Below are 57,671 nucleotides of genomic sequence, written 5' to 3' on the forward strand. Positions count from 1 at the left end.
AGGTACGTTGAACAGGCTGTAGCATCCTACATAATTGCGAAGGAGGTCTTGCCAGGTGTTCGCAGGTTGAGGATCGAGGTGGAAGGTGTCGGGAGAACGCTGGAATTGAACTGGGACCTCGTGAAAGAAGTAGAGGAAATTACGAAGAAAACCCAGGAGATAGTCTCAAAGGAAGCAAACCCGCCCAGGCCCTGGAATAGCACCAAGTGCAGGAGCTGCTGGTATGGGAAGTTCTGCCCCCACCAGTGAACACCTTGATCAAGCGGGGAAGATCCTAAACCCCGCGAAATAGCCTTAGAGACTAGGTCAAAACCAGTTGCTAGCCAGTGTTAAGCTCCATTGAGTAGATCGCAACCCACCCACTAGATCATCCCCAATCCAGGCAGGAACAAGGTAGATCCCGCCGAGTTGAACCGGTTGATCAGAACCCCATGATCACCATGAAAAATCCCGGGGAAAATCAACATCAAAATATATAAACCCGAAGACACAATAAACAATATTGAAGGCAACACATAAAAGATCAGAAATAGAATACAATAGAAAGAATTGAAAGGTACAAGCTCAGCAGAGAGTTCCCAGAGCTATCGAGACTAGAATACAATAGAAAGAATTGAAAGTCCAGCTGATCGGATTCAACCTCGTCTCTGTACGGAGCGGAATACAATAGAAAGAATTGAAAGGGACACGGGTGAAGCTCGAAAATGGCAGTCAGCTAGCATGAAGAATACAATAGAAAGAATTGAAAGTAATGTCTCTTGACGGCAACTCCATTAATTCCATCATTTCCCTGAATACAATAGAAAGAATTGAAAGCAATAGCTGAAAACACTTCGCGAACGCTATGCACACGCGGGATCTGGAATACAATAGAAAGAATTGAAAGCTGTACCTCGCCAGCTCAGGGTCCTGTGACGCGAGGACTCTATAGAATACAATAGAAAGAATTGAAAGGCGAGGAAGAGATAGCATTACGTACTGAGATAGCTGAGCTAGACAAGGGAATACAATAGAAAGAATTGAAAGTGCCGCTTGAAGACAGGAGCACGACGTGGCTGGTCAACAGGGGAATACAATAGAAAGAATTGAAAGGCTCACAAATTAACGTTCGCGTGTTGGGGGGCGGGGGGGCGGATGGAATACAATAGAAAGAATTGAAAGCTCCTCCCACTCCACTCTCTCTACTCTCAAGCGTATCTCCTCGGAATACAATAGAAAGAATTGAAAGACCTCCCTGCCCGCATGGTGCTTGAACAAGTGTTCTCTAGAATACAATAGAAAGAATTGAAAGTCCAGCCGCGAACATCACTGTTGACTACGCTCTGACTGTAAGAGAGAATACAGTAGAAATATTGAAAGATTGTCATGTAGGCGTTTTTAAAGAATACAGGGTAAAGAATTAAAAGGGCTTGTTGCTAGGTGAATGTAGTGCCTGTTGCTGAATATATTGATGTCCCCGCGTACGTGGTTCTGGTCGTACTCGGGGTCTTACTATGTTTCTGGGGTAGGCAGTTCGCGAGGGTTCTCTCATCTATAGCTTTTGCCGCCTTTTTGGGGTATACATCGTTCGTTTACAGTTTCAAGTTGTGGGGGAGTCTGGCTGTATCAATACCGCTAGCGTTCATCGCGGCGCTCATCGGTCTTTTCACGGGCTTTTTAATCTACAAACTGGCTCTATCCGTGGTTTTCTCGTACATTATTGCGAGTACTCTAATCCGAGGAGGTGGGGCCCTGTTCATAGTACTTGTCATAGTGCTCACGGTTATAGTGTACATGCTGGGCAATTACGTGGTATCTGCGTTATTCGCGCTTACCGGGGCAACCATGATCTACAGGGGGGTCGTGGCGCTAGGCTTAAACGAGGTGATGGCGCTAGTACTGTGCACTGTGGTGTTTATACTAGGGGTATACAACCAGGTTAGGGCCAAAACATAGCAGAAACTACTACAAATATCACGAACGGCGTTGTAGGAGGCTTCAGCTTTAGAGGATATATAGGTAAAAACGTTGTTTTAATTGGAGCGTGGTTGTGATGATGGCTTTTGGGCCTGAGCGGTGAAGACACGGTGGGTTTCTGAACCACTCACAGTCCCAGTATTGCCTTTATTAACGCCATCCTGATGTACATGCCGTTCTTCGCCTGCTCGAAGTACATTGCTTGTGGTAGCACGTCAACATCTGGCGTAAGCTCCCAGACCCTTGGTAAGGGGTGTAGTATTATGGGTATTTTCTTGAACTTTTTGAGGTACTCGTAGGTGACCGTGTAGCTGCCTTTAAGCCTTTCGTACTCCTCCGGCTTCATTCTCTCTTTCTGGAGCCTCGTAACGTAGAGGACATCTAGCTTCTCCATCACCTCTTCAGGCTTTTCGTGCAACTCGTACTTCGTTCTCCTCTGGTCAAGTACTTTAAGAATCTCTTCGCGCGGTTGCAGCTCCTTGGGCGATATGAAGTGTACTTCAACGTCTTGGAAGTTCGATAGCAAGTAGGAGAGGCTTGAAATGGTCCTTCCATACTTTAGGTCACCCATCATTCCAACCTTAATCCCCTCTACCCTGCCGAGAACCCTCCAAATAGTGTAGACGTCTAGTAGTGCTTGTGTGGGGTGCTCGTTGTAACCGTCCCCGGCGTTTATTACAGGTGCTCTACATATCTGGGCCGCCTTAGCCGCGAAGCCTGGTTCTCTGTGCCTAACCACTATTAGGTCCGGCCCGTAACCGTCAACTGTTCTCAGGGTGTCTTCCGGGCTTTCCCCCTTAGCCATGCTGGTCACCTCCTCGGGGCCCAGGTCTATTACTGTGCCTCCTAGCTTCGACATTGCAAACTGAAAGCTAAGTCTCGTCCTGGTGCTCGGCTCGAAGAACGCGGTAAACATCGTCCTACCCTGCGCAATAAATAGTTTCTCGCCGCGTTCGTACACTTTCCGGAGCTCTTCTGCGATGCTAACAAGTACTTCAACATCGCTTCTCGAGAATTGGAGCGCCGATATTATGTCCATACCTTTAAACACGCACGTACACCCGAAACCCCGCCACACGCGTGCTATACTTAATAGCCGGACTGCACTTAAATATTAGTGCATTACTGAGCACTACGCGGCCACTATGAGCGAGTAGGTGGCTTAGTGTGAGTAAGAAAAGAGCTAGAAAGCCACAGATGAGGAAGGCTTACCTCGCAATAATAGCTGGGATTGCCGTGCTCGCCATCACGCTAACGGCTTACCTAGTACTACACCAAGCACCTTCTGGTAGTGAATCCACGGGTGAGAAAGTGGACCTAGCCGAGCTCTACATTAGTGGTTCATGGACGTTTACCTGCATCAACGAGACGTGCGACATCATGATACGCGTAACTAATACCGGAAACGCTAGCGTAGAGCTGCGTGCACTATCCATACTCGCCGTGTTAGGGGGGAGCCCTGAAATGGTGGGCAGTATCGTAATAAACGAAACGCTAGAACCCGGAGAAACGAAGACTATACATAGGCAGCTAGCGGGTGTTACCGCGGAGAAGCTGAAAACGTTACTGGACTACATTTTCCAGGGCTACGTGATCGACTTATACGCGTATCTGGGAACCTCTATTGGTAGGGTACTGCTAGAATTGCATTACATACCTGCATAGCTTGCTCTACTGCAGTCACGTGAAAGCCCTTCTCCTAATAACGGGTTTAGTCCAGTTACCCCGCAATGCCCACGGCACTATGGCGAGCCCTCCCACGAAATTGCTAAAAGCCATTGATGTCCAAAGCCCCAAAGTACCTATCTCAAGTACGAATGCTAATAGGTATCCAAGCCCTATTCTAAGGCCCCAAAGCCTGATTACGCCTATTATGGTCGGGTACAGTGTGTGCCCCGAACCCCTACCGATAGACATTCCTATGAAAAACACCGCAAAGAAGGCCAGCGTCGGCGCGAAGTATTGAACAAATAGATCTGCTTCTCGCGCGATCTCGGGCACATCCGTAAAAAACCCTATGAACAGGCTCCTGAACACCAATATTACCGCGGAGCCGGTGAACGTGCAGGTACCGATGTATAGCATCGCCGTCTTGACCACTTTCCTCGCTCTTTCCTCTAAGTGAGCTCCGAGAGCCTGACCAACCATCGTTGCAACCGACGATGTAAAACCCCAGAGAGCCGCGTCTGCTAAATCCATTAGTACAAAGCCTATGGCTGCCGCGGCTGTCACGTAAGCTCCAAAAGAATTAATTAGCCTATTTTGAAGCATAAACGCCATGCTGTTACTCATCATCATTAAGGCCACGGGCGCTCCTATTTTAACACTCCTGATCAACCACTCCCTTTCAATATTGAGCGTAAGTCTAGTCTTCAAGAACGGGTACCTTTTAAACAGCGCTCTCAGAACGATCAAGAAGCCGGTGAACCTGGAGAGCACTGTTGCCCACGCCGCTCCTGCAACGCCCATTTCGGGTACGAGGACATCATCACCATACCTAACACCGAAGATGAATAGGGGATCTAGGACGATGTTTATCAGTGACGATACTATTCCCGCTCTAGATGGAGTTCTCGTGTCACCCATTGCTTGAAAGATCGTACTGTAGCACAGGTAAAGGCCTGACAAAAACAAGTCCAGCGAGATTATGCTTGAATATGTGACCACGTAATTGTATATTTCGGGCGGGGTCACCATGACGTGCCTGTATACGTAAGGCCCTAAGAGCACGAATACCGTTACCGTGATCGTGTTTAGCACTAGCGTCGTGGTTACGAAAAAGGAAACTATCTTCTTCGCGTAGTCGTAATCCCTGGCGCCAATGGCCTGGCTTATGAAGGCCATGTTCGCCGCTCCGAGACCCTGGACGAGCGCGTTTATGAACATGAAGAAAGGCCAGATCTGCCTTGGAGTGGCATACGCTACCTTACTGTACCTGCTTAGCCAGTATGCATCTGCAACATTGTAGGATACGTGGACTATTTGAACGATCATTAGGGGTAAGCCTAGCCATAAGAGCGTTCTACCAATAGGCCCATTTACCACTCTTTCGCGGTATTCTTCAATTACTCCTATACTGTGCGCCATTTCGTGTCACTATGCTAACTAAGTTAGTTACTAGCGCGCGTTCCAGGACTCTAATTAACCGGAGCAAGGGGTTTTTATTTTTACTCAGCTCACTCCAAGAACAGAGTTGAAAGCACTTCTATGCCGAAATATGCAACCACAAACACGATTACAGACGCTATTAACACTCCGAGTTCTATAGCGAAGACCGCCTTTCTCCTCTCCAATCCAAGCACATACGCCACTAAGCTACCGGTCCAAGCGCCAGTTGCCGGTAGCGGTACGCCTACAAATAGCGTTAGTGCAATATAGCTTTCTTTCCTAATGCTCAGCGCTCTTTTCCTACCCAGGTCTAATAACCAGCTGTAAAGCCGCCTTACAAAGCGGGGGGCGAGCCTGGACTTCATAAGAGCGTCTAACAGGTCTAGTAGCGTGTAGGCTATTAGCGGAACTAGCATGTTACAAAGTACAGAGATCACTACACCCAGGAAAGCTAATGGGGTACCGCCGGCAGATACCATGACGTAGGGTATTGCTCCGCGTACTTCGCTAATAGGTAATAGTGCAAGCAAGCATGCTACAACGAGGTGCGTGCTCATGGCCGAAAACCACCTTGTAACGTTATCGGGAGGTTGAGTTAAAAACCTGCATACTTCAGGAAGCTGTTTAAGAGCGATTGATGTTAAGCGCGGTAAGCGGCTACTCAAAGTGGTATAATGGAATGGGGGCGAAACTATCGCAACAACTACTTGTAGGGGTAGAGCACGTCAAAGCACACCTAGTCATAGGACTTAACCGGGCTTTTCACAGTGATGGTTTTCATAAAGCCTCTTTTAATAGTTAACTTTAACACCACGTTTTCGACACCGAGTAGTTGGGGCAACTGCTTAACCGAGTCTACGAGCTCTTCGAGCCCATTGCCATCTATGTGAGTAGTAATTACCTTTACGAGTACCGGGTAGCGGATTTTGCTCTCCAGCGTGCCCGGACCATCCATTTCAACGAGTACCATACATGCGCTCGTCCCCCGTTCTTCGTAGCACACTTCGGCTACGAGCCTTTCACGCGCTTCCCGAACCGGTATGCGAACCCACTCAACCTTAGTTGTGATAAGTCCTGGTTTAAAGTAAGCATCTGCCCTTACAAACCCCTCTTCGTAGTAGAGTTGTACCTGTGATGTTGCGTTGACGGTTTCCGTGTTAAGGCATGCTATTAAAGTGTCTTTAAATTCTCCACTAGTAATTCTCACGGCTGGTAGCACGGCGGTGAAGGTACCACCTCCTTTCAACACTAGAGGGGGTTTCTGACACAAGTCCCTTAGTACGAGGTCATGTGCTTCTACGAGCACCTTACCGCCGTGCCACCTAACGTTCCAATGCCCCGTATACAGGTACCCTCTACTCAGAGTTCCTGTAACGATAACTGTGCCTGCTTCGAAGGTTTGCTTCGTGGGGAATGAAACCACGTTCTTGTCGAGCCTCGTGCTCAGCTTCAATCTAGCTACAGCGGCTCTTCTACGCGCACCACCTCGAACTCTACGTGTAGCGGCAAGCACTAGTAATAGGATCGTCAGTATCTGGATCAACATTGTTATGACTCCGGGCACCCATTGTAATGGCAATTTAGCACCTATTTAACTAGTCTCCGGGGCTTCTTTACGCCTACCCTTAATGGAATTTTCGATGACGCTTTCTGATATCTCTATTATCTCTTCGAGGTCTTTCCCGGACAGGTCTTTGTACTTGCCTCTACGCAGATATACCGATACCAAAGCCTCCGATTTAAGTCCATACTCGGTTGCGAAATCGTCGAATGGCATTGACTTTTCGTATACGACCTTACCATCCTTGACGTCGACGACCTCTATTGTATCTTCTATTTCAGTACCCGCTGAGGGGAATACCTCGATCTTATCAACGAACACGTTCACGTCGCTCTCCAGGATTCCTTTACTTGAAAGCCTACTGGCCACCTCTTCCTTGATGCGCTCTTTAATAGCCTCTTGAACCCTTTCCCCGATCTCGCCAAACAGCACGTTGGCCGTTTCTAAATCATATGTAAATCTCTTCACAAGCTTCCACACAGGCTTTCTCTGGTAAAAGAGGCTTTCAAGGGCTATCCTGGCAAATGATTTATCCTCGCACTCGTACTCGTCTGGGCTTTTAACGAGTAGTTCCTGTAGCTTGGAGTAAAGGGAGTGGTCTGTTAGAGTAAAGTATTTTACTAGTCTCTCGGGTGACGTAAGCACCTCCTCTAGCACTCTTGCAATGTAGCTCTTAGTGCACTCCAGCAAAGACCCGATCGTCTCTATGAACGCGACGTTAACTGGGTGTAGGTAGACGTACTTGTACATTAACTTCCTCGCATCGAAAAGCCTCGAAACCTCGTCTAGGGCCTTCGAGGAAACAGCCAGCACTAGCTTATCGTCTTTCTCCAATATGAACGAGTTTCTGACGATCCAGTCATCGTTTATTTGTCCTATGGGAACGCCAGTAAAGTAGCTGTCTCTCTTCAAATAGTCCATTATGTCGCTCGTGTATATGTAATCCCTGATAACCATCCTCACTATTCTTTCGAAACCGCTACTGCCCGCGGGCTTGTAGAAGTCCTTAATGCTTATTCTGCCTTTCGAGGAGAGGTCTGTGAAGTTCCTCACGCCTTGAGGTGGTTTCATACCGGCGTCCAGCAGGTCAAGCAGATAGTCCACCTCCACGCCGAGGTATGCCTTGTTCCTGAGCGCGATCTTCTCAATGAGCTCCTTGATGAAATCCCTGTAAATGATGTACCCGACTACTTCGTGGTTTCCAACTCTATAGCCTAAAAACCTCCTTGTCCTGTAAACGTGCTTGTCGAAAGCGTGGCTAAAGGGACCGTGACCTATATCGTGAAGTAGCCCCAGTATCCGCGCGGCCAGTACTATCTCTTTGTACTTCTTACGCAGTTCCTCAACCGCCTTACTTGAGATAATCGAGGCGTAAACCGACCTCAGGAGGAAGGTTATGTACTTGTAGGAGGAATACATCACCCCTAGTGAGTGGGAGAAACGAGTATGGGTTGCACCGGGATACACAAAATGAGCTGCCTGCAACTGGTAGATGTACCGTAACCTTTGGAGAACCCAGGAATCCATTATAACGCCTTCTAGTTCTTTAATGTAATCAATGTACCCGTATATGGGATCCCTAACCTGCCCATTAAATGATGTAACGGTAAAATGCCCGTGTTCGCTCCACTTCTCCGAGACCATCGAATCACCTATGGATAAGAGATGCCCATTACGGTACACCCGACGCTCTAGATCATGTAGAGTTATGTACTCGATTCCTATAAAGCATACCAGTACGAAGTTTGAAATAGGGGTCTTCCAGGAAGAAGCCTTGTTTACATCTCGGACATACTACTAGTACGGGTCTTTCGCGTTCTTCCTTCTCGACCTCGGAGTCTACGAGGTAGAGCGTTACTTCATATATATACGAAAAGTCCTCTCTACTGCCCTCAAAGCCGCAGAAAGGGCACTTTAAAACCTTGCACTCACTCAAACCAGGCCACCTAAAAGCAGCTTCGAATCGGGACGGTAATATGTTATAGTAACTCACTGCTAACCTATTGATTAATTTTTCAAATAATAATATTCGCGTAAGCTAATATAAAGTAATACTTAAAAACCCCTCTCTTAATATTTGTAAACAGGGTGAGCGGGGTGCCAGGTACAATACCCCTTATAGGTGAAAGGTTCCCCGAAATAACCGTTGAAACAACTCACGGAGTGAAGAAGCTGCCAGAAGACTATAAGGGCAAGTGGCTAGTACTGTTCAGCCACCCCGCTGACTTCACACCCGTCTGTACTACCGAGTTCGTGGCATTCGCTAAGAGAGTAGAAGACTTCAAGAAGCTTAACGCCGAGCTACTAGGACACAGCGTGGACAGCGTCTACTCTCACATCAAGTGGGTTGAGTGGATTAAGGAGAAACTGGGCGTTGAGATACCTTTCCCCGTGATCGCGGACCCCAACGGCGAGGTGGCCAGGAAGCTGGGCTTCTTACACGCGCAAAGCGCTACCCACACCGTTAGAGCGGTCATCTTAGTAGACCCTGAAGGCGTTATAAGAGCGGTGCTGTACTACCCCCAGGAGGCCGGTAGGAACATAGACGAGATCCTGAGGTTACTAAAGGCACTACAAATAAACACTCAATATAGAAGAGCATTACCGGCTAACTGGCCGAATAACGAACTAGTAGGAGACGCCGTCATAGTGCCACCAGCGAGAACCGTCCAAGAAGCGCAGGAAAGGCCAAAGCGATTTAAGTGCTACGACTGGTGGCTTTGCTACGAAGAAGGAAAAATACCGCTGGAGGAAGTGGCTGAAGTTAGAAAATGGCTTGAAAGGGCCGCTAAACCCGTCCAATAAGCTACCTAGTTTTTCTTAACTTCTTTTTCCACCATATCCGTAAAGGTTAAAACATCTCCTTATCCTGTTCGTACTCTCTACCTACTTTGAGCGAGATGCTGGCCTTGGCGAGCTCGTAGCCGAGGTAAAAGCAGTGCTCGTAAAGCGATACCAGGTTCCTTCTAATAACCTCCGCGAATATTGCGTAGGGGTCTCTCCCCCTGATCTCTAAACTAGGCTTCAGGGCCCCGGGCTCATAGTGCTGCAACAGTATCTCACCCTTTTCGTGGTTTACGGCGATCTTGAAGTACCCCCTAGGGTCGTGCCTAAGCGGTAGCCTCTCTACGGCGTTAACGATTACTTCGGCGCGTGGTAAGGGGGTAACCGCTCTTCTTTTACTCTTAGCTACAAGCATGTTTGTCGACAGGTCCTTTGGGGGCCTCTTCAGCTCTCTGGCTAGTACTGCCATGTCTAGTGCCTTCCTCAGCTCTTTCACTGATCCGCGCGTCTTCGCGCTTTCCTCCGTGGTCAAGTATAGTTCAATTCCAAGCTCGACTCCTATAAATGCCAGTAATGCATTCAACCCAATGCTATCAACGTCAACAAGCTCTGTGACATTGCCCGTACCCATGAGCACCGGTGTGTTAGGCATTTCGCGCTTAGCCAGGGCATATGCTTCGAGGGATTCTACGAGGCCCTGTAGCGGCGGCATTAGGAGAGGATCTACTATGAGCTTCTCGAATCCCCTTTCTTCGAGGTGGGCAATGCGCTTTTTCAACAAATCTATGCGATCGCGTGGAGATCCCGTCGTTGCCGTTAGTACTAGCGGCTTCTCCCTTATAAGGCTCCTGTAATCTACTAATCTCTCAGCGCTTTCGACGGGCACTCCATTGATGAAATCGACGATCTCAGCTACCTTGATTACGAGATTAAAGTCTACCGAATCCACTCCTATGGGCTTCGCGAGGAGTTCACGCGCGTGCTTCACTATTCTAACCGATTCTTCCACGTCAAACCCGTATGGAAAGCCCAGGGACACAGCATCGGCGTGTTTGAAAGCCTCCTTGTAACGCTCTAAGTCATCTGGGCTTTTTGCGTATGCTTCGAGAATTACTAGTGGGTAATCCGAGGTGACCCTTAAGCTCCCGATCGTGAATACCCCGGTCCCCTGCGCTCTAGCCTTGACTTTGTTGAGTATTTCTTGCTCGCGCTTCTCGGTGTACTCCCTTAAAACCTCGTCAGCAGGTATTACAGGCGAGAACTTTACCCCCTCAAGCAGAGCCTTAACCATTAATGGTAGGTCATAGACGTAGCGAGGGCCCTTAATAACCGGTATGCCGAAAGAGCTTGAAACGCTTGACATGTCTCCATCAGCGTATCCGGGCACGATAATGATGTCAACCCCACCGAGCCTGCTCCTGTGCCGGGGTAACTCCCTTAAGAGGTAGTTCACATTAATCATCGCTGCGACGGGTATAGGGAGCTCTAAAACGTCCACCTCAACTCCGAGCTCCCTTCGCGTCTTCTCGGCTACCTCAACTACGTGTTTGTAAGCAAGCCTACCTGTTACTAATAGTAGCTTCACGCGGTAACACCAAGTAATTCTTTGACCTGCTCGGGACGCGAAAGAACCGTGACCCCGGTAATGCTCTGCAGCTTCTTCACGATCTCGAGATAAAATGGAGCAGGCTTAACGACTATTTCAACGTTGAATTTCACCGCGCCGTGCGGGCACGCAGCTAAGCACGCGTAGCATCTATTGCACTTGATGACGTTAACCGCTACCTTGTAATAAGGGTGCTCTCTTAATGCCCCCGTAGGACACGCGTTAGCGGCATAGCATAGATTGCACGGCCTACACCTCTCCCGGTCGATAACTAGGGGTACCGTGCTCTTAACCTCGTAGGCGTCTACTGGCAAAATGTAGAGTGGTGTTCTTGTTTTCAAAGCGTGCATTGCAAGCGTTGAAACCAAACTATCCGCCACTCCATTAACTATCTTGCTCACAGTATTCATCGTCGCCGGTGACACGATTACACAAGAGTACGTGCCCAGGTAAAGTCTACCCGTAGAGGGGAACCCGGGCGGCTCCGAGCTCTCATATATGATTCCCGTTGGGTAATCCCCTACGAGTGCGTTTTCGAGCTTTCCGCGAAGACCGTACATCTCTAGCACGGTCTCGCCTGCCTTAGAAACAAAGGCAGTAATCTTGATTCCACGAATTACGAGCTCCTCTATTACCTTAACACTCTCTTCGAGAAGTGCCCCGGCACCCGTTATGCCCCACGCTACCGCGTTATGCGTTTAAACCACCTCTTCTACCTCTTCTATGTAGCCCAGAGTGTACTTTAGCTCGGGAATGTACCTCAACCTCGCTACAACTCTGCATTTTCCGTACCTCACTACGATCCTGGCGTCGACGTGCATAGATTTCAGTGTTACGTAGCTATATGGCGAGGTATTTCGCGGAAGCTCGACGTTTATTTTCACATCCACTTCTTCTCTGAACGGTTGCGCCAGTAGAGACCTCTTAATAGCTTCCTCGAGTATTTTTAAATCCTCAGCGTTCCTGACTGGTATACCGGTGAACTGGTGTACGAGTGTGCCAATGGCTATTCCAGCCTCGAAGACTGCGCGATCCCTACTAGTAACCTTTGGAGAAAAGTACTTAGTGGCGGGGTCCTCCAATCACTTCACCTAAGGTCAGTACCTCCATACCTTTATCTCTAAGTAGTGAAATGAGCATCCTGGCGATGCCGAGCTTCACTGACTTGATCGCCGGGTTTCCGGCTACCTTTCCGGGGCAACTATGTGGTTTTTCGAAGTCAAACCCAACTAGTATAGCCCTTCTATACCCGGCACAGTAGAGTAGGAAAAGCGCCCGATCGCCGTCTGTAAAACCACCAAAATTGTATACTAAAGGCCTCGGCTCGACTTGTGTGGAGCCTATTAAAGGACCTTTAAAAGCCGTGATGTAGTCGAGCCTATCTATGTTATCCCCGTGAGCATGAACAACTAAGATTGAGCCCTTACTAGAGGACTCTACTAGGGAGCGCAGCTCCGCGTCCAGGTCCGTTGCCACGACGTCAGGTACCAACCCCGCATCCAGCAGTATTCCCGCCGCCCCGTCAGCGGCAACTAAGAGTAACTCGCGTCTATGGTAATGTGCCTTGACGTACTCTAGTTCGAGGTATGCGTTTTTCCCACAACCAACGACAACTGTAACCTCCCTACCAGCAATCTTCTCGAAGAGGTACTCAGCTTCCATGCCTTTACTCGTTTTCAGCAAAATACTACTCAGAAGATCAGCTGCTTCTTGGTCTTTTTCAAAGTTCAAACCCGGAAGCCTGCTACTGATGTACCTGTAAATTTTTACCCACTCGTTTCTGTCTATGAACCAGGCCAACAAATCACCACTCTTTAATTGAGCTATAGTAACCATTATCTAGTTTAGTAGTGAATGATATATAAGTTACTTAGCTAAATAAATTAATGGTGTGTACCATGTGTCATCACCATCACCACCACGAACACCACTGGAGGCACCCGGAATTCCCGAGAACGAGGTTTGGCTTTCCACTCCGGGGACTCCTCCATTTAATCATCTTAAAGGCCCTTGGAGAGAAGCCGATGAGGGGTATTGACGTACAAAAGTATATCAAAGAGAAATTCGATTTTGACATTCCAAGCGCCGCCGTGTACGTGATCTTGAAAGGCCTCGAGGAGAAGGGCCTCGTATACTCTAAGTGGGATAAAGATGCTGAAGGATCTCCAGTAAAACTATACTACGCAACGGGCGAAGGCAAGGACTACTTAAAGGATAAAATAGAGGCCATCAAGTCCCTTAAGAAGGTATTAGACTATCTAACAACGAGCACTTAAGCGAGTTTACAGCTCACATTCACCATACATTACTTTTTTATTTGAACCCGAAGCATTAGTTGTAAGTTCACGTTAACGTGCAGGTTCATCTGAAAAGCTTTTAAACCCAATTTAGCTACCTTAAGAATAATGCTGGCTATATAATTCTATATAGTTTATATAGGTGTAGCCGTTGCTAGCGGTGCTCATCGCCATAATCGCGGCGGGTTTTACGCTTTCATTATTAAATGGAGCTAATTGTGCGGGTAACGTAGTTGGCTTGGTTTCAGGCTTCAGGGGGAAGAGTGCCAAGATCGTCACTCTACTCAGCCCATTGTCCATATTTACCGGGGCTTTAATGGCGGGGAGCTTCGTGTCTCACACATTCATTGAAGGCATACTAGACTACACTACGGGTAGCCAGGGGCTTGTAGCTAAGACGGTCTTCTCCGTTTTCCTTTCAACTCTTACCTGGACCTTGATAGCACTAGTGCGCAAAGCACCTATTAGCGTGAGCCAGGTAGCTGTAGGTAGCATGCTGGGCTCAGCGTTTTCTCTATGTAGGCTATCATGCGTGAACTGGACGAACGTGGTTTTCATTGTGGTATCGTGGCTTCTAACTCCCTTAACCTCGATGTCCATTTCACTGGTGCTCTACAGGGTACACGTGCGCATGAAGGAGGATCGCGGTGACCTTTACGCGGTAATTGGGGCTTCGCTGTACCTCTTTGCCGTATTAGCGATTGTACAGTACCTCTTATACGCAAACGTCATCGAGAGGCTGCTGGCCACTGTAACCTCGTTGATAACGTCGTCAATCGCGTCTACTTCGCATGCCGTATACGTGTATTTGGGACGAAGGGGAAAAGGCGATTTCCGCGGCCGTGCGTATAGAATCGCTGTACTTACCATCTCTTTCATGGTCGCGTTTATTTACGGTGCGCACGATGTTGCAAACGTGGCCGGCCCACTCTCAGTAGTTCTCCTTAAAACCACGCGAGAGGGCACTAACGACGTTCACACCACTTTACCAGTAGCCTTGGCTATATCGGCTACAGGGCTCTCTCTAGGAGCTTTTCTGTGGGGTTATCGGGTAGCTGAAACCATTGGTGCCAAGATAACACCACTGACCATGGAGTCGGGTCTCCTAGCGCAACTGAGCACTTTCCTCACTGTAGCCGTACTAGTAGTTCTAGGCATACCCAGTTCCGTCACGCTCGCGGTGATAGGCTCGGTGACTGGTATAGGTTGTGCTCGAGGCTTGGAATACGTCGATTGGAAGACGTTTTTCAAAGTAATTGTAACGTGGATTCTCGGGGTGCCGGTCACGATTCTACTCTCAGCTATATCGCTTACGGTCTTGAAAACAGCTTCATGAGCAGGTGAACGAGGGGGACATCACCGAGAACAAGCAGTAGTAGCACGCCGAGAAATAGGTGGAATATGAATGGTATTCCCGGCGATACCCAAATGTAGGTTTCCTCGCTCAGTACGCCCTGGTCCACGAGCTTTCTGAGTACACTTGCCTGGTCTTCATCTATCCTCGCTAGGAGTCTATACCTGACTAGAACCTCTGTACCCGAAACAGTGAACTCCTGTACTGGAAAATGGTGTTTAAGCACACCATTAAGGTACTCGCGTAACTTAACAGGTCTACTCACGAATGGCAAAATGATCTTGTATTTAGTGCTCAGCGCGCTGAGCACGCCTCTATACTTAGCGAGGACCCTAACAGCATTTACGAGCATCAAGAACATGGATGTCAACGCAGCGTAGAATATCGCTACTAGTGAAGGCGGTAACATGCCTTCTAGAGGTAGAGTAAACCTGTAAATCGATGGGTAGAAAAGTGCTAGGCCAAGTGCGATTGCCACGTACACGTCACCATCACCCACGAGGCCGAGTTTATAGAGTGATGTGAAGAGGCCTGCAGACACTAGTAGGGAAAACGCAGCGTAAACCACGAGGAGAGTAAATGATCCACTACCCGTTATAAACGACACGATGAAAAGGGCCGTGGTAACTGCAAGATACGCGTGGACTATTCGAGCGCTCAGCTCTCTTGTTCTTAGATCCTCTATGCTGAGCACTCCCAGAGCCAGTAGCGTGGCGGCGACCCTAACCGCATCTACTAAGAGGCTCAAATTAAGCCACATGAACCGCACCTTCACTAACATACATCTCCAGGAGTATAAATAATGGTAATACTTGGAGCCTTGCTTTATCAGTATAGGATAATGCATGAACGTTCCGGGATTTACGTGGGCCCTTTCTCGAGCTTTCTCGTTAAGTGGAAAACCAGGAACAACGTACTAGAGGAAGGAGACAAGGTTAAGAAGTCCATCGAGGAACTAAGTAAGGGGCTTGACGAGGTCAAGAAAACCACTTTAGCGCTTGCCGAGAAAGTGGACAAGTTAAACAAGTCCCTGGCAGACCTTTCACGAGAGGTTGGTAAATTAAGTGACTCCTTCGGCTTCATAGTAGAAGACGTTGCCCGGAGCCTTTTACCGACATGGCTCCACGTAAACATGGGCATACTCGTCAAGAACCTTAGTAGAGCATTCTTTGACCTGGGTAACAAGGTGGTAGAGGTGGATTTCTACGGTGAGGGCGTTGACGTTAATGGAGATAGCGTAGTAGTTTTCGGAGAGGCCAAGGCCAGAATCCATGGAGAAGACGTTAAGGCATTTTACGACAAGGTACAGCAGGTCTTAAGGCAGAAAAGCCGCTCTAAGTACACGTTGCTAATGTATGGGCTTTATGTACACCCCTCAGCGGTACAAGAAGCACTTCAACGAGAAATAGTGGTAGTATCACCGTACACCGTTGTATCACGATACAGTGCGAACGGGACCTCACGCGCTCCGTAATACAATAGCATTTAATGACAAATGTATTACTCGAACAGTGTTATACAAAAGTGGGACCCACGTACTTCCCAAAATTACATGCAAGAAGATAATGATACAAAACAAATTCCTTAACTAGAAGACACGATACAAGTGTATAAAGGACGCCGGCCCAGCCCGGCTTAGAGAGTATTAGTATAGGCATGTCTATGCAGCGCGCGAGGTGGAGATCGGGGGTCAGCGCTCACCCGGGACACCGGGTGGGTGTTGATCTCTGATCTCGCTTCGTGCACTGTATAGACATGCTTATACTAACTCTCTCTAAGCGAGGGGTAAACGGCTGCTCCTCTCCCCAAATAACTAACTTTTATACTCTTTCTGCTTAGTTTGCTTGGTAGCCTAAAATGCCTCTCATTACCGGCTACGCGCTGTCCTGCGGTTTAAGCCTCAATACTTCTATGAAGTTATTTGGCCATGGTGCAAGCGTGTACTTTTCGAGCCATTCATTATCGAAGTTCACGCTTTTCACGGTTTCAATGATCTGCTTCACCAGCCCCTCGGGTAGCTTACCTTCTCTTACAGCAGGACACTCTAAGTCTAAGTAGATTATTCTTTCCCGTGTTTTGAAGTCTACGTAAACGAGTACCGGCCAAAGCCTGCAGTCTAATGGCCGTTTTTCGTATACAGTACAGTGGCCTTCTTTACTGAGGTAGGGGCACGGATTTCCCCCACGAGAACCAATGCACTTAACTACACCGCGCTCGGTTTCTATTTCGAATGCAACATCGCTGAAATCTTCTTCCTCCTCTGGTAAGAGGACTGCGTAGAAGCGTAAGCAGCAGTTCTCTTTACATTCGCTACATATTCTCTTAAAGTCCACGAAGTTGAACTTGTACGCGAGCCTACTCATACGGGTCCTCTTACATCTCCGCTTTCATAGTCCAGTGTGCGGGGTTTAAAAACAAGAACCGCTAGCTAAGCCATGATCGGATTGCTGGGACGAGCTACCGCGCGCCCTAGAACGCGGATTAAGCCCTCTCGCTGGTTTGCGAGTTGTTGCCACTTTGCTTCCCTTTCACTATACCCCTTTCGAGCCTCCACCAGGCTCAAGTATAAAGCACTCACCTAGACCTTGCTTCGCGACCCGCATGACACAAATCTCCAGGACAAGTGAGCGGAAAGAGGAATGGAGCCAACTAATGTAAACTACAAAGAGCCATGCGAAGCAAACCGCAATTCCGGCAAGCGGATCGGGCCAAGCGCCTTTGTTAGTAAGTAGAAGAGCGCTCGTCGGTTTGTCATGATCCACGCTATTTAAGCCTCCTACTATAATAATCTATTCTCGGCTAGCGGGTTGGCGAGATGCTCTCGTTAGTACTTTTCATGCTGGCGCTGATAATCGTACTGGTTGGCATGCTACTAATAGTGCTCTCCATTATAGGCAGGAGCGAGGAAATCGAGCGTGGTGAGAAGCGTGTAGAGGGTGGAGGAGTCATAATTGTGGGCCCACTACCAATCGTTATAGGTACAAGCCAGAGAGCAGCGCTTGCACTAATCATACTCGCACTGGTACTCTTCGTAGTAGTTGTTGCGACGTTCATACTACTAGCTAGGTGGACTCCATGAACCTCCTTAAACTAGGCGTAGTGCTCGTGTTCGTGGGCATGATCTTAGCCGTAATCGCGACGTTCCTACAAGCACTAGGAGGGATCTCGGTATCCGGTGGAGGGTGCATAGTAGTGGGCTTTATACCGGTATGTTTCGGTGTAGGCGAGCACGCCTTACCAGCAATAATGATAGTGCTCGTGCTAGCAATAGCACTAGTGGTCATTAGCCTGTTATTTATGACCTACGTGCATAGAAGAATTAAGGAAACAATCCCACATGGCGTAGCTACCTAGCATTTATTCTCAGTTACCTAAAAGCCGGTAGAGCCGCGGAAAGCCGCCCAAGAAGAGGCTCGTAAACTGTGAGGTTCAAAACGGGTCGAGTCACGCGCACAGCAGGGTTTACGAGTATAAAAGCCCTATTCACTGTACATGTTGATAGAGGCTCCGGCGAGAAGCCGCGTGTCACGCGGTCCTATGAACCGGAGCGGGTCCCCCGGTTCCCTGCATACTTCAATAATCACCCAGAGAGGAAACTGACCTCCTCCCCGCCCTTGAGGTAGTTCACCACGTAGGCTGGGGATAGCCGTGGAGGGCATGAGCAGAACACGTGGACATGGCCTGGTAGAACCTCGATAGCTATAGGTTCACAGCCGAGCTCAAGCAGTATCTGCTCCAACACTTCTCTAGCGTATTCAGCAACCCGCCTACAAGAACGTCTCTACGGCGTCAGCATCGTAACTCACCGGTGCGTTACTAATGTCAATACTAGGGAGGATCGCGTGTGGAACTAAAAGGGTTCCTCAAAGTTAAATTAAAATACGTTGAAGAAGTCCAGAAGCGAATAGCGGAGAAAGCAGTAGGGTGGTGTTAAAGGTGATGCTGGTTTTAGACTTACAAGCAAATTATGCGTTAAAATGAACATCGGTAATGCAGGAAAAACTACGGCAAAGGATAAGACATCACCTATGAAAGAAGACTATAAAACTCTGTTAATAATGCACCCTAAACGGTATTAATCTCAATCAAAGCCAGTATCTTTCCCTGATATCCCCCCTCTCGCGGACATCTCTACACGCTTTCAATCCTTATCTATCCTTCAAAGAATAACTCAGAGTCCTTTTCTTGATGTGTAAGCATGTATAGGTCTCTAGAGGTCTCCGTGGAGCTATGGCATGTATTTAATCTACTTTCTAAAGTAGTTTTCGTAGTGGCTAGCCGGGTAGGTGTTTACTTGGGCTTCAAGGTCTTCAGGGAGCTTGAAAGCGCGCTAAGGTACGACCGCGAGCTTGCAAGTGCTATCGTCAAGAAGATTGGCGAGTACTGGGAACTGTGTAGAAGGGCGGTGTGGGAGGAGAAGCTGAAAGTCATGGATTTTTGCGGCACTCACGAGTGGACCATAACACACTACGGTATCAGAGGCCTTGTACCGGAGGGCTTAGAGCTCGTTGCCGGTCCCGGGTGCCCGGTCTGCGTCACTCCATCGCACTACGTAGAGGAGCTCTTAAAGTTGGCACTTGACGGCTTAGTAATATATGCTTATGGCGACGTCTACAGGCTCAGGGCCCACAAGGACGTTAGAGGAGCGCGCTCGCTGAGCGATGCCCGCGCGCTAGGTGCCGATGTGAGAGTGGTCCCGGACATCCTAACGGCTATTAGAGACGCGGTGAAACATGGAAAGCCTTCAGTATTCGCCGGTATAGGTTTTGAGACGGTGGCACCTGGCTACGCGCAAGCCATTTTAAAAGCCCACTTACCCGGGAACTTAAAGCTACTAAGCCTCGTCAAGTTAACACCACCAGCAATGTTCTACTCGCTTGAAGTGTCGAGGGAGAAGCCAATCGAGCCGCCCATCATGGGGGTAATAGCCCCGGGGCACGTCTCGACGATTACTGGTGCTAAGGCCTGGGAGCCGGTTGCAGAGAACTACGAAATACCCGTGGTTGTCTCGGGTTTCGAGCCCGTGGACGTGCTTATCTCCATACTGGAGATCCTAAAGCAGCTCGTGCGGGGAGAGCACAAGGTGACGATCGAGTATGTGAGGGCTGTCACGTGGCACGGGGACCTGAGCGCGCAGAACAGTATTATGCGTGTTTTCGAGGTGATCGATGATGCTTGGAGAGGTATAGGTTTTCTACCGAAAAGTGGCTTAAGGCTCAGAGAGCGCTACAAAAAACACGACGCGTTTTACGAGTATGGAATATCCGAGCTCAAAGCAGGTGGTGAGAATGACATGCCAGCGGGGTGTAGGTGTGCTGAAATAGTGCTAGGCAAGGCCTATCCCTCCCAGTGCCCGCTATTCCTCAAGACATGTACCCCTCAGAAACCCGTAGGGCCCTGCATGGTTTCAAGCGAAGGTACATGCGCTATATGGGCTAAATACGGTTCAAGGGAATTATTAGTAAGGTTAGCGCACGAACTAAAGTAAGAGGAGGTCCGGGGCTTGCGACCGTGTGCATAGGTACACCTGCTATTATTCTAGACGTAGACTACGGTAACATGACGGCTACAGTTGATTACGGGGACGGCGTTCCAAGGTCGGTTTTAATAGGCATATCCGAGGAAAAGGTCAAGCGAGGCGATATAGTAGTAGTTCACGCAGGCGTTGTGGTGTCAAGAATGAGCGAAGATGAGATATTGGAGCAGATCAGGTTCTTCAAGGAAGCACTCGGAGAAGAGTTTGTAAGCATCGCCTCCACATACATCTCGCTCTTGGAGAAGTCCCGTGTAATTAAAGGGAACGAGGTGTAGGTTGTGGAGCGCGTTACGTTAGCTCACGGTGCAGGAGGAGCTGAAATGTTAGAACTACTGGAGAGGCTTTTCTTTAAACGAGTTGAAAGTAGATTGAAGCGCGTCGAGGGTGGTATAGGCATAGATGTCGCAGATGATGCGGCTGCTGTACCCCTGCAAGATGGCAGCTACCTAGTGGTCTCGACAGACTCTTACACGGTGAACCCGCTTTTCTTCCCCGGGGGTAATATAGGTACGTTAGCTGCGGCCGGTTCCATTAACGACGTATTAATGCTCGGTGGTAGGCCCTTAGCCATGCTGGACTCCGTGGTCGTCGAAGAAGGGTTCTCTCTGAGAGATCTGGAAACCATAGTTAACTCCATGCTCGAAGTCCTGAAAGCTGAGGGCATCGCGTTGATCGGCGGTGACTTCAAGGTTATGCCTCGAGGACAGGTAGACAAGCTCATCATTACCACGACGGCCCTGGGTATAGCCGAGAAGCCCATTGTTGATAGGCCCGTGCCAGGGGATAGGATTTTCGTGAGCGACTTCGTGGGCGATCACGGTGCCGTTATACTGTTAGCACAGACCGGCCTGGCGGATAGCGTGGAGGAGTTATCTAAAGGGCTATTAAAGAGCGATGTTAAACCATTAACAAAGCTCATGCTTCCCTTGATATCAAAATATAGGGACTGCATCACGGCTGCGAGAGACCCCACACGGGGAGGGCTCGCAGGCGTGTTAAATGAGTGGGCTGAAAGAAACGGCGTGCTAATAGTTATTAGGGAAGAAGACATCCCCGTAAAGGAACCTGTAAGGAGGTATGCTGAAGCGCTCGGAGTAGACCCGCTGTACCTCGCTAGTGAGGGGGTGGCAGTACTTTCCCTGAGGCCAGAGTGCGCGGAGGAGGTTGTTAAATATGCTAGGGGCTTGGGATTCGTAAATGCCAGGATCATAGGTGACGTCAGGGAAACGGACATGTTTAGAGGTTACGTAGCAGCGGAAACCAGTATTGGTGGTTTAAGGCTGGTGGAGCCTCCGCGCGGAGAGCTAGTACCGAGAATATGTTGAGTGTCTGCGTTGCCCAGGAAGCTGGTCTTAAAAAACGTGGCGATTTCGAGAAAAGGCTTCGCGGGAGTTCAGCTCGAGTACAGGGGGACAACATACTGCATAGACCCGGGTAGCCCCGAGGGCTGCGAATACGTTTTCTGTACTCATTTTCATAAAAGGCACTGTAACGAAGACTCCGTCAAGGTGTCCTACGGGAGGCTCATTTCACCGAGTGCTGGCATGCTCGTAAAACCCGGTAGCGTGCTCCAACTCCATGATCTAGTTATAGAGGCCGTTGAAGCCTACAACGTACCTGGGCTCTACAGTAACAACCCCCCACACCCTAGGGGGCTAGGCGTCGGCTACTTACTCGTATTTCCAGGTAATCTCGTAGTTTACTATACGGGTGATACTAACCTCGTGGAAGAGGTCATCGGGGTCTCGAGGAGGCCTACCGTGCTGGTTCTACCCATAGGCGGGCACTGTGTCATGACACCGGAGGAGGCTTTAGAAGCCGTCATGAGCCTTAGGCCCCAAATTACCATACCAGTGCATTTTGATGGTATAGAGCAGTACTACAAGTTCAGGGACATGGCACAGCCGTATACGCAGGTGGTTCTACTGAGATGACGGTACGTCCCTTAGAAAAACTCTTAGAAAACCTGGTTTCACGCGAAAGAGTAGTACCGCCCTCCATGAAGTGGAAGGCCGTTATACTCGAGGAATACCGGGAAGTATACGAAGAGAGCTTAAAGAACTACACTGCGTTCTGGGAGCGGGAGGCAAGACGGCTCAAGTGGACTACTCCCTGGTTCAGCGTCGTTGAAGGTGCCCCGCCACGCGTGAGGTGGTTCGCAGGAGGTGGTCTTAGTGCATACTACAATGTAGTGGGTAAGCACGTAGATACCTGGATCTGGAGTAAACCAGCAGTGATTTGGGAAGGCGAAGAAGGCGACGCGAAAGTGTTACTGTACAGTGAACTAGACGAGCTCGCTGGGAAAATCGCTTCCGGCTTGATGGCTCTCGGCGTGAAACCAGGGGATTGGATTACCCTGTACGTACCTCCACTGGTGGAGTCCATTGCGGTGATGCTCGCTGCCATAAGAATAGGCGCAGTATTCGAACCCGTATTCACCGGGTTTGGTTACTGGGAACTCGCGAGGAGAATCCATCGGAGAAAACCCAAGGTGGTATTCGTGGCTGACGGCTTCTATAGACGCGGTAAACAGGTGGACACGCTCGAGACAGCCCGGAGGTCGTTCGAGTATGCTAACTATAAAGCAACGTTAGTGGTCCTCGAGAGGTTGGGAGCCCGTTCTCTTAGAGAGAACGAGCTTTCATTCGATGATTTGACCGGATTAACGCGCAAGAAAGTAGATGACTACGTGGCCGAGAGCACGCACCCTCTCTTCGGACTACACAGCGGTTATCTCGAGGACTTTAAACCAATAACCCATCCAACAGGCGGATTCCTGGTCCAAGTATATGCTACCAGCAGGTGGATTGGACTTAGACCCCACGACACCTACTTCTGCACTGTATGGCCCGGCTGGATCACGAGCGTGAGTTACGGTTTTCTCGGACCCTTAATGTTGGGTTCCACCTTGCTACTATACGACGGTAGCTTTGACCACCCCTCACACGAACGGGTATGGAGCCTCGTGGAGGACTATGCCATTACCTTGCTACTAACAACTAGTAGTTTACTCAGAATTCTGAGTAAGAGAGGAGAGGCGGTGTTGCGCTATAACATGGATACGCTGAGGGCGGTCATGGTCACCGCCGAACCGCTGGAACCGGAAACGTGGTGGTGGGTTTACAGAGCCGTTGGCACTGGTAGAAGCCCCCTAATAACTTCCGTACCCGAGAAACTTACTGGGAGAATACCGGTGATAAGCCTCTACATCGTGAGCGAAATAGGGACCTTCGTGGCGGGTAATCTCGTGAATTACACATTCCCACCAATAGCGCCGGGTTCTGTAGGCCTCCCAATACCCGGCTTCTACGTCGATGTTGTAAACGATGCAGGTATCAGCGTCAAGGAAATGATCGGCAGGGTCATTTTGAGGAGGCCGTGGCCTTCAATGCCCGTAGAATACTCCGAAGAGTATGCTAAGAAATGGGTTAACGGCTACTACGAGGTGGGGGATTACGGCTACATTTCACGAGATGGCTACCTCTACGTACTCGGTAGAAATGATGGCGTTGCGAAAAGCAGTGGCTTCAGGTTAAGCCCTGGAGCCGTGTCCAAGGCGTTGAAAGAGCACTTAAATATAGAGTCAACGGTGGTCAGGTGCCGCGACCCCGAGAGGCTGGAGCAGCTGGCATTGATCTACGCCGGTGCGGTGAGCAGCCAGGTCGTAAGAAACGCGATCAGGCTTCTTTTAGGCCCCATAACGGAACCCCATTTAATCGTCAACGCGAATACCGAAGTGGTTAAGCGAATACCTCTCGGCTTACTGGTGGAGGAGTGTTCGGAAAAGGGGCTCGGTCCCTACATTAATTGATGTTCTCCTGCACGGCTTCGGACCTGCATCAACGACCCTGTAAGTAAGCGAGGACCCTGCCCTTAAGGGTGTGGAGAGAGTTAGCACGGTGTTTTATAAGCTGCGATTTTAGAATAGTTTATTGAAGTGATCCGCGTGGTACTGGAGGGCGTTGCCGAGCTACCGCTACATGAAGGTAGGGTTCCCGCATACTTGTTGAGGAGAATGAAGACCTTAGGGTCTCTAATAGCCAGGTATATTGTTGAAGCACGTGGTCCCCGCGAACTGCTGATCAGGCTCTCAGATCCCTTCTGGTTCCAAGCATTTAACAACGTTATAGGTATGGACTGGGATAGTAGCGGTTCAACAACGGTCGTTCTCTACGTTTTGAAGTCGGCATTTCCAGCTAGTAGTTTAAGGGATGAGGGCATAACCGTTCTCGGCGGTAAGGGTAGAGACGCTGTGAACGTAGATAAGGAAATAAGGTTGGTTTCAGACGTTGTAGACGCGGAGAGGCTCATACTAGCAAGTAAGCTAGCCGCAAAAGTAGACTCCGTGGCGTTGCAAGACGGTTACGCACTTTACATTCACGGGCTTCTAGCCTCGGGCGATGGAGACTTACTGGTTATACAGCAAGGTATGAACCTGAGCACGAGAACGGCGAGGAGATATCACCTACGCGGAGAGGGACTTAGGCTACTGGCTGCTGAGGAAGACCCTCACACGGGTGTAGCGTGCAATAGGCTATCTCCAGCTTTAAATCTAGTGGATGCTAGGTCTAGTAGTTCGAGGAGGGCAGTACTAGATATCGTGACATCAACACCCCCAAATACCCTCATTGAAGAGGTTTACCAGGTTAATAGGTCGTTAAAGAGGCTGCCGCCGATAACGATTTACGTTACGGGCTCTAGGTCTGCCGAGGCAAGTGCGGGAGGCATTGTCGAGAAGGCCTCTAAGTGCCCGTCATTCTACAGGCCTGTAACAGACGTTAAGAGGGTGGCCCGTATCGCGGAGAAGATCAAGGAGCACGCACCGAGAGAGTTTAAAGAACTTCTACTGATCGAAGGCGTGGGGCCCGAGACGGTGAGAGCGCTGGTGTTAGTAGCCGACCTGATATACGGCTATGAGCCTTCATTCAAAGACCCCACAACGCACCCGCTAGACCCGTTTCTCTACGCCTACGCCCACGGCGGAAAGGACGGTGTACCTTACAGGATCAAGGCCGGGCAGGTCGATAAGACTATAGAGTTCTTCGCCGAAGTAGTAGACGGCTTACGTGCTGGTAACCGCGAGAAGGAAGTACTGTTACGTAATTTATCAAGGTTTGCAGCGCGAATTAAGCGAACGATCGACGCGTGAGGTCATAGCGCCTTCTTCACCACTTCTTCGATCAGTTGGCGAGTAACCGGGAACGGTATATTCGCGCTGAATCTCTCGACGATTGTCTGCTCGATGAAATTTAACACCCGCTCTAAATCTGACTCTACTATGCCGTAATCTCCCAGCCTTTTGTTAAACCCATGGGCTTCCTGGAATTTCCTCACAGTCTCCATGGCCTTCTCGGCGTCGTCACTAATAGGCTTAATCTCGGGGTTTAGGTGTTGGAGCAACCTAGCAGATGCTTTGGGGACCGCTTTATGGGTATGGTAGACTATTAGTGGACCGAGTATAGCCAAGCCAGCACCGTGAGGTAGCTCCGGTTTTAAACCGCTGAATCCGTGTTCCATTGCGTGAACTAAGTGCGATCCGCCTGCCATATCAATACACATACCTGCGAGCATTGAAGCGTACATGAGCATCGTCCTAGCTTCTAGGTCGCCAGGGCTTGTTAGAGCCTTTTCCAGGTACTTCGTAACAAGGCCTACTACCTCCTCTGCGAGGGTTTGCACTAGCAGATTTGTTCTCTTGGAGGTAGCCGATTCGTATGCGTGGTAGAACGCATCTAGTGACGTGTATAACGTCTGTTCTTTACTTAAAGTAATGGTATACACAGGATCATCGAAACTCGCGTCAGGGTATCTGGCTATGAAGCCCCTCTTTTCAATGGTGCCATCTATCGTCAGTACGGCAAATCTGTTCACCTCGGAGCCGGTGCCGTGAGTTAGGTTAACTACTACTAGCTTAACTCCACGGGAACACGGCCTCCTACCTAGTACGAGGTCACTCGCCTTGAACCCCGTACTTATTAGCATGGATACCGCTTTTGAAACATCTATCACGCTTCCGCCTCCAATGGCTATTACCGCGTCTACGGCTACCTCCTCTGCAACCTTGACTGCTTCGTCGACGACGCTCGTGTAGGGGTTAGGTGTGACTTTACCGTAAACCACGTATTCCGATTTCTGTTTTTCAAGCATTTCTATAACATCGCTGAGTGCACCGGATGTCCTCGCTGCACTCTTAGATGTAATTATTAGAACTCTGCGGCAACCCTGTAGGCGCCCTGAAAGATTATCTCGGAGACTTTTGGGGCCGAAGTAAACTTCTACATCGCCGTACTTGAACTTGAAGTTTACATTCCACACTGTGACGCCCCCTTAGTTCTTATCTATTACCACGAATCCGTTCACGTGTATTAAACCGTATAGTCTCGAAGAAGCCTCTATGAAGCCGAAGAACGGTAAGAGAAGTAGCAAGTAGGGCTTCTTCGACTTATAGACGCCATACGTGTACGTGCTCATATAATAAATTCCACTAGGTACCGCGAAGAGCAAGTAGCCCATGTACGACATCAATGGTAACAGTATGATTAAGAGTAGGAAGCCGGCGCTGAAGGTGAAGCTCCTGAGGATCACTACTATCTTCATGTATAGTGGGCACCGCTTAATGCCGCTGACTATTCCCTTAAACCACCTGCCTCTTTGTAGGATCAAGTCCGCTACGCTATTGGGGCTTCTAATAGACACTCTGGTAGCCGATTGCCACGTCTTATAACCGCGTTTAACCAGTTCAGATGCGAATTCGAAATCCTCTGTAAGTGTTTTCCGGGTAAACCCCACCTCTCTGAGCACGCTTCCCTTTACTATTAGAAGGTCACCGTGTAACCCTAAAAGAGGCTTACCCAGCAGGCCTGTAAAGAACCTGTATATCAGGATGTCATCCATAAACCTGATCCAGTCCATGACATACGCGACATTGCTTCTACCAGGACGCGGTACGAGGACCCCGTTCGCGGCAACGCAACCTTCACTCTCATAAACTGGAATTTCATATAGAAACGAGTCATCTAGTACGAGGTTATCATCATCTATGAGTACGTACCATTTGTTATCATCCACGCAGCAGTCTACGAAATACTGAAGTGCCCGTCCCTTACCAATGAGGTCTCGCCTATAACCGGATGGTACTTCTACCAGCTTGACCCCCTTGGTTTTCCTGAGTAAACTAGAAAGCGGTGCGCCTTCATCTACTACAACCACTACTCTGCCGTACTTCTCCACGTGGTACTTGACCACTTCGAGAAGGCTGTTTTTAACCCTGTGATCCGCTTTGGATACAACGATTATTTCAACGTTTTCAGCCTTCTTATCACCCCGTCTCGGTTTGTACACAGCATAGCCGATCACGCCAAGGGTTACAAGGATGGAATACGTGATTACCCCTACCAGTGCGACGTTCACTAGCTCGTCTACTATTACGTTTTCATTCAATACTCACACCGTCATTACTAGATATGCTCCTTCTCTCTTTAATAAAATTAGCACGTATAGCACGAGTTCTACTTACCTAGGAGCCTGTTGTAGATCTCCCTGAAGAGCTCTTCGCCCGCGAATACTATTTCAATGGTGTCACTGTACTTTTTAACCACCACTCCTTCTAGAGGGTTGTGAGGCGGATCTGGTAGTTCATGCAAGGGCTTGTCTTTTCCGACGTATATCCACTTAAGCTTACCTGCAGGATCCCTTTCTAGCCTATACCAGTACCTACCGTAGTAGTAGTACTTGATGACTGCCCCGTCTTGTAGCCTACGCGTAGATATGTGAACGGGTTTTAAGTAGAAACCGGTGTGCTTTATCTTATTGTTGTACTCGTAGAAAACAGGAAGGAGTTCTCCAATAATTAGGTTCAGTTTTACGAGTATACTCTTAGATTCCCTTATCGTTACCTTACCTCTCCTCGTACTACTAGTGAACATGTTGAGGTCAGCCCATGGGAGTCTAATCATCTCCTCATATACCACTATCTTCTTCATCCCTAAGTATTTAAATGTATAGCGGTTCCTCTAAATTACAAGCTCGTACCCCTGTATAGTCGGGCTTTACAGCAAAGCATTCGAACCCCATTCCACGAAGAGCGCTCTCTATCATATTAACCCTTTCAACATCGGCCACGCCTACCACTACTCCCCCCCTTCCAGCACCACTCACCTTTCCCCCATATGCGCCATTCCTCACCAGCTCGTAGACGGCCTTGTCGCAGATTTCAGCTGAAGCGCCCATAGCCCAGAGCAACCCGTGGTTTACAAGCATTAACTCGCCAAGCGACTTCATGTCACCTGCTCTGAGAAATTCGATTGCCATTTCAACGACTTCTTCGGCTGCATCGTATATGAGCTTTCCCGCACTACCTAGGCGCTCGTATCTCTCCAAGACCTCCCGTACAACCTGGCCTGTTGACCTCTCAACGCGAGTATTGATCACCAGGATCGCCACGTTTGCTGGTAGTTTTAAATCAAGTTTCCTAAACACTCCCTGCCTGTAATGTAATAGGCCGCCATGAGTGGCCAGCGTGGTGTCAACCCCGCTAGGCTGGTAGTGTACCACTTTTTCGGCTTCGTGCGCGATTTCCCGCACATCTTCACGTGTAAAGTTTACCCCAATGTAGGATAGTAGGGCGTGTGCTAGCGCAACGGCTACCGAGGCTGAAGACCCCATCCCAGCTGCTATTGGTATTTGAGAGTCTATTTCGACATCAACTGATGGCACGTCACCATACCTATCCTTTATACTTTTGAGCAGTGTGCCGATCAACTTCCAGTGCCTCGAGCCTTCTTTTATGAGCCCCAGTTGTTTTGAATAGACCCTACCTGTGCCGGGCTTAACGCACACGTTCGCGTACATCGTAATGGCAAGCCCGAGCGCGGGTTTTCCCTTCACGACGAAGTGCTCTCCGAATAGTAGTACTTTACCCGGCGCAATACTGCATTTCTTCAAGTTTGTAACCCCGTTCCCTACTATTTTAGTAGGGCGTGTGCTTTTGTATATTAATGCCGAGACGGGGTAGACACCGTGAATAGCCGTGAAAAAAAGGTGAGGTTTACACCTCCATTTACTCTAATAAACAGGGCTAGGGAAAAGCTCAGTGCGTATAAGTACAGGATACTAGTAATGAGCGGTAAAGGAGGCGTTGGAAAGTCATTCGTGTCCTCGATGCTAGCTCTCGGCTTAGCATTAAAGAACAGGAAGGTTGCATTACTAGACGCGGATATACACGGCTCATCAATACCGATTCTATTGGGCCTGCAGGGTAAAAGGCACTACGCGAATGAAGAAGGCGAAATACTTCCCGTGGAAGGCCCCTGGGGACTTAAAGTCGTAGCTGTAAACTTAATGCTCGACTCGCCGGATACCCCCCTAGCGTGGAGGGGGCCTCTCATAGCTAAGGCCATAATCGAGTTAGCTGCGAAAGCGGTATGGGGTACCGGGGATTACCTCATCGTGGACATGCCGCCCGGTACCGGTGACGCGCCGTTAACGGCGGTTCAAGTACTTTCGCCAATAACTGGGATGGTACTAGTAACATCACCTAATACGTTGAGCGAAACGATCGTGGCTAAGGCGGCAAACTTCGCAGTATCTACCGGTATAAGGTTGCTCGGTATAGTTGAAAACATGAGCTATTTCAAATGCCCTCACTGCGGCAAGGTGACTAGCATCATGGGCACCATGGTTGGAGAACGCCTTGCCGCCAAGTATGGAACTGCTTTACTGGGTAAAATACCCCTAGACCCGGGAGTGAACGAGGCAGTTGATAAGGGAATGCCCTACCTGCTAACTAACGCTAATGATGGGGTTTCAAAGGCAATTATGGAAATCGTTAATAGGGTAATAAGCATTGTTGAGAATAGTGGTAACTAGGATACTCCCCGATTCAAGAGAGGGACGTGATGGCAGGTGTATACCTTGAATACTGAAGAGGAGGTTGGTAAAAAGCCCAACTGGGTTCTCCTTAAAGAAGCCGCCGAATCGCTATATAGGAGCGGTAAAGTATACTTTACGAGAAAGGAGCTTGTAGCTGAGGTCAAAAAAAGAGATCACGCCAGGTCCGAGGAGAGCCTCGACTTCGAGATAGACCTAGTCACCGTTAACAGTAATAGTAGAGATAAGTACAGAGACCCCGAAAAGCTGTTTCTATACAGAATAGAGCGGGGTAAGTACACACTATACAATCCCGAGGAGCACGGCGAGCTCGAAAAGTACATAGGCACTCAAAGGCTAATAGCAACGAGGAAGAGGCTCGTCGAAGAAGTCGTTAAGCTGCTAGAAGAAAGGGGGTTTGACGTATCGCCTAGCAGGTCTAATAAACCACTTGAACCAGACATGGTTGCCGAGAAAAGTGAAAACGAAGAAGCCATTGGCGTCTGGATAATAGACCCTTCAGCCCCCCTATCAACGCAGTACAGGTACATAGCCTACATCATTGGGTCTTGTATGCTTAACAGGGAGTACTCTGAATACCTCGTCCTAGTGCCCGGCGAGCTCTACAAGAGAATACCACAAGAAGTAGTGAACGTGCTTGACAAGCTCAACGTCAAGTTAGCCATTATAAGGGAAGAACGCAAATACACTATACAGATCTAAGTCACCGGTTCCAGCCGCTTCCTAAGAGCTTCTCGCGCTTCTTCAATTATTGCTTTTACTTCGCTACTGCCAGGAGGAGAGTAGCTTAAACCGGCCCCATGGCCAGCGATAGATATCTCTGAGAGCTCTCTCACGCTCTCTTCAAGCTCGAGGAATAGTATACTCAGGTCCGGTAACTTTGTCTCGGGCAGGTTTACTAAGTCCCTGACTAGGTCTCTCAGCTCCGTTGCAATCAGGTTAAATTCCCTGAGCACTATTGCGTGCTGTAAAGCGAGGTCCACCTTGTCTACTATGAGTAGCAGTATAGCGAGCTTCCTCGAGAGGTCCCGGAGCTTAGCTACCTCCTCCGCGTATCTCTTAGCCAAGTAGCCCTCGCCGCGTGATTCAAGATCGGTGAGCCTCTTAGTGAGATCGCCTGCCCTTTCATCAATCCTACTCTGCAGTTTGCTAATTCTGTCCTTGATCAGCCTTACGGAGTAGAGTACTTCGAAGCTTTTTCTCAACGGATCTCTTTTCCTAAACACGTACAACCCCGTACTGGTAATACCGTGTTCAATGACTTAAAAACCGCTACCTTAATGCCTAAGGTACTGGAGATCTACCAAGCCGTTCTCCATTCCAAGGTTTTTGTTGGTTTCCTTGGGATGGTTCATCACGGTTTCCCTGAGCCCTCTCCCCCACGAACAGTTCCCTAGGCCTGTAGAGGTGCCGGAAGCAATGAGCGGTTTGCACCTCATTAAGCTTTCAGCGAGGTTTGAGGATTTAGGGTATGTACGTGAACTTGTATATTATTATCACACTGTACAGTATCCCGATTCGTCGGTCCGGTGTATACAGTTCGAGCGGTTTCCCCGTATTGGGGTCGATGAAGGGCTCTGCGATTACAGCGTGAGGTTGGAGTATTGTATCGTTTATTAAAGGCCTCTCAGTAATATTTGAGATGTCCATGATCGGTACTTCCCTACTCACGTTTATTCCCACTCTATTTCTTACCTCGTTTCTAACGGTTACTGATGCTGCCTGCTCAGAGCCTGAAAACCAGTAGAATATTCCCTTCTTCCCCCTTGTCTCGGCCCAGTAAAGCATTCCGTCAACTACTAACCTATATATTAACGGCGTTCTTTCAGGCTGGCTTAAAGGCGGGCAGAGGATGATGAGCTCGAGTGCTGTTCGCCCACTATAGGGGTCTTGGGCATACGCCGTGTACGCGTACATGTATTCCGCCGAGTCTATGTAGTTCACATTTATACCCTTTCTGCGAAGTTCGTCAACAACAGAATTACCTATCCTAAACATCCACATGCTCTTCGGCCAGTCCACTAAGCCGGGGATTCGTATATCCAGTACACCGGGCTGACCGAAATCTACGATGGGCCATATAGCTACTGTATCGTTCTGCTCGGAGACAAGCACGCCCTCTATGATCATGAGGTACGTCTCGTTTGGTTTTACGTTAAATAGCTTGGCGAGGTGTGCTGCCTGATCCGTTGTATTGGACCACATCAGTAGCCCGATAATGCCGATCTGCGTGTTGTTAAGCGTTGATCCATCCGCAACCGATATCCTGCCACCGGGAACGCTTATACCGTAACCGTAATCCCACCACGCTATGACTACGGAGTTTTCGGGAAGAGATCTCAACAGGTCAACCGTTTTGTACCAGCTGTCGCTGTATAAGTAGGCCAGGCCCGATACCCCTGCCCTAAAGGTATAGACCATTGCAGAGTTACCTTCGTACTCCGCCTTCGCGGTGTACGCGAAGTTAGTAAATATGGCCACTAGTAGGATCAGCGTAATTATCCTCGTAGCTGTGCCGACTTCCGTGGTGGTTCTTCGAGCAGCTCTAGTACCCCTTCTTCTCGCCGTGAGCCATATTACGTATGGAAACGCTTTGTTAGCTACTAAAGCAACGATTGCAGCTATGATGATGACGCCGAAGTAGGCTGCAGCGCCGATCATGTATACTGCGTTTAAGTACGAATAAAATGACACGCCGAATGCCACTCCCACGTATACTTTCTCAGGGGTACCCTTGTAGAGCAGGTATACTATACCTACGATACCGGCGGAGAGTAGGTACAGTATCCCCAACACGATCGCGAGCTCGGGTGACGCTTCAGCTAGCGGTATAAAGTAAGTACCCCACGAGTGTAGCATGTTCCTAATCGTACCTAAGCTTGTAAGCGGGGATTGGTGCTCAGCGATGCTTTCGACCAGTGGTTCTGCCCCTATAAACCTCAATCCGAGAGCCCATGCAAGCCTGCCGCCAATAGGCAGTATGCCCATGGCCGTGAATACCACGCCGGCAATAAGTAGCCCTCCCACTAGTAGAATGTACCTACCAGTATTTAGTACGGGCTTCCTGAAGCCCATTTTCCTGTACTCCATCCCGGCATAGTAGAATATTACTGGTAGCATCGATGCTCCCACCAGTAACCAGCTGAGTCCGCGCGGTGAGAAGGGGTATATGCCGAGGGTCCTCGCGTTGGCGGGCGATGGCGTAACAAACAGCATCGTGAGCAGTATTAAGAGAATATTACAGGTTATGAAGCTCCTTGAAAGGTACTTTCTAACCAGTATAGGCGACAAGACGAAGTATAGGACGACCGTACCTAGCAGAAATACGTAACCGCCCCAGAGCCAACCAACCATTGCGAGGAATAGTGCAGCTAGAACCGTATACTTAAACCAGCCTTTACCCGTACTGTACACGGTCTTCAGACACCTCGCGTAGAAGTATACGAACAAAAACACGAATACCGCCGCAACGCCTTCTTTCTCCACGTAACCTATTACGGATCGTTCTACTGCCGCTGGTAAGACAGCGTAAAATAGCGCCGCTAATACGCCCACTAAGCGGCTACCTGACGCCTCCGTTGCTGCGAGGTACGCCGCGACAGTAGCTATCGCGGCGAAGATTACTGGTTGCAGTGCCGCCCACTGGTGTAAGTCCAGGCTGAAGTGTTTAACAATGTGATATGTCATACCAGTCCATATTGGTAGAAACGGGTAGCTTGTGTATATGAAGTCCCTGCCCCACGGGTACCAGAAGATGTGGGTATCGGGGTTTTCCCGTGTCAGAGTGTACCAGGCTAGGGGGCCGTGCTCATGTACGTAAGCTGCCTGCCAGTACTCGATGTAGCTGTCGAACTCGAAGAACTCGTACTCGTTTAGCTTGAATGGGGCAACCCTTATGACGACTCCAAGCATGACGGCTACTAGTATTAGTGCGCCGATCACTAATTTAAGTCTAAGGGGTTGCGATGATAACCCACTAATTACTGCAAGTAGCTTGCTGTCTACCCTTCTTATAGCGTACTTCACGTTCATGAACGCCAACACCGCTGAATACGCTTGAGAGATAGATATGAACGTATCGGGTTAAATAAACGATAGTGGGCTGGGAACGAAGACGTCATTACGGTATCGTGAGGGCTAGTAGCGCTTTCTGAGCGTGCTTTCTATTTTCAGCCTGGTCCCAGACAACGCTCCATTTACCGTCTATTACCTCGTCTACGACCTCTTCTCCGCGCTTTGCTGGAAGGCAGTGCATGAATATGGCGTCCGGCTTCGCCTTCTTCATCAGGTCTACTGTAACCCTATATGGTGTTAAGTCGCGAATACGTCTTTCCCGTTCCCTTTCCTGGCCCATGCTAACCCAAACATCCGTGTAGACTACGTCTGCATTTTCTACTGCCTTGTAGGGATCTCTTTCAATCTCGTAACCTCCTGTGGCGTTCTCGTTGAAGAGCTTGATCACGCTCGGGTGGGGGTCGTAACCTGGTGGTGATGATATCACTATTCTACCTCCGAGTATTCCTACAGCGAGCATTAAGCTGTGCAACACGTTGTCTCCTCCATCACCGATGAACACGATCTTAAGCTTTTCAAAGCCTCTACCCTTTTTCTCCATGATCGTGAAAACATCGCTGAGTGCCTGGCACGGGTGATGCAGGTCACTAAGTCCATTTATGACTGGTACACGGCTATACTGCGCCAGCTTCTCAAGCTTCCAGTGCTCGTATACACGAGCCATTATTCCATCAACGTAGCGTGAAAGCACTCTAGCCGTGTCCTCGATCGTTTCACCTCTAGCTAGTTGCAGTTCACTGGCACTCAAGTAGATGGCATCGCCGCCCAGCTCTTTCATTGCTGTTTCGAAGCTAACCCTGGTTCTAGTGCTAGGCTTCTCGAATATCATTGCTAAGTGTCTACCAACCAGCACCGGTATTACGCGTTCACCGGCGAGAAACCTCTGCTTGAGCTGAAACGCCGTTTCAACGATGAAAAACACCTCCTCTCTATTGAATTCCGTGAGAGTTAGGCAGTGCCTTCCCTTGAGGCTCGTAACCAACATACCACCCCGTGTAACTATGGAAAGCCTCTATAAAAACGGTGCCAGATTACAGCCCCAGCGCCATACTGATATTACTCTCAGTTATCACCGACTCGAGGAAATCTCTCGCGCTTATACTGGGATACCTGTACTTTGGTAGCTGAATTGGTTCCTCGACGAAGCCCATGTCCCTCATGGTGTCAAGTATGTACTTCTTACCGCGCTCGTCCGGTAACCGTGAGTGGTATATCGTGGAGAGGCTTTCTAAGATCATCCCCGCGACGTGAGCCTCTCCTTTCTCGGCATGTATGTGTGGGCTTAGAGACTCCACCTGGTATATTTCAATGTTCTCGGGCAGTGCTGGACAACGTCCCTTCTCCAAGTCAACGTAGCACTTTTCGAGTATGCTTATGAGCTCTTGCGTCTCTACCGAGAAGCCACTACCGTACTCTATTTCCCTCGCGAACTCCATGCTCATTGCGTGTTCCCCGCTGTTAGACGTCTTGATGATATCCGTTTCAACCCTTCTCTTATATGAAAGAACCCTATTGAACACCGTGTTAACCACCGCGGATACCCTGCCGAACCTCCTAAAGTAGAAGTCCTCTGCTGTAGACCACGCCTTATGACCCCATGAAATCCTCGCCATCCTATACTTCGACTCGCTTGACCCGAGCACAGTATAGAATATTAGCGCGTACTCGAGGGCGACGCTTGGAACGTAATTGTCGGCGTCTAGGAACGCTACATTGCGTGCTTTAAGCCCGTCGGCCAGGACCGTTCCTATTAAAATTCCCTCTCCTTTCCCGTTTCTAACCAAGGACTCTTCATCCAGTATTTCGGGTAACACGTCTCTGAGCTTCTCTGCTACTACTTTATCTTTCTGGTGGACGACCAGCACCGTCCTACCCGTTGTTTTATACACTATCTTGGCTATATCCACTTCAATCTTGTACATGTTAAGGGGGTGCATGCTAGAGTTAGAGATAATGATTACCGGTGACTGGCAGGGTATGGCTTTAAGAACCCCTTCCAGCGATAAGGGCTCTTCGTCCCTAACCGGGATCACGAACACCGTGGAGTACGCGACGTCTTCCAGGTCCCTAAAGCCCGATAAGCCGAGAACGCCGGGTTTGCTTTCAAAGCCATATGCAAATAACGAGTGTATTTTCACGAGCTCGTATATTTTTACGGCACCGAAAATCTCGAACCTTGCTGGGTAATTTATGTACATTAAAAACACCCAGATCGGCAGGAGCACCTCTTAAGTACCTAAATGTTTTATAGCTTACCGAATTATAAATTTATTAGTAAAGTGGTGTTCCCGTTGGAGAAGTTAATAGTGGAGGTGCTACTGCTAGCATTAAAAGCTATTGGCACCGCGTGTGCTGTGTGGATCGTTGGCTGGCTCGTGGGACAGGTCGTCAAGTACATGGTTACAAAACTCCTTGGTAAAATAGGGCTTGATGAGTGGATGAGGAGACTGAGCGTTGGCAGGGCAATTAGGAGAACGGGCTACTCCGCGCACGAATTCATGGGTATTCTAGCTGCGTGGCTTATGTATGCAATCTTCGGAGTGCTCGGAATTTACGCGTCCGGTTACGTAGCCGGGTGGGAGGACCTCACGTTGTACGCTTACACAGCTCTCGTGGTTTACATTGGTGGTTTTATCAAGCTTCTGCTTATCGTTATAGCAGGATTCATTCTAGCTGATGTCTTCGTCGGTTACATCTATAGAAGCACCGAACTACGCTCTGAAATGCAGATGCTGTACCCGCTCGCAGAATACTTAAGGATAGTGCTTTACATAGCGATAGTGGTATTCGGGGTTGAACAGAGCGGCCTTGGAGTCGGCGTGTTACCCCAGCTTCTCCAACCAATTATATGGGGGGTAACAGCAATAGTGGTGCTATTCATGGTTTACTTAATAGTCCAGAGCACCAAGGCGCCGAGACAACCTGTATAGCGTGAACCGCTGTGAAAGGGCGCAAAGTCGGGGTATACATTCCGCCAGATCTCGAGAAGCCCCTCGAAGCCTACATGAAAGAGCGCGGAGTCAGGAACATCAGTCGAGTAGTTCAAGAAGCCCTAAGGCTCTATTTATCGGAGGTTTTCAGGGAAAAGTGCACTCTCGCGGGCTTCATAAATGTTCTCTACAACCACGAAGTGGGAGGAATCGATACCGCGTTAACCGATCTACAGCACGATTACATGGACGTGGTGGTGGTGTCTAACCACGTGCATGTGAGTGAAGAGCAATGCCTTCTATCCATAGCTGTCAAGGGCGATAGTTCGAGGATCCTAGAGTTCGTTTCTAGGTTACACTCTCTACATGGAGTTCTCTTAGTTAAGCCCATGCTACTGTGTACTGAGACGTGAAGGGTAGGGCTACCTGGAAAGCCTTGAAATAGATTCTACGAAATCCGCGAACACGTTAATTAGGAACTCCACCTCGCCTTTTCCATGTATTAGTGATGGTAGGAAGTGAGCTAGTCTTTCACTTGCATATATTGCCCCTCTAACTCTGCTGTACAGGTTAAACGCCCGTTCAACGAGTTTACTCCACCTGTACTCGTAAACTTCTCGCGCGTTTCTAGGTCTTTTCCTGGTAAAGTGTATACTACTGAGGCTCCCATCACCCGTACTCCAGCACTCTACTCCGTGCTCTAAGCATACACTTTCCACTTTTTTCCTGAAGAAGCCCCACAGGCTGTTAGAGGCTTCGTATATTCCCCTGTTCTCGGCGAGGTGCTTAACCAACGCGTACCCGGCCTTAACCACGATGGGGTTTGCCACGAAGGTGCCTCCATGGAATACCCTGGTTTCCGTTTCCCGGTATTTTATGTGGTCTAGTAACTCCATAATCTCCTCTCGCGCGCCGAAAGCGCCTATTGCTCCAGCGCCTCCCCCAATGGCCTTACCGTACACGACCACGTCTGCTTTAACATTGTAATACTCCTGTGCACCACCAAGTGCAAGTCTGAAGCCAGTTATAACCTCGTCAAATACTAACAGCACGTCGTGCTCATCTACAATACGTCTAACTTCTTTCAAGTAGCCTTTTTCAGGCTCGATGCACCCAGCTGCACCCATTACGGGCTCCAAGAAAACTGCTGCTACGTCATGTGATTTTAGAGTCTTTTCAAGCGATTCAACATCATTGAAGGGCACTACGAGCGTGTACTTGTATACGTCTTCGAGTAGACCCGCCGATTCCGGTTGTCTATACGGATAAGTAACGCCTACGTGGAGCACGTCCACTCCACCATGCCATCCACCTTCCATTTTGACTATATACTTTTTCTTGGTATATGCCCTAGCTAACCTTACAGCGTACATGTTAGCCTCAGAACCGCTATTAGTGAACCTTAGCATTTCAACCCCTGGAAGGACCCTTCTAAGTAGCTCCAAGTACTCGAGTACATAGGGGTGTTCGAAGCCTAGGTGGGTTCCGATGTCGAGAGCTTCCTTGACGGCTCCTAGCACGACATCTGACAAATGTCCGAGCACGTGGGCTCCGTGGCCCATCCAGTAGTCGATATACTCGTTGCCGTCTACGTCCCACACCCTTGTACCTTTCGCCTTAACTATGTATGGTGGGTACGGGGAAAAGTACCGTATAGAGTACGTTACTCCGCCTGGCGTTAGCTTTGCTGCCTTACTGTACAGTTCTCTACTCTTCTTCGTTTTACTGAAGTAGTCTAGTTCAACCTTTTTAACCCATTCTTCTAGCTTCTCGTCGAGTGTGCTCATCGGCTTCACACCGAGAAGCGGATCTTAAATGGTAAGAGTTCTGTCATAAGCCTCAGACCGGGTGGTAAGTAAGGGGCCTTCTCCGCTACGTTGAGAACGACGGTAACCGTTCCGAGATCTCCCGGGGTACCAGTACTTCTCCACGTTGTGGTGTAATCCTTACCTTCAATTACTATTTCTTCATACTCTGGTGCACCAGCATACGCGTGAAACTCCAACCTGATGACCTCTCTGTCTTTAATGTAGCCTACTCCATACCCAGTTATACCCTTATTGAAGCCCCTCTCCACGCGGATACCGGCAGATTCTATGGTTTCCTCTGCGGGAACGGGGCTTTGCCGCTCTTCAACCCGCGTAAGCTCCAAGTCCCCTGCGTAGGCTATCAAGTAGACTGACTCGGCATAGCCGACGTGGCCCGTAATCTCCCCTTTCAGTAACTTTTGCCTTACTAGTTCGGGGTCTTCACCTAGACCTATTTTCTTCCTAAATGGTTCCCTCCGCTTAGCCGCGTCGAGACTCCTAACAGCCCTTATCCTCTTAACCGAGGTGACCGCGGATGACAGCGTTACCACTAAGGTGTCTAGGAGGAACCCCGGATTTATGCCTGTACCGATGACCACTACACCGTACATTCTAGCAAGCTCGTCCAGCTTCTTGGCCAGGACGGGATACCGGTAATAGGGGTATGCAAGGGTCTCTGATGTTGAAACGACATTAACTCCTCTCTCAATGATGCTGACTACCTGGTCGAATACCCTGTCAAGGTATGAACCGGTAGCGTGGACGACTACATCGGCGTTTTCCAGCCCCGCAAGAGAGCTGGAGACGTTAACTCCGAGCCTACCAATTCCGGCGACCTCGCCGGCGTCCTTACCGACTACCTTCTCGTCAATATCTACCACGGAGACTACTTCATGTCCGCGCTCAACGGCCAGTTTAAGTACTAGTCTACCGATAGCCCCGAAACCACATATTCCAAGCCTCAAATGCTTCACCGGGTAGTAGTAATCTCCGCGGGAGTATAAATAAAAACTTGGCGCATTAAAGCTGCGTGCTTACATCACTCTTCGCTGTGTACTATCTTCTCGTATAGGCGTACAATGGTGAACAGCACCGCAAACCCTACTAGCAATATTACCAGTGGTCTGAACACCAACTCGCCCCTTACTTGGAGCTCGCCGGCTCTGTGCACTACCTCGACGCGGCCGGCCTCCATGGTGCCAAATACCAACTCAAGCACTATTAGTAGGCCTAGAAGGGATGAGAGCGCATCGAATACTATGCCTATTTGGGGCTTAACGTTGGATGACGTGGTGTTTAGGGCTACGAAAACACCGAAAATAACGGCAACCTCCAAAGGCTTTACCGGCGTCACGGGAACCTTCAAGTAGTCTGTAAGTATGAGAAGTGGAATTCTGAAGTATACGAGGTACTCTACAAATCCCCGTATAACCCCTAGGATAACGTTTAAAACTATTTTCTTAAGCACCCGATCACCTGTACTCCAACACCACTCTGTAGAGCCCCCCGATCTTAAATTCCACCTTCACGATGCCCACTTCGAGATCACCACGGGAAAGCACCACTTCCTTTACTACTTTACCCGCCTTGACCTCCTCGATGCCGATCTCCCGATCGCTGAGCTGGATCTTGAGGTCTTTTAACGGCACTTCCGAGCAGTAGTTGACTTCCAGGACCGCTTTAATGGTATCTTCGCTCACCTGCCCTAGAGGCCTTATTTCGAGCCCAATGCACTCCGGGTTTTCGAGTACGTCGTGTATAAAGAGCACAAATGGAGCTACGAACAACACCAGCACGGATACTAGTGCAATTACCAGTGCGTACTTTAAGGTGGCAAACACCTTAACTACCCTGTTTGCTAGGTGGGGACTCTACCTTAAACGACTGGATACCATACCTTAACAGTACGCTACCAGCCCACACAATTACTCCGAGGAAGCCCAGTCTCACCGCTATTTCCACGAGGGCATTTATAAGCCGTGTAATGGACTCCTCTAGTGACCCGTAAATCGAGGGTAGTGTGTAGTTGTAAAACGAGTAGTATGCAGTTATGACAGCCAGTATTACTATGATCGTGCCGGCCGCTACGAGCGCTATGCCTATGTACCTGTGTACGGGCTTATCAGGCGACAAGGCGACCTCCGACTAGTACGTACTAGACATGAGTTAATATACCTTGCACCGCCATTACGAGGGGGCTAAGAGACCAGGTCCAAGAACTTTTTAACGGCGTCAGGAGCGGTCTTGCCCAGAAGCCTGATCATCGCTTCTTTGCCGACGTCTCCCACGTCATATATAGCGTCTGGTGTTTTCGTGGCCTTGCTAAATGCTTCTCTAACTATCCAGGGTATGCTCGCACCTTCAACCCTCCTAATTTCCTCCGGTTCCAGCCTTCTATCTACGAACACGACTACATAGCCCTTCGCGATCGCCTTTTCTACGAGTTCCTTACTGTACTTAACGTTAACGGCCGCCCTTATTTCGGGGTCGTACTTCATTACTTCGAGGACCAGCCTAGCTACGTGACTCGATGCACCGAACTCTACCGGCCCTACAGCTACTAGTTTCTTACCCGCTTTGACTATTCTACCAACCACTCCTGCTACATCGTCTACGCTACTAGCATATTTACTATCAATGGCCTCCACCACGTTCAACCCGACTTCTGGCACGTGTTGGAGAACCGTGCCGGAATTCTTAAGGAGAAGTTCAACTGCTTCTTTAACCTCATTGAGAACCCTGTACTTCTCCGCTGGTATTTCAAGCCATGCCACCGGGTTTACCGGGCAGTGCCCTCTCCCGACTCTTACCCCGTAGCGTATCGCGTGGGTAATAAAGTCTTTCGCCTTGGCCACAGACTCCACGACATTAAGGCCCTTAGCCAAGTACGCCGTTATTGCCGCGGAGTAGCTGCACCCACCTCCGTGATGGCAACCCTCAACCCTCTCGGACTCGAAACGGTAATACCTTCCACGGTAGTAGAGGACATCTACTACCTTACCCCCTTCTAAGTGGCCTCCCTTAACCACGACTGCTTCGGGACCGTACTTCTCCGCCACGATCTTAGCCGCTCTTTCCATGTCCTCCACAGAGCGCACCTTCATGCCACTGAGCACTTCAGCCTCGGGTATGTTCGGGGTGACAACCCTTGCTAGCGGTAGTATTTCCTTTACGAGAGCTTCCACGGCTTCTTCCTTGAGCAGTCTCGCACCTGACTTAGCGACCATTACGGGGTCCACTACGAGCGGTATGCTGTACTCGCGCACGGCTCTCGCCACGTGATTTATTATGTCGCTGTTACTGAGCATCCCCGTCTTCGCAGCGTGTACGCCTATGTCCTCAACCACCACTCTTATCTGCTCGTAGACAAACCACCCTGGAAGGTCGTGTATTGCAGTTACTTCGCGCGTGTTCTGCGCCGTTAAACTAGTAATTGCCGTGGTCCCGTAAACTCCGAGCGCGCTGAAGGTCTTGAGGTCTGCTTGTATACCGGCGCCTCCACCCGAATCACTGCCCGCAATAGTCATTGCAACGGGCATCCTACGCGTAGGCGCCACCTGCCAAGAATTATATCGCCTGGAACTAAATATCCTATTTTGTGGTAAAATTGATTACTTGTAAAGAGCTCGTGGAGCTCTTAAACGTGGCACGAAACATAGGGATTGAATTTAGGGAATTTCTCGGTGTTAGCCTGCTACTGAAGGAAGGCTACGGTAGAGTCGCCATAGCCAAGAGACTCAAATTCCGGGAGAGGCTAGTGAGGGGGGTTATTGAGGGCTTGAAGAAAAACGGCATTGAGGAGCTCGTGGTTAGGACTATTGGAATGCTTAGTAGAGCGCTCATCAACGCACCCTGGTTAGGCTGTAAACCAGTTGTTTATGGCAACATCGACGAAGAGCTACTTGGCCGCGTGTTAACCCATATCGTATCCATGAGAGACTACATCGTAATAAACTCCGGAAATCCCGACAAAGTCGAGGTCATAGGGGTTTTGAGGTCCAGTGTACTGGAGTACCCTGGACTTCCACAAGAACTACTACAGCCGTACGTTAAAGTAGCAAGGCTTGTAGGGGCCGCCAACGGCATCCTCGTTTGCTGGAAGGACTACGTTGATTACTTCGATGACGCGGTTTTCCTGGCATCACTCACCAACATGTGCTTTAAGAGCACTATACAGCGGTAGTAGTACTACGCGGTCACCGAGCTCCACCCTAGTAAACCCAATACCGTAAGCTTTTTCTAGGAAGGTGGCGTTATTTATCAAGTCCTCGTATGGGCCCGAGTAAAGTAGTTTCCCGTGCGAAAGCACTATGAAGTAGTCGCAAGTATGGAACGCGAAGATCGGGTCATGCGTGGATAGTACTACCGTGGACCCCTCCGAGAGCTTCTTCAAGTAGAGGGAAAGCCACGGCTTCAAAGCAACGTCAAGGTGGCTATCAGGCTCGTCAAGTAGCAAAATCCGCGGCCTCCTCACCAGCGCGGACGCCAGCACTACTCTTTGGAGCTCGCCGGAGCTGAGCTCGCCGATTCTTCTCGTGAGCAAGTGCTCGATGCCGAGCGATCGTGAGACTTCGTAGATGCCCTCAAGGTCTTCTTCGCTGTCAGCTAAACCACGGGAAATGGGGTACCTGGATGTTAAAAGCACATCTATTACCCTAACACCCAGGAGCTCATTCACACTCACGTGCGACGTATAAGCCAAGATCCTCCTCAAGGCTTTGCCCAGCTCGCTGATATCCCTACCTTCTATGAAGATCGCGCCGTCGTATTCTACTAGCCTAGCTATTGCTTTAAGTAACGTTGTCTTCCCAGCCGCGTTGGGACCTACGATGCACGTGGTTGTTCTCTGCGGAATCTCCACGGAAACGTCGCTAATGGCCTCGATGCGGGAAGGTCTATACGTTACTCTGAGCGCTTTCGTTGAAATCACAGCTTACCCCTTTTAAACCTCTTAACGATAAGGAGCAGGAAGAAGGGTGCCCCGAAAACCGATACGATAGCGCCCGCCGGTACCTCGCCCATAACCGGCGTCGTAACGGCTCTGGAAAACGCGTCGGCCACGTACAGTATGGACGCGCCAATAGTAGCTGCCATGGGTACGACCACCCGGTTATCGCTTGTTCTGAGTAGGAGCCTGGAGATGTGGGGAGCAACGATACCGGTAAACCCTATAAGGCCAAATAATGAAACAAGTACGCTCGCCGAGGTCCCCGAGGTAATGGATGCTACTAATCTAGTAAGCTTGGGGTTTACGCCTAGCTGAGCTGCGTACTCGTCACCGAGTAGTAAGGCATTGAGCCTCCTAGATAGCACGAAGTGAGTGGCATATGTGAGTATAAATGCTGCGGCGACATAGACGAGCTTATCCCGCGTGGCAAGGATGAAGCTACCAACAAGCATTAAACTAGCATAGGGATACCTCGTTAGAGCATAGTACGATAACAGCGCCGAGAGGCCCGAGAAAAGGCTCGTAATGCCTATGCCCGAGAGCACGTATGCCACATCGCTACCGGAAATCCTTTCAGCCACGATTACCGTGAGCGCGAGCGCGAATAGCCCGCCCATGGCAGCCGATAATGCCACTATTAACGGCCTGTACTCGTACAGTATTACTGTAAGGTATAGCGCGAATAAAGCTCCACTGCCCACACCCAGAATGTAATGGTCGATTAATGGATTTCTAAGCGTTGACTGCAGGAAGCAACCAGCTATTGCGAGAGCGCTACCCGCCATTAACGTGTAGAGTGTCCTGTAGAACCTGTATTCTGCGAGGTAGCCCCCAACGCCCTGGCCGGTGTTTACTACGTGTGTGAGCGCGCAAGTACAGGTGATCATTATTAGAGGGAGCGCAGAAAAAAAGAACAGTGCTTTGCGGTTAACGAGCAAGCTCTTACCTCTTCTTCCTTAAACCAACGTAATACCCTATTACTCCACTAACCAGGGCTACTAACGGCGCCGCCACGTATAGCTCTAAGGGTGCACTAGTTACTAGTGGGGCTTGTTGAGGGGTTCTCGGGGTTGTCGTGGTCCTATTTGCTAGTCCTTGAACTAGTGCATGATATATTACTTGGGGTGCATACGCGAGTAGCGGTCCCGGCCTCATTAGTACATCTACCTCAGTTGTGTTCAGTAGCACTAGGGGCTTGCCCAGCTGAGGTAGCCCCGACTGTTCTACCGCTTCCTGCGACGCGTAAGGACAGGCCACTATCACTATGTCGGGGTTCCACTCGGTAATCGCCTCGATGCCTACAACGCTCCAGCCAATTGTTACCGCCGCGTTCACTAGCCCGAGCCTCGCGAGCAGGTCATCTATAAATGTTGCCTTACCAGCAACCCATATTCCCTGCCAGAAGTCTATTACTATGAGTACCTTTACGCCTTCATAACCCTTGAGCAGCTCCTTTCCGCTCTGTAGTGTAGACTCTATCGACCTGATGAGGTTTTCGGCTTCACCGGTCTTGTTGAAGATCAAGCCAACGGTGTATATGTCGTTGTATACGTCGTTAATGCTCCTGGCCGATCCGAGGTACACGACCGTTAAGTTGTACGCTTCAAACGCTTCAAGTAGTTGCCTGTGAGCCCCCCTATCAGCCAGTATGAGGTCTGGATTTAACTCTAGGATTTTTTCAACACTTATGGTGCTCCACCAGTAACCGCCGACTTCAACTACGCCGCGCGACTTCAATCTTTCCCCAATATCCATGTACCAGCTACTAAGGGAGAAGCTATCGGCCCCTACAACGCTACTTTCCACGCCTAGCGATGCCAGTATTTCCGTTATAGATGGTGCTAGCGAAACCACTCTACGAGGATAGGCCGTTAACGTAACGCTACGCCCTAAGGCATCGATTACCTGCTGCTCGGCAAGTGCCGGTAAACCACTTAGAACTACGAAAATCGCCATGAAGAGGCACATTTGCTTGGACAAGTTGTCCAACGTATCACCGGGTGTGAGTATTACCGAGCTGGGTTTATAAACTTATACCCCGGGGCTGGAGCTACGCGAGACGCGACTTCTTGATACTACTTGACGTCAAAGGAGAGTACAAGGGTACCCTTATCGAAGAGCAATAGTGCCTGGTATGTTTTACCGGTGGTGAAGTATGCGCGGGGAATGTCTACTACCACGTGCGCGGTGGCCCCTGAAAGCAGTACCTTGCCGTTTACTAAACCATATATAGTCGCGCTCTGCACTACTTCACCGTGACTATTTATCACCGCCGTTGAAGAAGAGTTTACTACTAGGGTTTCCCCTTCAGCATAGATACGCATTTGTACCAGCTCCACGGGTTCTCCCCGTTCATTACTAACAGTTATCACTAACCTCATCCACTGGGTGGAGTTGTAGGCTACACTATAGACTTCAACACCACCGTTAAGTACTGGCACCTTCCTCAGCTCGCTGATCACGTGTAAATATAGGAAAAGCGATGCTGATACCACGACGAGAAACGCAACACTCGCTATGGTAACGAGCACTGGGTATTCAAGTCCCACCACGACCACTCTTCATCATTTAAATCTCCACCTACTAGACTTATATACGTGCTCGTAGCCCGGGCAAACCCACGTCATGGCAGTTCACCGCGTAGCTTCTCCCTTGACATGATCGATACCAAGAAGGTAGCGGTCGCTCCTGACCATTTAAGATCAGTAGTGAGTTGTCTGGTGACTTTCATTTTTTACTTGAACGCGCCTTGTGCTTACTACTAACTTCTCATCGCGCTTGATCCGCTACACTGCGAACTCTACCGTAGCTTTGAAGCTGTTTTAGTTAGAGCGAAGAAAAAATAGGGCTTCTACTTAGGCCACACAATGCTCGCCGTAAACGAGTACGTGCCGAGATCCGTGAGGATCGCGCCGTCGACTGCCAGGGTGCCGGGAGGTATAGGCCTATTGACTGAGTTCACCTCTACAAGGATGTCTACTGAGCTTCCCGCCACTACTTTCGAGGAATTGTTGCTGTTAAAGTAGGGTGTTACGACCTGTTTAATCGTGACGTCTGCGTTGCCTACGTTCTTGACGGACAGCACGAGCGCGCCTTTTACACAATTACCGCCATCATCTAGTTCCTCGCATATGAATGTCGGCATACCCAGTACTTGTAATACGCCTGCCCTGCCCGCTTGTGGCGCGAACCACCAAAACCACGCAAGTAACACCAGTCCAGCGGCTATGATGCCAATGGTAACTATTATTGCTAGCACAGGTGCGCTTAGGTCTCCTCTCATCCTCCCCATCCATACCACCCATTTTCATATTTATATTTAGGTCTTTATAAATATTTACAACATTTACAACATATACTAAGGCGCTTGAACGGGTCCTCGAGCCCGCGAAATACCCTCCTGAAAGAGTCCCAGTAGCATCTTGCCGCGATTATTTAAATGTCCTGGCAGGCCACCCATTAGCCAAAACTCTAACGAGGGAAGGTAATACCAAGACTTATATACTGTAAAGGCATTAAGATACTTGTGTAAACGGGCTTACCGGTGATGCCTGTGATTCCGTCAACACCTCATAATGTAATGTACTCACCATGATATCGGTGTTCACATGAATGTCGGGGACTTATCTACCCTAAAGTCCCACTTACAGGAATTCCTGGTAAAGAAGGTTCCCGGCATGTTGAGCTTCCTAAACATGCTTTGTACGCTGATACACAGGGTAGACTGCATAACCCTCTTCTTAACGTCTCCCAGTAAGCTCTACTTAGTTATACTAACCCATTACCGCGGAGACACCGTTACAGCTGATTACACATTCACGTTAATGTTCTTAAACCCACTAGTCGCTTACTTAAAGGCACCTGAACTAGCACAACAACTACTAGAGTACGTAAAGACGGGCAGAGATAACGAGTTCATTGAAATCGTGATGAAAGTCTTGGTTAAAGGGGTGTCAGCTTGACTCACACTAACCGGTTCTCGGCAGATACCACCACTTTAAACCCTCCTATAACAGTTATTAAGGAGCCCCTGTTTTTTGAGGGGTGAGTAAGTGGGTTAAAGGTAAAAGGTAATTAGTTTATGTATTACTCATTGGTAGCGATATCTAGAAGGTGCAGGGTGTTCGGCACGTGAGTAGCCACTTTGAAGAAAAGACGTTTACTACCGGGATAGAGAGCTTAGATAGGCTTATCGGTGCTATACGCGCACCCTACACTATTCTCGTAGCCGGGCATCCAGGCGCGGGGAAGACCACTCTCGCGTCAACTATATGCTACCACAATGCCCTCAAGGGGAGGAAGTGTCTGTACGTAACGTTTTACGAGGACAAGGACAAGCTTTATAGTTACATGAAGAAGCTTGGAATGCCGCTTTCGGAGGTTGAATCCAAGGGGTTAATGAGGTTTCTCAAGCTCCCCGCCATCCACGACGTTGACAGCGTAGTAGATGTGCTAAACAAGAACGTCATAGAAGGCTTTGACTTAATAGTAATAGACTCGATAACCGTGCTCCTAGAAGCCGTGAAGGACCACACGGAAAAGAGGGCCTGGCTACTAAACTACTTTTACCAGCTACCTATACTAGTTAACGGGCTACTAGTACTCGTATCCGAACTACCATTCGGAGAGGAAAGGCTGGGGCTGGGCTCAATAGAGTTCGTCGTTGACGCGATACTAATACTAAAGCACAGAGTGGAAGACCGCTTGTTGTTGAGGTTGCTAGAAATAAGGAAAGCCCGCGGTGCGCCAATACACGTAGCTGAAGTACCATTTACAATAGCTGAAGGTAGGGGTCTACTAGTATACACGCAACCAGTGCTAGAGGAGCTACCCCCCGAAAGGGAAGCAATCGAGCTGACGTGTAGTGCGTTGAGGAGCCGAGTTGGACACGTCCACAAAGACTTCTTCATAAACATATTCTACCCGCCCGAGACCGTTTACGGTGAAAGGGCCTTGATAATGCTACTAGCTCAAGCAATTAAGTACAACCTAAAAATACTCGTTGTAAGCTACATTTCATCACCAGAACTATTGAGGGAGCTACTTCTATGGATTCTCGAAGAGCGCGGACTCAGCCGCGATGTCGTAGAGAAGGTTATCGATAGGTACCTAGTTTTCAGGGGAATAAACCCGTTTGCCTACAACGTGCACGAACTCGTAATGAAAGAACTAGCGCTGGTGGAGGAGGTTAAACCGGATATAGTGGTGTTTCACGGCGTGCAGGTAGTGGAAGTCCCCATCTACCACTTTAAGGAACTGTACAAGCAGGTACTTTACCTCAAGTCAAGAGGTATAGGCATTGTTAGGGTGGGTAGCTGTATAAACGACGTAGTCTGCGACAGCGTAGCATCTATAGCCGATTTAACGCTCAAAGTGAAACGAGAATACAGGGAAAAACACGTAGACACCAGAGTGATAGTGCTCAGGAGATTTCACCCACCATCAATAATAACTGGTGAGGAGGACTTAGAGTGCTTCGAGGAGAACATTAACACGATAGTACAAGAGGTCTCCAAGCAGGCTTAGAACGGTGTAATAGTTAACAGGTACTTGGATACCGTGTAGAGGACTAGCATCGACACCAACGCTCTATAGCAGTACACCACCGACCCGCCTCGGACCTTACCTACGAATAGTGAAGTGAAGAGCAGGGATAGGAGGGACAGCGTGCTGAGCAGGCCGTATATCCTTGGATCATAAGCAAACACTATCGTGGAGGCCCCCAGAGGCCCCGCTACCCGGATTAAACCGGCTATGTACTCGTAGACCTTGTCAATGAACGCTAAGAACCCGCCAATTACTGCCGAGAGCCCCACCATCAATACTTCGAGCGTCCTGGCTAGGCTCTTTACCCTCGAGAAAAGCACGTTAAGCCTTTCATAGCTAGAAGAAAAGGCCCGCATCATGTCAGGGGTAGATCCGAGCCTCAGCATTACAACCAGGGTCTCTATGAACGATGCGTGGTACGTGCTCGGGGCTCTGGATATTATGGCTTTTTTAAGGGGCTCAGACAGGTATCCAGCCAGTATGCTCCTAGTAAGCCTTACTACCCCCTTGCTGTACTTTCTCGAAGACCTCTCTAAGACCAGTGCAATGTTTTCACCGGTAGTTGCCGCCAAGGATACGGCATCAGACGCCATTCTAACGAATGCGTCGTACAGGCCTACACGTCTTAGAGCCCTTTCCGCGACTATGAGGGGAGGAGTTAGTAAACCCAGCACTATGAGTGAAAGCGTGTACTCACTTAGCTGAGGGAGTTGCACCGGTGCCTCAGCCACGTGAGAAAACATTGCGTAGATCAGCAGTGCGAATGAGGCGCCTAGGGAAACCGCCGAAACGGCTAAGAGTGTGCCGGGCGGCCTCATAACCAGGCTTGAGGGGTAGAAACTGGTGATGAGGGCGTAGAGCAGGAAGAAGAGGAAGCACTGCATACTGAGCGTCAAGCCGAGTACAGCCAGCAAGTTACCGCCTATTACGGGTACCAAGGCTGCTACTATCACCGGGATGAAGAGGTACGCGAAAAGCGCCGAGCCCACTATTATAGTAAACTTCTCGGAAAGGCCGGCCACCTTGGACTCGAACCACGAGTATACGCTGTCAAAAACCCTTTCCACCACGTTCCTCACATCGCTCATGGATATGGCCGCGAGCACGACTCTCCTAAAGAGCTCCCTGATTTTCTCGGAGGGGTGATTGGTGCAGACCATGTCCATTGCCGATAAGAAGGATACGGATGTTAAGGTAGCCACCTTCCTCGCGAACCTGACCTCTCTTGCGGATGCTGGTAGCGCAGTACTACCCTCTATAACAGTGAACATGTCGTATAGCGGTAGCTTCAACGACGCCATTACCCGAAAGAGTATGAGCAGGTACGGTAGTTCCACTTCAATATCGGTTTTCCTCTGAGAAGCCCATAAACCAACTAAGATTCTAGGCATGAAGTAGAGGAAGAGAGAGGTCGTGGTAGCGATTAACGCCAATATGATGAACTCCACTCTAGGGTGGGAGACGAGCGTGCACGTTACAGCGTGGCTTGTGAACAGCAGGGTAAGTGCTATCGAGAGCTGGAAGAAAAACCTAGAAGCCCTTAAACCGCGCGAGCTAAGCCCCTTACCAGTTCTTAGCAGGTTCTCGACCATTAGCCTGCGGTTTTGTTCTTCGAACTTCTCAAATATGGATGAACCGGCTAGGAGTGCTAGGAGCGCAGGTGCTGGAGACGCATAGACAGCTATGTGGTATAGTCCGGTGGTGCTAACTAGTACAAGGTAGATTACGAGCACCGGTACGGTTGCGATCATGCTAAGCATAAGGGGGCTATCTACGCCTTTGGACGTGGCAACTACCACCCGCATCTCCCACGTGAATTGCTAGTTTAAGTGGTAAGCGGTGCTACCACACCTCCACAATGCTTACGCATGCTACCAGCTAATAACCATGTTTATCGAGCTGGTTGGGGGCATATTCCTCACGCGTGAGTGTACGAGCGGAGCTTCCCCTCCAGCCTTCTGTACAGGATTTCTGGTAGTTCCTTGTATGTGGGTGTTTCAAGCGTGGGATCCCTTTCCAGCGCCTCTCTATAGGTCTCTTTAATGGTTTCCACCATTGCCTGGTACTCTCTTTCAAGGACCTCTTTTGGTACCCTGTGAGCAAGGACTATTCTATCGATGAACCTAAATGCTCTTATTGGGTTCTCTATTTGCGTGTTCATGACGATCTTGTCGGTTTTCGGATCATAAATGAACAGGGGCACCGTGATGTTCTCTTCCACGATATGAACTTCATGTCTAAAAGTCCGCTTACCGCCCCTTTCAAACACGTTTGTTTTAACGAACACGTTAAGAAGCTTTAGGACTTGCGGATCCACGGATATCGGTGGCGATACCAGCCTGAGAAGGGCGGCTTCAGGGCTTTCCGCGTGAAAAGTTGTATTGTGCGTCACTATTAGTCCACCCGATATGGTGTACATGTGGGGAGCGGGCACTTCCACATCGTAGAGGGCCGAGTCCTTTTCAACTACTTCTATTTTTTCGACGGGGTATAACAGGTAGTTTCCATTATCCGTTACCTTCGAATGGTCCTTAGACTTTCCTCTAACCCCCATTACTCGTAAAAACCTCTCTTTACCCCTAGTAATTCTAATCACGTACGTTGCCCTGTTACCTCTTCCATTTAACCCCTTACCGCTACTGGCCACCTTGACGCCGGCATCAATTCCAAGGGATCTAAGCACTACAACCAGGGATTCCGCTAACTTCCTGTTAGGAGCCTTGGCTATCGTTCTAAAGCGCCCTTTTCCATCTCTAAGTACTAATCCGCAACCCTCCCAAAATCCCTTTATCAAGCCCTCTCTAAATCCTTCAGGCGCCCTCAATGCCAAGTCTAGTGGAATCGACCTCTCACCGTACCTCGTCCTGCCTTCAAGCACCTCGTACACCAGTGTTGCAAAGATCTTTGAACCGACCACCACTTTCAAGCCCCTCGCGCTACTGGTCTTCTCTATCCTTACGGCTTCCCGCCTCACTCCCACCTCTTCGAGGCTTCTCGTAATCCTCCTCGCGCTATTTTCGCCGATCTTCGCACGGAACACTATTTCGTTGGGAAGCCCATCCCCTGGATCGTACCTCATCGTGCCGCGTGCTAGGAACAAGCCTATCAGGTACCCAAGCCGCCTTGATAGCGGTATTCTGTAGGGTAGCTTGCACTTACCTCTAGTTCCGAACGTTACTGCTGAGCCTTCTAAGTCCTCTCTAGAAACGACGTTAACCTTTACGAGCTCTAATGCCTTAGCCGCCGGTACCGCTGAACCCCGTAACCAGCTGTACGCCCTGTGATAGGGTACCCCGGCTACTTTGCTGATCCTGGGGGCGCCCACCTTCTTCAACGGGCCGGAAAGCCCGTGTACGTAGAGCCTGTTAACGTACTTCTTAAGCACACTAAAAACGTCTATGCTCGTCAACGCACTTCCTGAGGGTATCGGCGGCAGGTACTTCACGGCCACCAGGAGATCTCCGGGCTCCAGTTCTTTGGCCTTCTTACATGCAAGCCCATTGTTCTTGTAGATCACCACTAAGTGGTCTTCGTGCACCTCGTGTACCACTCCCCCCGTACTCGTTATTCTCACAAAGCGGTTACTTCCGTTTTTAACGACTGTCCCGCTAACCTCCACCCATTCGGGCCTGCCTTCTCGATTCAGCGCAATTACCTTTACACTCCTATACTTACCCACCTGCACTCCACTCACCACGGCACCTACCTCATAGAGGTCGACCTTCCCATCAACCATCATCAGTACTAGCTGATCTCCGGGTAGGCACACCGCGCCATGCCCTAGTAGTATTGCGTGCGCCCATTCGCGGGCTTCTTCGCCACGTATTTCACCGACTATTACGTAGTCTACAGACAGCCTCACGCCGGTCTTTATCAGGTCGAAATACGTTATTTTGTATTCTCCAAACTCTCTCGTGGTTGTCCTCGTCCAGTACTTTGCGGGTATTCTAAACTCCGGCGTATCTTCGGCAGTTAAGACTCTTGATTCCGGGGGTACAAGCGCCATTAATGCGGCGGCTACCGTTGTTTTACCGCTCATTAGCTCGCCAACTATTATTATTGGAACCTTGTATTTCACCATCAGCCAGAGGAAGGCCGCTTCTTCGATGCTCAGCGTACCGAAGTGTATGAGCTTTAGTATCGTCCACGGGTTTTCGGGCAACTTCCTTATGTCGATCGTCATATCACGCCTCATGGTGACGTCGGACATGTATACGAGCGAAACTCGTGCCTCGTATCGTGGCTCGATAAAACTCGCAAGTGGTAGTGCTTCTGAGAGAGGTTTACCGGCAGCTGCAGCGAGCCTCATGGCCAGCTCCTTGGCTTCTTCGGACGAGAACGCCAGGTTCGTGTACAGCCTGCCATAAAACCTGTGCAATACCTGTGCGGGCCTCCCCACCATTACGTGCACGTTCACTATGTCGGGGTCCATGAAGAAGGGTTCGAGGAAGCCGTAACCGGTAAACTGCCTCTCCACCACGTGCCTCAATTTAGGGTCTTTTATTTTGCCGATTCTCTCAACAAGGGATTCGTCACCTACAATAATGTTATAGAGCTCCTTTTCCAGCCTTGAGACCTCCTTTAACAGCTTCGGATCTGCCGCGACGACATCGTACACTATATAAGTGTCATTAGTTATGCAAACGTGGTACAGCGGCTCTCCACCACGCGGAATTGCGTACTGCTCAATACACTTAAACTCCCCTTTAGGCTTCTCCAGGAGACGTAGTTTAACCTCGATCTTGGCCGCCAATACGCACCGACCCTCTCACCCTAGTGGAATACTGTCATCGCTCCTCGCGAGCCGCCTTGAAGCCTCCAGATAATACTATGTCTCATCAGACCCATAATAATCCTAACCGGGGACGATGCCTATGACTTTACACGTTCCTACACGTAGACACGCGTAGAATTATAGTTAATAAAAAGCTAATGCATAGTTAGGTAGGAGGTGTCTACTATTCCTGGCTCAAAGTCGTCCAGCCGGTTTTCAAGGTGTTCTTGGTACCCTGAAAGGTCTAATAAACCGTGCCCACTCATGTTGAATAGTATGATCGCGTTCTCACCTCTTCTCCTAGCTTCGAGCGCGATGCTGATTGCCGCTTTGACGGCGTGGGCTGATTCAGGCGCGGGCACAACGCCTTCGAGCTTTGCAAATAGCTGTGCAGCCTGAAAGACTTCTCTCTGCCCGTAAGCCACAGGCCTAACGATGCCATTTTTAACTAGTAAGGCTAGCGTAGGTGCAATGCCGTGGTACCTTAGCCCGCCGGCGTGTATTGGTGGGGGAACGTACTTGTGCCCTAGCGTGTACATTTTAAGTAGTGGGGTCAGGCCTGCAGTGTCACCGTGATCGTAGGTGTACACGCCCCTAGTCATTGAGGGTACCGCTTTAGGTTCTACCGCTATGAATTTTGTACTCTCCTTCCTCTTCATTACTAGTGCTTCGTGGTATAGCGGGTAAGCCAGTCCTGCAAAGTTACTTCCACCACCTACACAACCCACCACGTAGTCCGGCAGGTCTTCGCCTAGTAGTTCAAGCTGTTTCAAAGCCTCTAGTCCTATAACTGTTTGGTGTAAAAGAACATGGTTTAGTACTGATCCGAGGCTATACTTCGTCCTCGGGTTACTGGTGGCATCTTCTATAGCCTCGCTGATGGCTATGCCCAGAGATCCCGGGTGGTCAGGATCTTCTTTTAACACCCTGCGCCCGAACTCCGTGTAGTGGCTGGGACTGGGTACGACCTCGGCGCCGTAGAGCTGCATTAGTACTCTCCTATAAGGCTTTTGATTATAGCTGGCTTTCACCATGTAGACTCTGATCCTCAGGCCGAACAGGGCTCCTGCCAATGCTAACGCGGAACCCCACTGCCCCGCACCGGTCTCGGTTACCAGCCTTTCCACGCCCTCAGCCGCGTTAAAGTATGCTTGGGCAACAGCGGTGTTTACCTTGTGCGACCCCGTTGGCAGAACTCCTTCGTACTTGTAGTATATCTTTGCCGGCGTTTTCAGGTACTCTTCAAGCCTCCGAGCCCTGAGCAGCGGTGTCGGCCTACCGAGCTCTACGTAGAGTTCTCTCAACTCACCAGGTATTTCGACGAATCTCTCAGTGGAGAACTCCTGTTCAATGAGCTTTTTGGGAAATACTGCTTCCAGTTCATGCGGCTTGACGGCCTCTCCACTCGGTTTCAACATTGGTGGTAGTTGTTCAGGAAGGTCGGGGACAACGTTATACCAGTATTTGGGCACTATCTCGGCTAGTTGGGGGGCTCTAGCGTATTTGGGCGTTTTTAAATCCATTGGGACATGGAGGCCACCCCGTGACGCTCTAATCACGATCGGGTTTATAAAGGTTTTCTAGGCTACTCACCGTGGTAGTAGTTTGCTTAAAATATACCTGGCCGAGTCCTCTACATCTAATCCTAGTAGCTTGTCTAGGCTACCGGTTGCTGTCTCCAGCCTTGTAGAGTGGGGTATGTAGCCGAGGTACGTTACTCCAAGCTCCTTGGCATAGTCTACTAGCTTACCGTCTCCCATGTTTTCAACGAAGTACAGGTCAGCGTAACCGCATTCCCTCAGTATGTGGATGACCTTCTTCACCACGCTCATGGAGAGGGGGTTAGGGGTAGACACCACGATAGGCCTGATAACGCCCCGTAGCTTGTATGCCAATTCAAGGTGCTCATCGCCAATACCTGGTGGCGTGTCTACGAAAACGACGTCGAGAACACCCCAGTTCACAGTGGAAAGCACTTCCCACAAGGCGTCGCGCGCGGCACGACCTCTAAGAGCCATGGGCCTGTCGCCGGTATACGCCACTACGGTGAAGTAATGCAGGTTACCAATTCTCAACGGTAGTACCCCGTGGTGTTCACTGTACTTTAAGTGCTCTGGTCTTAGGCCTAGAACCACGTGCGTAGAGGGGTTGACGAGGTCTAGGTCTAGTAACCCCGTTGAGTAACCTAGTTTAGCGGAGTATAGGGCTAGTAAAGTCGTAACGGTCGTCTTACCTACGCCGCCCTTGTTGCTAATGACGGCGTACACTCTGCGCGGCTTCTTAAGGTTCTCGACCGCCTTTAGTACTCTCGGGTCTTCACTCATAACCCTCAACCACCACTCCCGACAAACCACGGCCTTTCACGATCTCGAAGTCTATGCTACGGCAATTAGGGCACTTGAAGTAAGCGTACGCAGCTTCGGGGAGGAAGTGCACTGCTTCGCGAACGGGTTCTTCGACCTCTGACATGTTCAAGCTCCATGTGTACCCGCATATGTGGCACTTGAAAACGGGCTCTTCGTCGACCACCTCAACTTCACCTATTTCCAGCCCATATTCTTTGGAGAGCTCTCTTACCGCGAACACTAGTATGTCCTTGTCTATTGACTGGAGTACTCCGATCTTGACGGCTACCTTCTTAGCCTTCTTAATCCCTCTACTCAAGACGTATAGCACTATCGATTCAGCTAAAGCCCACTCGTGAACCATGAGCGCTACACCAAAGTCTTTTAAGCTTTATCCTCGGTTTTAAACACACGTGGTGTAGGCGATGGCGCGGCAACCTAGGAGTAGCCGCATTGAGGGTTTTTACAAGCTACCCCTCGAGGAGAGGGTGAGAATCGTTAAGGAATGGGCGGACTTAACGGACGACGAAGTGAAGGTACTCCTCAACTTCGGTAACCTCTCCAGGGAGATAGCGGAAAGAATGATTGAAAACGTAATCGGGTGCATGGCGTATCCATTCGCCGTGGCGGTGAACTTTCTCGTAAATGGGAAAGACTACCTCGTCCCAATGGTCATAGAAGAAGCGAGCGTCGTAGCCGCTGCAAGCAATGCCGCGAAAATGCTACGTTACGGAAAGGGCATAATAGCGGAAGCCGGCCCCCAAGAAATGATCGGCCAGGTGCACGTAGTCAACGTAACGGCGCCTTACGCCAAAGTCACCAGGATACTAGAGCGCAAGCAGGAAATACTAGAACATGCAGCGCAGCAGGACCCCACCCTGATCAAGCTTGGCGGGGGTCCACGAGACTTGGAAATCAGAGTCATTGAAACGAGTAAGGGCCCCGTAATAGTGGTTCACCTAGTCGTAGATGTAAGAGATGCCATGGGCGCTAACGCCGTTAATACCATGGTAGAGGCGATCGCGCCCATCTTGGAAAGAATTACAGGGGGGCAGGCGAGGCTTAGAATAATATCAAACCACGCGACAAGGCGAATTGTTAGAGCATGGGCTAGGACACCGGCCGAAAACCTAGGCGGACTTGAAACCGCGAAGA

Annotated in this window: 59 protein-coding genes, 1 pseudogene and 1 CRISPR repeat array (1 of these 61 running past the window's edge); of the genes and pseudogenes, 23 read left to right on the plus strand and 37 right to left on the minus strand. The window is 49.6% G+C overall.

Annotated features, from left to right (window positions below):
* Both QXU03_05380 and QXU03_05385 read left to right on the plus strand, forming a co-directional pair.
* A partial coding sequence (locus QXU03_05380; protein ID MEM2171163.1) for a Dna2/Cas4 domain-containing protein occupies nt 1-249 on the plus strand: 249 nt, incomplete at its 5' end.
* Between the two features lie 283 nt (nt 250-532).
* Nucleotides 533-1,406: a CRISPR direct-repeat array (repeat unit 24 nt; unit sequence GAATACAATAGAAAGAATTGAAAG).
* Nucleotides 1,407-1,428: 22 nt separating this feature from the next.
* Nucleotides 1,429-1,935, plus strand: coding sequence for a hypothetical protein (locus tag QXU03_05385; protein ID MEM2171164.1), 507 nt, complete (start codon nt 1,429-1,431; stop codon nt 1,933-1,935).
* 148 nt (nt 1,936-2,083) lie between these two features.
* Here the strand turns inward: QXU03_05385 and pyrB are convergent, their stop codons facing one another.
* Nucleotides 2,084-3,007 carry an aspartate carbamoyltransferase gene (gene pyrB / locus QXU03_05390; GenBank protein ID MEM2171165.1) on the minus strand — a complete coding sequence of 308 codons (924 nt, stop codon included), beginning with the start codon at nt 3,005-3,007 and terminating at the stop codon, nt 2,084-2,086.
* A gap of 116 nt (nt 3,008-3,123) precedes the next feature.
* Here pyrB and QXU03_05395 point away from each other — a divergent pair, with 116 nt between their 5' ends.
* A complete protein-coding gene (locus QXU03_05395) occupies nt 3,124-3,621 on the plus strand; it encodes a hypothetical protein (protein MEM2171166.1) in 498 nt (165 codons plus the stop codon).
* 15 nt (nt 3,622-3,636) lie between these two features.
* Here QXU03_05395 and QXU03_05400 read toward each other — a convergent pair whose 3' ends face one another.
* From QXU03_05400 to QXU03_05420, 5 genes are all read right to left on the minus strand, one after another.
* Nucleotides 3,637-5,043 carry an MATE family efflux transporter gene (locus QXU03_05400; protein MEM2171167.1) on the minus strand — a complete coding sequence of 469 codons (1,407 nt, stop codon included), beginning with the start codon at nt 5,041-5,043 and terminating at the stop codon, nt 3,637-3,639.
* Nucleotides 5,044-5,132: 89 nt separating this feature from the next.
* Nucleotides 5,133-5,621 (minus strand): small multi-drug export protein, encoded by a 489-nt coding sequence (locus tag QXU03_05405; GenBank protein MEM2171168.1) that lies wholly within the window; start codon nt 5,619-5,621, stop codon nt 5,133-5,135.
* A 179-nt stretch (nt 5,622-5,800) separates the two neighbouring features.
* Nucleotides 5,801-6,643, minus strand: coding sequence for a hypothetical protein (locus QXU03_05410; protein ID MEM2171169.1), 843 nt, complete (start codon nt 6,641-6,643; stop codon nt 5,801-5,803).
* A 12-nt stretch (nt 6,644-6,655) separates the two neighbouring features.
* A complete protein-coding gene (locus QXU03_05415) occupies nt 6,656-8,269 on the minus strand; it encodes an HD domain-containing protein (GenBank protein ID MEM2171170.1) in 1,614 nt (537 codons plus the stop codon).
* 52 nt (nt 8,270-8,321) lie between these two features.
* Nucleotides 8,322-8,561 carry a hypothetical protein gene (locus QXU03_05420; GenBank protein MEM2171171.1) on the minus strand — a complete coding sequence of 80 codons (240 nt, stop codon included), beginning with the start codon at nt 8,559-8,561 and terminating at the stop codon, nt 8,322-8,324.
* Between the two features lie 161 nt (nt 8,562-8,722).
* Here QXU03_05420 and QXU03_05425 point away from each other — a divergent pair, with 161 nt between their 5' ends.
* Entirely contained in the window at nt 8,723-9,430 is a 708-nt protein-coding gene (locus QXU03_05425) for a peroxiredoxin (GenBank protein ID MEM2171172.1), read from the plus strand.
* Nucleotides 9,431-9,476: 46 nt separating this feature from the next.
* Here QXU03_05425 and QXU03_05430 read toward each other — a convergent pair whose 3' ends face one another.
* From QXU03_05430 to QXU03_05445, 4 genes are read right to left on the minus strand one after another with little or no spacing between them, the layout of a single operon-like run.
* Entirely contained in the window at nt 9,477-10,994 is a 1,518-nt protein-coding gene (locus QXU03_05430; protein MEM2171173.1) for a dihydropteroate synthase-like protein, read from the minus strand.
* Complete coding sequence (locus QXU03_05435; protein ID MEM2171174.1) at nt 10,991-11,689, minus strand: flavoprotein; 699 nt, start codon at nt 11,687-11,689, stop codon at nt 10,991-10,993. The genes QXU03_05430 and QXU03_05435 overlap by 4 nt, the downstream gene beginning before the upstream one ends.
* 24 nt (nt 11,690-11,713) lie before the next feature.
* Nucleotides 11,714-12,097 carry a dihydroneopterin aldolase family protein gene (locus QXU03_05440; GenBank protein MEM2171175.1) on the minus strand — a complete coding sequence of 128 codons (384 nt, stop codon included), beginning with the start codon at nt 12,095-12,097 and terminating at the stop codon, nt 11,714-11,716.
* Nucleotides 12,078-12,851 carry a 6-hydroxymethylpterin diphosphokinase MptE-like protein gene (locus tag QXU03_05445; protein MEM2171176.1) on the minus strand — a complete coding sequence of 258 codons (774 nt, stop codon included), beginning with the start codon at nt 12,849-12,851 and terminating at the stop codon, nt 12,078-12,080. Before QXU03_05445 ends, QXU03_05440 begins: the two co-directional genes overlap by 20 nt.
* A gap of 62 nt (nt 12,852-12,913) precedes the next feature.
* Between QXU03_05445 and QXU03_05450 the strand changes: the two genes are divergently transcribed.
* Nucleotides 12,914-13,291, plus strand: a complete 378-nt coding sequence (locus QXU03_05450) for a PadR family transcriptional regulator (GenBank protein ID MEM2171177.1) — start codon at nt 12,914-12,916, stop codon at nt 13,289-13,291.
* Nucleotides 13,292-13,472: 181 nt separating this feature from the next.
* Nucleotides 13,473-14,648, plus strand: a complete 1,176-nt coding sequence (locus QXU03_05455) for an inorganic phosphate transporter (protein ID MEM2171178.1) — start codon at nt 13,473-13,475, stop codon at nt 14,646-14,648.
* On the opposite strand, the gene QXU03_05460 is transcribed toward QXU03_05455, so the two are convergent.
* Nucleotides 14,623-15,426, minus strand: coding sequence for an A24 family peptidase C-terminal domain-containing protein (locus tag QXU03_05460; protein ID MEM2171179.1), 804 nt, complete (start codon nt 15,424-15,426; stop codon nt 14,623-14,625). The two genes, QXU03_05455 and QXU03_05460, sit on opposite strands and share 26 nt — an antisense overlap.
* A gap of 42 nt (nt 15,427-15,468) precedes the next feature.
* Here QXU03_05460 and QXU03_05465 point away from each other — a divergent pair, with 42 nt between their 5' ends.
* Entirely contained in the window at nt 15,469-16,140 is a 672-nt protein-coding gene (locus tag QXU03_05465; GenBank protein ID MEM2171180.1) for a hypothetical protein, read from the plus strand.
* A gap of 400 nt (nt 16,141-16,540) precedes the next feature.
* Here QXU03_05465 and QXU03_05470 read toward each other — a convergent pair whose 3' ends face one another.
* Entirely contained in the window at nt 16,541-17,029 is a 489-nt protein-coding gene (locus QXU03_05470) for a YkgJ family cysteine cluster protein (GenBank protein ID MEM2171181.1), read from the minus strand.
* A 452-nt stretch (nt 17,030-17,481) separates the two neighbouring features.
* Between QXU03_05470 and QXU03_05475 the strand changes: the two genes are divergently transcribed.
* Nucleotides 17,482-17,745: a DUF131 domain-containing protein gene (locus QXU03_05475; protein ID MEM2171182.1), complete on the plus strand. Its 264-nt coding sequence runs from the start codon at nt 17,482-17,484 to the stop codon at nt 17,743-17,745.
* The gene (locus QXU03_05480) at nt 17,742-18,020 is read left to right on the plus strand and encodes a hypothetical protein (GenBank protein MEM2171183.1); all 279 of its coding nucleotides are present in this window, start codon (nt 17,742-17,744) and stop codon (nt 18,018-18,020) included. The genes QXU03_05475 and QXU03_05480 overlap by 4 nt, the downstream gene beginning before the upstream one ends.
* A 256-nt stretch (nt 18,021-18,276) precedes the next feature.
* On the opposite strand, the pseudogene QXU03_05485 reads toward QXU03_05480, so the two are convergent.
* A pseudogene (locus QXU03_05485) lies at nt 18,277-18,429 on the minus strand (transposase).
* Between the two features lie 435 nt (nt 18,430-18,864).
* Here QXU03_05485 and hypD point away from each other — a divergent pair.
* From hypD to QXU03_05515, 6 genes are all read left to right on the plus strand, one after another.
* Nucleotides 18,865-20,154: a hydrogenase formation protein HypD gene (hypD, locus tag QXU03_05490; GenBank protein MEM2171184.1), complete on the plus strand. Its 1,290-nt coding sequence runs from the start codon at nt 18,865-18,867 to the stop codon at nt 20,152-20,154.
* 23 nt (nt 20,155-20,177) lie between these two features.
* A complete protein-coding gene (locus tag QXU03_05495; protein MEM2171185.1) occupies nt 20,178-20,477 on the plus strand; it encodes a HypC/HybG/HupF family hydrogenase formation chaperone in 300 nt (99 codons plus the stop codon).
* Between the two features lie 3 nt (nt 20,478-20,480).
* Nucleotides 20,481-21,527: a hydrogenase expression/formation protein HypE gene (hypE, locus tag QXU03_05500; GenBank protein MEM2171186.1), complete on the plus strand. Its 1,047-nt coding sequence runs from the start codon at nt 20,481-20,483 to the stop codon at nt 21,525-21,527.
* 9 nt (nt 21,528-21,536) lie between these two features.
* Nucleotides 21,537-22,136, plus strand: coding sequence for an MBL fold metallo-hydrolase (locus tag QXU03_05505; protein MEM2171187.1), 600 nt, complete (start codon nt 21,537-21,539; stop codon nt 22,134-22,136).
* Nucleotides 22,133-24,013, plus strand: a complete 1,881-nt coding sequence (locus tag QXU03_05510; protein ID MEM2171188.1) for an AMP-binding protein — start codon at nt 22,133-22,135, stop codon at nt 24,011-24,013. Before QXU03_05505 ends, QXU03_05510 begins: the two co-directional genes overlap by 4 nt.
* Nucleotides 24,014-24,139: 126 nt before the next feature.
* Complete coding sequence (locus QXU03_05515; GenBank protein ID MEM2171189.1) at nt 24,140-25,351, plus strand: DUF763 domain-containing protein; 1,212 nt, start codon at nt 24,140-24,142, stop codon at nt 25,349-25,351.
* A 2-nt stretch (nt 25,352-25,353) separates the two neighbouring features.
* Here the strand turns inward: QXU03_05515 and QXU03_05520 are convergent, their stop codons facing one another.
* The 4 genes from QXU03_05520 to mvk form a co-directional block, all read right to left on the minus strand.
* Nucleotides 25,354-26,517, minus strand: coding sequence for an iron-containing alcohol dehydrogenase (locus QXU03_05520; GenBank protein MEM2171190.1), 1,164 nt, complete (start codon nt 26,515-26,517; stop codon nt 25,354-25,356).
* Between the two features lie 12 nt (nt 26,518-26,529).
* Nucleotides 26,530-27,642, minus strand: a complete 1,113-nt coding sequence (locus QXU03_05525; GenBank protein ID MEM2171191.1) for a glycosyltransferase family 2 protein — start codon at nt 27,640-27,642, stop codon at nt 26,530-26,532.
* Between the two features lie 68 nt (nt 27,643-27,710).
* The gene (locus QXU03_05530; protein MEM2171192.1) at nt 27,711-28,184 is read right to left on the minus strand and encodes a hypothetical protein; all 474 of its coding nucleotides are present in this window, start codon (nt 28,182-28,184) and stop codon (nt 27,711-27,713) included.
* A 10-nt stretch (nt 28,185-28,194) separates the two neighbouring features.
* A complete protein-coding gene (gene mvk, locus QXU03_05535; GenBank protein MEM2171193.1) occupies nt 28,195-29,145 on the minus strand; it encodes a mevalonate kinase in 951 nt (316 codons plus the stop codon).
* A gap of 75 nt (nt 29,146-29,220) precedes the next feature.
* Between mvk and QXU03_05540 the strand changes: the two genes are divergently transcribed.
* Nucleotides 29,221-30,069: an Mrp/NBP35 family ATP-binding protein gene (locus QXU03_05540; GenBank protein ID MEM2171194.1), complete on the plus strand. Its 849-nt coding sequence runs from the start codon at nt 29,221-29,223 to the stop codon at nt 30,067-30,069.
* A 36-nt stretch (nt 30,070-30,105) separates the two neighbouring features.
* Nucleotides 30,106-30,792 (plus strand): hypothetical protein, encoded by a 687-nt coding sequence (locus tag QXU03_05545; GenBank protein MEM2171195.1) that lies wholly within the window; start codon nt 30,106-30,108, stop codon nt 30,790-30,792.
* Here QXU03_05545 and QXU03_05550 read toward each other — a convergent pair.
* The 4 genes from QXU03_05550 to mpgS form a co-directional block, all read right to left on the minus strand.
* Nucleotides 30,789-31,316 (minus strand): hypothetical protein, encoded by a 528-nt coding sequence (locus QXU03_05550; GenBank protein ID MEM2171196.1) that lies wholly within the window; start codon nt 31,314-31,316, stop codon nt 30,789-30,791. The two genes, QXU03_05545 and QXU03_05550, sit on opposite strands and share 4 nt — an antisense overlap.
* Nucleotides 31,317-31,554: 238 nt before the next feature.
* The gene (locus QXU03_05555) at nt 31,555-34,122 is read right to left on the minus strand and encodes an STT3 domain-containing protein (GenBank protein ID MEM2171197.1); all 2,568 of its coding nucleotides are present in this window, start codon (nt 34,120-34,122) and stop codon (nt 31,555-31,557) included.
* An 88-nt stretch (nt 34,123-34,210) separates the two neighbouring features.
* Complete coding sequence (gene argF / locus QXU03_05560; protein MEM2171198.1) at nt 34,211-35,146, minus strand: ornithine carbamoyltransferase; 936 nt, start codon at nt 35,144-35,146, stop codon at nt 34,211-34,213.
* 49 nt (nt 35,147-35,195) lie between these two features.
* Nucleotides 35,196-36,362, minus strand: a complete 1,167-nt coding sequence (gene mpgS, locus QXU03_05565) for a mannosyl-3-phosphoglycerate synthase (GenBank protein ID MEM2171199.1) — start codon at nt 36,360-36,362, stop codon at nt 35,196-35,198.
* Between the two features lie 93 nt (nt 36,363-36,455).
* Between mpgS and QXU03_05570 the strand changes: the two genes are divergently transcribed.
* Nucleotides 36,456-37,094, plus strand: a complete 639-nt coding sequence (locus tag QXU03_05570) for a hypothetical protein (protein ID MEM2171200.1) — start codon at nt 36,456-36,458, stop codon at nt 37,092-37,094.
* 11 nt (nt 37,095-37,105) lie between these two features.
* On the plus strand, nt 37,106-37,507 hold the full coding sequence (locus QXU03_05575; GenBank protein ID MEM2171201.1) for a CopG family ribbon-helix-helix protein: 402 nt from the start codon (nt 37,106-37,108) through the stop codon (nt 37,505-37,507).
* Between the two features lie 9 nt (nt 37,508-37,516).
* On the opposite strand, the gene QXU03_05580 is transcribed toward QXU03_05575, so the two are convergent.
* The 6 genes from QXU03_05580 to QXU03_05605 all read right to left on the minus strand — a co-directional run bounded on the left by QXU03_05580 (nt 37,517) and on the right by QXU03_05605 (nt 42,459).
* On the minus strand, nt 37,517-38,881 hold the full coding sequence (locus QXU03_05580; GenBank protein ID MEM2171202.1) for an aminotransferase class III-fold pyridoxal phosphate-dependent enzyme: 1,365 nt from the start codon (nt 38,879-38,881) through the stop codon (nt 37,517-37,519).
* A 5-nt stretch (nt 38,882-38,886) separates the two neighbouring features.
* Nucleotides 38,887-39,876, minus strand: coding sequence for a dihydrodipicolinate reductase (locus QXU03_05585; GenBank protein MEM2171203.1), 990 nt, complete (start codon nt 39,874-39,876; stop codon nt 38,887-38,889).
* A gap of 65 nt (nt 39,877-39,941) precedes the next feature.
* Entirely contained in the window at nt 39,942-40,370 is a 429-nt protein-coding gene (locus QXU03_05590) for a hypothetical protein (protein ID MEM2171204.1), read from the minus strand.
* 4 nt (nt 40,371-40,374) lie between these two features.
* The gene (locus tag QXU03_05595; GenBank protein MEM2171205.1) at nt 40,375-40,743 is read right to left on the minus strand and encodes a hypothetical protein; all 369 of its coding nucleotides are present in this window, start codon (nt 40,741-40,743) and stop codon (nt 40,375-40,377) included.
* 1 nt (nt 40,744) lies between these two features.
* On the minus strand, nt 40,745-41,035 hold the full coding sequence (locus tag QXU03_05600) for a hypothetical protein (protein MEM2171206.1): 291 nt from the start codon (nt 41,033-41,035) through the stop codon (nt 40,745-40,747).
* Nucleotides 41,036-41,100: 65 nt separating this feature from the next.
* Nucleotides 41,101-42,459 carry a bifunctional hydroxymethylpyrimidine kinase/phosphomethylpyrimidine kinase gene (locus QXU03_05605; protein ID MEM2171207.1) on the minus strand — a complete coding sequence of 453 codons (1,359 nt, stop codon included), beginning with the start codon at nt 42,457-42,459 and terminating at the stop codon, nt 41,101-41,103.
* Between the two features lie 41 nt (nt 42,460-42,500).
* Here QXU03_05605 and QXU03_05610 point away from each other — a divergent pair, with 41 nt between their 5' ends.
* Nucleotides 42,501-43,085, plus strand: a complete 585-nt coding sequence (locus tag QXU03_05610; protein ID MEM2171208.1) for a hypothetical protein — start codon at nt 42,501-42,503, stop codon at nt 43,083-43,085.
* On the opposite strand, the gene QXU03_05615 is transcribed toward QXU03_05610, so the two are convergent.
* From QXU03_05615 to QXU03_05635, 5 genes are all read right to left on the minus strand, one after another.
* Nucleotides 43,044-43,832 (minus strand): ABC transporter ATP-binding protein, encoded by a 789-nt coding sequence (locus QXU03_05615; protein MEM2171209.1) that lies wholly within the window; start codon nt 43,830-43,832, stop codon nt 43,044-43,046. The two genes, QXU03_05610 and QXU03_05615, sit on opposite strands and share 42 nt — an antisense overlap.
* Nucleotides 43,829-44,788 (minus strand): iron ABC transporter permease, encoded by a 960-nt coding sequence (locus QXU03_05620; protein ID MEM2171210.1) that lies wholly within the window; start codon nt 44,786-44,788, stop codon nt 43,829-43,831. The genes QXU03_05615 and QXU03_05620 overlap by 4 nt, the downstream gene beginning before the upstream one ends.
* 4 nt (nt 44,789-44,792) lie before the next feature.
* Entirely contained in the window at nt 44,793-45,839 is a 1,047-nt protein-coding gene (locus QXU03_05625) for a helical backbone metal receptor (GenBank protein ID MEM2171211.1), read from the minus strand.
* An 86-nt stretch (nt 45,840-45,925) separates the two neighbouring features.
* Complete coding sequence (locus QXU03_05630) at nt 45,926-46,408, minus strand: hypothetical protein (protein ID MEM2171212.1); 483 nt, start codon at nt 46,406-46,408, stop codon at nt 45,926-45,928.
* A 293-nt stretch (nt 46,409-46,701) separates the two neighbouring features.
* Complete coding sequence (locus tag QXU03_05635; GenBank protein MEM2171213.1) at nt 46,702-47,142, minus strand: hypothetical protein; 441 nt, start codon at nt 47,140-47,142, stop codon at nt 46,702-46,704.
* Nucleotides 47,143-47,458: 316 nt separating this feature from the next.
* On the opposite strand from QXU03_05635, the gene QXU03_05640 reads away from it, so the two are divergent.
* Both QXU03_05640 and QXU03_05645 read left to right on the plus strand, forming a co-directional pair.
* A complete protein-coding gene (locus QXU03_05640; GenBank protein ID MEM2171214.1) occupies nt 47,459-47,812 on the plus strand; it encodes a hypothetical protein in 354 nt (117 codons plus the stop codon).
* 169 nt (nt 47,813-47,981) lie between these two features.
* Nucleotides 47,982-49,376, plus strand: a complete 1,395-nt coding sequence (locus QXU03_05645; protein MEM2171215.1) for an ATPase domain-containing protein — start codon at nt 47,982-47,984, stop codon at nt 49,374-49,376.
* On the opposite strand, the gene QXU03_05650 is transcribed toward QXU03_05645, so the two are convergent.
* The 5 genes from QXU03_05650 to hypA all read right to left on the minus strand — a co-directional run bounded on the left by QXU03_05650 (nt 49,373) and on the right by hypA (nt 56,880).
* Nucleotides 49,373-51,148, minus strand: coding sequence for a hypothetical protein (locus tag QXU03_05650; protein MEM2171216.1), 1,776 nt, complete (start codon nt 51,146-51,148; stop codon nt 49,373-49,375). The two genes, QXU03_05645 and QXU03_05650, sit on opposite strands and share 4 nt — an antisense overlap.
* 167 nt (nt 51,149-51,315) lie before the next feature.
* Complete coding sequence (locus tag QXU03_05655; GenBank protein ID MEM2171217.1) at nt 51,316-54,150, minus strand: ATPase, T2SS/T4P/T4SS family; 2,835 nt, start codon at nt 54,148-54,150, stop codon at nt 51,316-51,318.
* A gap of 176 nt (nt 54,151-54,326) precedes the next feature.
* Nucleotides 54,327-55,694 (minus strand): TrpB-like pyridoxal phosphate-dependent enzyme, encoded by a 1,368-nt coding sequence (locus QXU03_05660; GenBank protein ID MEM2171218.1) that lies wholly within the window; start codon nt 55,692-55,694, stop codon nt 54,327-54,329.
* Nucleotides 55,695-55,760: 66 nt separating this feature from the next.
* Nucleotides 55,761-56,495, minus strand: coding sequence for a P-loop NTPase (locus tag QXU03_05665; protein MEM2171219.1), 735 nt, complete (start codon nt 56,493-56,495; stop codon nt 55,761-55,763).
* On the minus strand, nt 56,488-56,880 hold the full coding sequence (gene hypA / locus QXU03_05670) for a hydrogenase nickel incorporation protein HypA (GenBank protein MEM2171220.1): 393 nt from the start codon (nt 56,878-56,880) through the stop codon (nt 56,488-56,490). The genes QXU03_05665 and hypA overlap by 8 nt, the downstream gene beginning before the upstream one ends.
* A 61-nt stretch (nt 56,881-56,941) precedes the next feature.
* On the opposite strand from hypA, the gene QXU03_05675 reads away from it, so the two are divergent.
* Nucleotides 56,942-57,671, plus strand: partial view of a hydroxymethylglutaryl-CoA reductase, degradative gene (locus QXU03_05675; protein MEM2171221.1) — the 5' portion only. The gene runs 557 nt beyond the window's last position; the window shows 730 of its 1,287 coding nt (coding positions 1-730); the start codon lies at nt 56,942-56,944; its stop codon lies beyond the right edge, outside the window.

This window comes from Desulfurococcaceae archaeon (assembly GCA_038845865.1).
Taxonomy (GTDB): domain Archaea; phylum Thermoproteota; class Thermoprotei_A; order Sulfolobales; family Desulfurococcaceae; genus UBA285.

Bases quoted from the DNA above. Each gene is read 5' to 3' on its own strand.
- QXU03_05405 (MEM2171168.1), bottom strand. From the start codon at position 5,621: ATGAGCACGCACCTCGTTGTAGCATGCTTGCTTGCACTATTACCTATT.
- QXU03_05510 (MEM2171188.1), top strand. From the start codon at position 22,133: ATGACGGTACGTCCCTTAGAAAAACTCTTAGAAAACCTGGTTTCACGC.
- QXU03_05445 (MEM2171176.1), bottom strand. From the start codon at position 12,851: ATGGTTACTATAGCTCAATTAAAGAGTGGTGATTTGTTGGCCTGGTTC.
- QXU03_05460 (MEM2171179.1), bottom strand. From the start codon at position 15,426: ATGTGGCTTAATTTGAGCCTCTTAGTAGATGCGGTTAGGGTCGCCGCC.
- QXU03_05580 (MEM2171202.1), bottom strand. From the start codon at position 38,881: ATGAGCACACTCGACGAGAAGCTAGAAGAATGGGTTAAAAAGGTTGAA.
- QXU03_05480 (MEM2171183.1), top strand. From the start codon at position 17,742: ATGAACCTCCTTAAACTAGGCGTAGTGCTCGTGTTCGTGGGCATGATC.
- QXU03_05400 (MEM2171167.1), bottom strand. From the start codon at position 5,043: ATGGCGCACAGTATAGGAGTAATTGAAGAATACCGCGAAAGAGTGGTA.
- QXU03_05650 (MEM2171216.1), bottom strand. From the start codon at position 51,148: ATGATCGCAACCGTACCGGTGCTCGTAATCTACCTTGTACTAGTTAGC.
- hypD (MEM2171184.1), top strand. From the start codon at position 18,865: ATGTATAGGTCTCTAGAGGTCTCCGTGGAGCTATGGCATGTATTTAAT.
- QXU03_05465 (MEM2171180.1), top strand. From the start codon at position 15,469: ATGGTAATACTTGGAGCCTTGCTTTATCAGTATAGGATAATGCATGAA.
- QXU03_05415 (MEM2171170.1), bottom strand. From the start codon at position 8,269: ATGGTCTCGGAGAAGTGGAGCGAACACGGGCATTTTACCGTTACATCA.
- QXU03_05475 (MEM2171182.1), top strand. From the start codon at position 17,482: ATGCTCTCGTTAGTACTTTTCATGCTGGCGCTGATAATCGTACTGGTT.
- QXU03_05555 (MEM2171197.1), bottom strand. From the start codon at position 34,122: ATGAACGTGAAGTACGCTATAAGAAGGGTAGACAGCAAGCTACTTGCA.
- QXU03_05665 (MEM2171219.1), bottom strand. From the start codon at position 56,495: ATGAGTGAAGACCCGAGAGTACTAAAGGCGGTCGAGAACCTTAAGAAG.
- mpgS (MEM2171199.1), bottom strand. From the start codon at position 36,362: ATGTACATAAATTACCCAGCAAGGTTCGAGATTTTCGGTGCCGTAAAA.
- QXU03_05640 (MEM2171214.1), top strand. From the start codon at position 47,459: ATGAATGTCGGGGACTTATCTACCCTAAAGTCCCACTTACAGGAATTC.
- QXU03_05450 (MEM2171177.1), top strand. From the start codon at position 12,914: ATGTGTCATCACCATCACCACCACGAACACCACTGGAGGCACCCGGAA.
- QXU03_05635 (MEM2171213.1), bottom strand. From the start codon at position 47,142: ATGGGGAGGATGAGAGGAGACCTAAGCGCACCTGTGCTAGCAATAATA.
- QXU03_05470 (MEM2171181.1), bottom strand. From the start codon at position 17,029: ATGAGTAGGCTCGCGTACAAGTTCAACTTCGTGGACTTTAAGAGAATA.
- hypA (MEM2171220.1), bottom strand. From the start codon at position 56,880: ATGGTTCACGAGTGGGCTTTAGCTGAATCGATAGTGCTATACGTCTTG.
- QXU03_05660 (MEM2171218.1), bottom strand. From the start codon at position 55,694: ATGGATTTAAAAACGCCCAAATACGCTAGAGCCCCCCAACTAGCCGAG.
- QXU03_05530 (MEM2171192.1), bottom strand. From the start codon at position 28,184: ATGAAGAAGATAGTGGTATATGAGGAGATGATTAGACTCCCATGGGCT.